53 protein-coding genes and 1 tRNA gene (2 of these 54 cut by a window edge) are annotated in these 57,671 nt (G+C 52.2%); 37 read left to right on the top strand and 17 right to left on the bottom strand.

The window, feature by feature from the left end:
• On the bottom strand, positions 1–1,686 hold the 5' portion of the coding sequence (locus OGY08_RS06095) for a sensor histidine kinase (protein ID WP_008785387.1). 12 nt of this gene lie to the left of the window's left edge; only the first 1,686 of its 1,698 coding nucleotides appear in the window; the start codon lies at positions 1,684–1,686; its stop codon lies off the left edge, out of view.
• Between the two features lie 387 nt (positions 1,687–2,073).
• Between OGY08_RS06095 and alaC the strand changes: the two genes are divergently transcribed.
• A complete protein-coding gene (alaC, locus tag OGY08_RS06090; protein ID WP_111465284.1) occupies positions 2,074–3,312 on the top strand; it encodes an alanine transaminase in 1,239 nt (412 codons plus the stop codon).
• A gap of 67 nt (positions 3,313–3,379) precedes the next feature.
• Here the strand turns inward: alaC and ypdK are convergent, their stop codons facing one another.
• Positions 3,380–3,451, bottom strand: coding sequence for a membrane protein YpdK (gene ypdK / locus OGY08_RS06085; RefSeq protein WP_010723117.1), 72 nt, complete (start codon positions 3,449–3,451; stop codon positions 3,380–3,382).
• Between the two features lie 343 nt (positions 3,452–3,794).
• Here ypdK and OGY08_RS06080 point away from each other — a divergent pair, with 343 nt between their 5' ends.
• A complete protein-coding gene (locus OGY08_RS06080; protein WP_032944115.1) occupies positions 3,795–4,409 on the top strand; it encodes a lysozyme inhibitor LprI family protein in 615 nt (204 codons plus the stop codon).
• Between the two features lie 41 nt (positions 4,410–4,450).
• On the opposite strand, the gene lpxP is transcribed toward OGY08_RS06080, so the two are convergent.
• Positions 4,451–5,371: a kdo(2)-lipid IV(A) palmitoleoyltransferase gene (gene lpxP / locus OGY08_RS06075; protein ID WP_111465285.1), complete on the bottom strand. Its 921-nt coding sequence runs from the start codon at positions 5,369–5,371 to the stop codon at positions 4,451–4,453.
• A 440-nt stretch (positions 5,372–5,811) separates the two neighbouring features.
• Here lpxP and OGY08_RS06070 point away from each other — a divergent pair, with 440 nt between their 5' ends.
• Positions 5,812–6,054: a DUF2545 family protein gene (locus OGY08_RS06070; protein ID WP_008785383.1), complete on the top strand. Its 243-nt coding sequence runs from the start codon at positions 5,812–5,814 to the stop codon at positions 6,052–6,054.
• Positions 6,055–6,163: 109 nt separating this feature from the next.
• Here the strand turns inward: OGY08_RS06070 and pgtP are convergent, their stop codons facing one another.
• Complete coding sequence (gene pgtP, locus OGY08_RS06065; protein ID WP_048234793.1) at positions 6,164–7,555, bottom strand: phosphoglycerate transporter PgtP; 1,392 nt, start codon at positions 7,553–7,555, stop codon at positions 6,164–6,166.
• Positions 7,556–7,970: 415 nt separating this feature from the next.
• Between pgtP and pgtC the strand changes: the two genes are divergently transcribed.
• Genes pgtC through pgtA form a run of 3 tightly spaced genes read left to right on the top strand, consistent with a single transcriptional unit; the run spans position 7,971 to position 12,413 of the window.
• Positions 7,971–9,170 carry a phosphoglycerate transport regulator PgtC gene (pgtC, locus tag OGY08_RS06060; protein ID WP_103285598.1) on the top strand — a complete coding sequence of 400 codons (1,200 nt, stop codon included), beginning with the start codon at positions 7,971–7,973 and terminating at the stop codon, positions 9,168–9,170.
• Positions 9,171–9,181: 11 nt separating this feature from the next.
• Positions 9,182–11,176: a two-component system sensor histidine kinase PgtB gene (pgtB, locus tag OGY08_RS06055; protein WP_172111188.1), complete on the top strand. Its 1,995-nt coding sequence runs from the start codon at positions 9,182–9,184 to the stop codon at positions 11,174–11,176.
• Positions 11,166–12,413 (top strand): two-component system response regulator PgtA, encoded by a 1,248-nt coding sequence (pgtA, locus tag OGY08_RS06050; RefSeq protein WP_032944112.1) that lies wholly within the window; start codon positions 11,166–11,168, stop codon positions 12,411–12,413. The genes pgtB and pgtA overlap by 11 nt, the downstream gene beginning before the upstream one ends.
• Positions 12,414–12,518: 105 nt before the next feature.
• Here the strand turns inward: pgtA and OGY08_RS06045 are convergent, their stop codons facing one another.
• The gene (locus OGY08_RS06045; protein WP_100272066.1) at positions 12,519–13,058 is read right to left on the bottom strand and encodes a DUF2058 domain-containing protein; all 540 of its coding nucleotides are present in this window, start codon (positions 13,056–13,058) and stop codon (positions 12,519–12,521) included.
• 372 nt (positions 13,059–13,430) lie between these two features.
• Here OGY08_RS06045 and OGY08_RS06040 point away from each other — a divergent pair, with 372 nt between their 5' ends.
• Both OGY08_RS06040 and OGY08_RS06035 read left to right on the top strand, forming a co-directional pair.
• Positions 13,431–15,329, top strand: coding sequence for a methyl-accepting chemotaxis protein (locus OGY08_RS06040; RefSeq protein WP_125363388.1), 1,899 nt, complete (start codon positions 13,431–13,433; stop codon positions 15,327–15,329).
• Positions 15,330–15,515: 186 nt separating this feature from the next.
• A complete protein-coding gene (locus OGY08_RS06035; protein WP_048215836.1) occupies positions 15,516–16,148 on the top strand; it encodes an ECs1377 family protein in 633 nt (210 codons plus the stop codon).
• Between the two features lie 46 nt (positions 16,149–16,194).
• On the opposite strand, the gene OGY08_RS06030 is transcribed toward OGY08_RS06035, so the two are convergent.
• Both OGY08_RS06030 and OGY08_RS06025 read right to left on the bottom strand, forming a co-directional pair.
• A tRNA-Arg gene (locus OGY08_RS06030) sits at positions 16,195–16,269 on the bottom strand.
• 75 nt (positions 16,270–16,344) lie between these two features.
• Positions 16,345–17,286, bottom strand: coding sequence for a formate/nitrite transporter family protein (locus tag OGY08_RS06025; protein WP_003834842.1), 942 nt, complete (start codon positions 17,284–17,286; stop codon positions 16,345–16,347).
• A gap of 288 nt (positions 17,287–17,574) precedes the next feature.
• On the opposite strand from OGY08_RS06025, the gene mlaA reads away from it, so the two are divergent.
• A complete protein-coding gene (mlaA, locus tag OGY08_RS06020) occupies positions 17,575–18,330 on the top strand; it encodes a phospholipid-binding lipoprotein MlaA (protein WP_003028190.1) in 756 nt (251 codons plus the stop codon).
• A 59-nt stretch (positions 18,331–18,389) separates the two neighbouring features.
• Here mlaA and fadL read toward each other — a convergent pair whose 3' ends face one another.
• Positions 18,390–19,721: a long-chain fatty acid transporter FadL gene (gene fadL, locus OGY08_RS06015; protein WP_020996688.1), complete on the bottom strand. Its 1,332-nt coding sequence runs from the start codon at positions 19,719–19,721 to the stop codon at positions 18,390–18,392.
• A 371-nt stretch (positions 19,722–20,092) separates the two neighbouring features.
• Here fadL and OGY08_RS06010 point away from each other — a divergent pair, with 371 nt between their 5' ends.
• The 4 genes from OGY08_RS06010 to sixA all read left to right on the top strand — a co-directional run bounded on the left by OGY08_RS06010 (position 20,093) and on the right by sixA (position 24,706).
• Positions 20,093–20,377, top strand: coding sequence for a YfcZ/YiiS family protein (locus OGY08_RS06010; protein WP_003834838.1), 285 nt, complete (start codon positions 20,093–20,095; stop codon positions 20,375–20,377).
• A gap of 177 nt (positions 20,378–20,554) precedes the next feature.
• The gene (gene fadI, locus OGY08_RS06005) at positions 20,555–21,865 is read left to right on the top strand and encodes an acetyl-CoA C-acyltransferase FadI (protein ID WP_125363387.1); all 1,311 of its coding nucleotides are present in this window, start codon (positions 20,555–20,557) and stop codon (positions 21,863–21,865) included.
• Complete coding sequence (gene fadJ / locus OGY08_RS06000; RefSeq protein WP_241176539.1) at positions 21,865–24,012, top strand: fatty acid oxidation complex subunit alpha FadJ; 2,148 nt, start codon at positions 21,865–21,867, stop codon at positions 24,010–24,012. Before fadI ends, fadJ begins: the two co-directional genes overlap by 1 nt.
• Before the next feature lie 208 nt (positions 24,013–24,220).
• Entirely contained in the window at positions 24,221–24,706 is a 486-nt protein-coding gene (sixA, locus tag OGY08_RS05995) for a phosphohistidine phosphatase SixA (RefSeq protein ID WP_003028179.1), read from the top strand.
• Positions 24,707–24,780: 74 nt separating this feature from the next.
• Here sixA and smrB read toward each other — a convergent pair whose 3' ends face one another.
• Positions 24,781–25,332 (bottom strand): endonuclease SmrB, encoded by a 552-nt coding sequence (smrB, locus tag OGY08_RS05990; RefSeq protein ID WP_125363385.1) that lies wholly within the window; start codon positions 25,330–25,332, stop codon positions 24,781–24,783.
• Between the two features lie 166 nt (positions 25,333–25,498).
• On the opposite strand from smrB, the gene prmB reads away from it, so the two are divergent.
• Genes prmB through OGY08_RS05960 form a run of 6 tightly spaced genes read left to right on the top strand, consistent with a single transcriptional unit; the run spans position 25,499 to position 30,049 of the window.
• The gene (gene prmB, locus OGY08_RS05985) at positions 25,499–26,431 is read left to right on the top strand and encodes a 50S ribosomal protein L3 N(5)-glutamine methyltransferase (RefSeq protein ID WP_003028173.1); all 933 of its coding nucleotides are present in this window, start codon (positions 25,499–25,501) and stop codon (positions 26,429–26,431) included.
• Between the two features lie 39 nt (positions 26,432–26,470).
• A complete protein-coding gene (gene aroC / locus OGY08_RS05980) occupies positions 26,471–27,556 on the top strand; it encodes a chorismate synthase (protein WP_003834825.1) in 1,086 nt (361 codons plus the stop codon).
• Positions 27,557–27,559: 3 nt separating this feature from the next.
• A complete protein-coding gene (mepA, locus tag OGY08_RS05975; protein WP_032944099.1) occupies positions 27,560–28,384 on the top strand; it encodes a penicillin-insensitive murein endopeptidase in 825 nt (274 codons plus the stop codon).
• The gene (locus OGY08_RS05970) at positions 28,384–29,193 is read left to right on the top strand and encodes a sulfite exporter TauE/SafE family protein (RefSeq protein ID WP_003834821.1); all 810 of its coding nucleotides are present in this window, start codon (positions 28,384–28,386) and stop codon (positions 29,191–29,193) included. The genes mepA and OGY08_RS05970 overlap by 1 nt, the downstream gene beginning before the upstream one ends.
• On the top strand, positions 29,193–29,741 hold the full coding sequence (locus OGY08_RS05965) for an elongation factor P hydroxylase (RefSeq protein ID WP_032944098.1): 549 nt from the start codon (positions 29,193–29,195) through the stop codon (positions 29,739–29,741). Before OGY08_RS05970 ends, OGY08_RS05965 begins: the two co-directional genes overlap by 1 nt.
• Positions 29,742–29,773: 32 nt before the next feature.
• Positions 29,774–30,049 (top strand): YfcL family protein, encoded by a 276-nt coding sequence (locus OGY08_RS05960; RefSeq protein WP_003028163.1) that lies wholly within the window; start codon positions 29,774–29,776, stop codon positions 30,047–30,049.
• Between the two features lie 114 nt (positions 30,050–30,163).
• On the opposite strand, the gene mnmC is transcribed toward OGY08_RS05960, so the two are convergent.
• A complete protein-coding gene (gene mnmC, locus OGY08_RS05955) occupies positions 30,164–32,164 on the bottom strand; it encodes a bifunctional tRNA (5-methylaminomethyl-2-thiouridine)(34)-methyltransferase MnmC2/FAD-dependent 5-carboxymethylaminomethyl-2-thiouridine(34) oxidoreductase MnmC1 (RefSeq protein WP_057067947.1) in 2,001 nt (666 codons plus the stop codon).
• A gap of 159 nt (positions 32,165–32,323) precedes the next feature.
• On the opposite strand from mnmC, the gene fabB reads away from it, so the two are divergent.
• Positions 32,324–33,544 (top strand): beta-ketoacyl-ACP synthase I, encoded by a 1,221-nt coding sequence (fabB, locus tag OGY08_RS05950; RefSeq protein WP_008785363.1) that lies wholly within the window; start codon positions 32,324–32,326, stop codon positions 33,542–33,544.
• A 230-nt stretch (positions 33,545–33,774) separates the two neighbouring features.
• Positions 33,775–34,953 (top strand): MFS transporter, encoded by a 1,179-nt coding sequence (locus OGY08_RS05945; protein WP_003834805.1) that lies wholly within the window; start codon positions 33,775–33,777, stop codon positions 34,951–34,953.
• Here the strand turns inward: OGY08_RS05945 and flk are convergent.
• Positions 34,950–35,951 (bottom strand): flagella biosynthesis regulator Flk, encoded by a 1,002-nt coding sequence (flk, locus tag OGY08_RS05940; RefSeq protein WP_048216403.1) that lies wholly within the window; start codon positions 35,949–35,951, stop codon positions 34,950–34,952. The genes OGY08_RS05945 and flk overlap by 4 nt on opposite strands.
• A 108-nt stretch (positions 35,952–36,059) precedes the next feature.
• Between flk and pdxB the strand changes: the two genes are divergently transcribed.
• The 9 genes from pdxB (at position 36,060) to purF (ending at position 45,210) form a co-directional block, all read left to right on the top strand.
• Positions 36,060–37,196, top strand: a complete 1,137-nt coding sequence (gene pdxB, locus OGY08_RS05935; protein WP_079939919.1) for a 4-phosphoerythronate dehydrogenase PdxB — start codon at positions 36,060–36,062, stop codon at positions 37,194–37,196.
• A gap of 68 nt (positions 37,197–37,264) precedes the next feature.
• Positions 37,265–38,278, top strand: coding sequence for an aspartate-semialdehyde dehydrogenase (locus OGY08_RS05930; RefSeq protein WP_008785360.1), 1,014 nt, complete (start codon positions 37,265–37,267; stop codon positions 38,276–38,278).
• Complete coding sequence (truA, locus tag OGY08_RS05925) at positions 38,278–39,090, top strand: tRNA pseudouridine(38-40) synthase TruA (RefSeq protein WP_003028142.1); 813 nt, start codon at positions 38,278–38,280, stop codon at positions 39,088–39,090. Before OGY08_RS05930 ends, truA begins: the two co-directional genes overlap by 1 nt.
• Positions 39,091–39,114: 24 nt before the next feature.
• The gene (locus OGY08_RS05920; RefSeq protein WP_003028140.1) at positions 39,115–39,774 is read left to right on the top strand and encodes a DedA family protein; all 660 of its coding nucleotides are present in this window, start codon (positions 39,115–39,117) and stop codon (positions 39,772–39,774) included.
• 149 nt (positions 39,775–39,923) lie between these two features.
• Entirely contained in the window at positions 39,924–40,838 is a 915-nt protein-coding gene (accD, locus tag OGY08_RS05915) for an acetyl-CoA carboxylase, carboxyltransferase subunit beta (protein ID WP_003834797.1), read from the top strand.
• A gap of 192 nt (positions 40,839–41,030) precedes the next feature.
• Positions 41,031–42,299, top strand: a complete 1,269-nt coding sequence (folC, locus tag OGY08_RS05910; protein WP_125363384.1) for a bifunctional tetrahydrofolate synthase/dihydrofolate synthase — start codon at positions 41,031–41,033, stop codon at positions 42,297–42,299.
• Positions 42,289–42,957 (top strand): cell division protein DedD, encoded by a 669-nt coding sequence (dedD, locus tag OGY08_RS05905; RefSeq protein ID WP_003834793.1) that lies wholly within the window; start codon positions 42,289–42,291, stop codon positions 42,955–42,957. The genes folC and dedD overlap by 11 nt, the downstream gene beginning before the upstream one ends.
• A gap of 213 nt (positions 42,958–43,170) precedes the next feature.
• Positions 43,171–43,659: a colicin V production protein gene (gene cvpA / locus OGY08_RS05900; RefSeq protein WP_003028129.1), complete on the top strand. Its 489-nt coding sequence runs from the start codon at positions 43,171–43,173 to the stop codon at positions 43,657–43,659.
• Between the two features lie 33 nt (positions 43,660–43,692).
• Positions 43,693–45,210, top strand: coding sequence for an amidophosphoribosyltransferase (gene purF, locus OGY08_RS05895; RefSeq protein WP_125363383.1), 1,518 nt, complete (start codon positions 43,693–43,695; stop codon positions 45,208–45,210).
• A gap of 102 nt (positions 45,211–45,312) precedes the next feature.
• On the opposite strand, the gene OGY08_RS05890 is transcribed toward purF, so the two are convergent.
• Both OGY08_RS05890 and OGY08_RS05885 read right to left on the bottom strand, forming a co-directional pair.
• On the bottom strand, positions 45,313–47,274 hold the full coding sequence (locus OGY08_RS05890) for a glycoside hydrolase family 127 protein (protein ID WP_071445213.1): 1,962 nt from the start codon (positions 47,272–47,274) through the stop codon (positions 45,313–45,315).
• Positions 47,275–47,281: 7 nt separating this feature from the next.
• Positions 47,282–48,685, bottom strand: a complete 1,404-nt coding sequence (locus tag OGY08_RS05885; protein ID WP_071445215.1) for an MFS transporter — start codon at positions 48,683–48,685, stop codon at positions 47,282–47,284.
• 338 nt (positions 48,686–49,023) lie between these two features.
• On the opposite strand from OGY08_RS05885, the gene OGY08_RS05880 reads away from it, so the two are divergent.
• The 7 genes from OGY08_RS05880 (at position 49,024) to hisP (ending at position 55,111) form a co-directional block, all read left to right on the top strand.
• Positions 49,024–50,037, top strand: coding sequence for a LacI family DNA-binding transcriptional regulator (locus OGY08_RS05880; RefSeq protein ID WP_071445216.1), 1,014 nt, complete (start codon positions 49,024–49,026; stop codon positions 50,035–50,037).
• A gap of 40 nt (positions 50,038–50,077) precedes the next feature.
• Positions 50,078–50,647, top strand: coding sequence for a UbiX family flavin prenyltransferase (locus OGY08_RS05875; protein WP_003028125.1), 570 nt, complete (start codon positions 50,078–50,080; stop codon positions 50,645–50,647).
• A gap of 287 nt (positions 50,648–50,934) precedes the next feature.
• Positions 50,935–51,717 carry a lysine/arginine/ornithine ABC transporter substrate-binding protein ArgT gene (gene argT, locus OGY08_RS05870; protein ID WP_006683634.1) on the top strand — a complete coding sequence of 261 codons (783 nt, stop codon included), beginning with the start codon at positions 50,935–50,937 and terminating at the stop codon, positions 51,715–51,717.
• 247 nt (positions 51,718–51,964) lie between these two features.
• Positions 51,965–52,747, top strand: a complete 783-nt coding sequence (hisJ, locus tag OGY08_RS05865; RefSeq protein ID WP_003028120.1) for a histidine ABC transporter substrate-binding protein HisJ — start codon at positions 51,965–51,967, stop codon at positions 52,745–52,747.
• 186 nt (positions 52,748–52,933) lie between these two features.
• Positions 52,934–53,620, top strand: coding sequence for a histidine ABC transporter permease HisQ (locus OGY08_RS05860; protein ID WP_286565841.1), 687 nt, complete (start codon positions 52,934–52,936; stop codon positions 53,618–53,620).
• Entirely contained in the window at positions 53,617–54,324 is a 708-nt protein-coding gene (hisM, locus tag OGY08_RS05855; RefSeq protein ID WP_125363380.1) for a histidine ABC transporter permease HisM, read from the top strand. The genes OGY08_RS05860 and hisM overlap by 4 nt, the downstream gene beginning before the upstream one ends.
• Positions 54,325–54,337: 13 nt before the next feature.
• Positions 54,338–55,111: a histidine ABC transporter ATP-binding protein HisP gene (gene hisP, locus OGY08_RS05850; RefSeq protein ID WP_003028114.1), complete on the top strand. Its 774-nt coding sequence runs from the start codon at positions 54,338–54,340 to the stop codon at positions 55,109–55,111.
• A 33-nt stretch (positions 55,112–55,144) separates the two neighbouring features.
• On the opposite strand, the gene OGY08_RS05845 is transcribed toward hisP, so the two are convergent.
• From OGY08_RS05845 to yfcG, 4 genes are all read right to left on the bottom strand, one after another.
• The gene (locus OGY08_RS05845; protein ID WP_071845290.1) at positions 55,145–55,660 is read right to left on the bottom strand and encodes a GNAT family N-acetyltransferase; all 516 of its coding nucleotides are present in this window, start codon (positions 55,658–55,660) and stop codon (positions 55,145–55,147) included.
• Between the two features lie 71 nt (positions 55,661–55,731).
• Positions 55,732–56,625: a TIGR01777 family oxidoreductase gene (locus OGY08_RS05840; protein WP_125363379.1), complete on the bottom strand. Its 894-nt coding sequence runs from the start codon at positions 56,623–56,625 to the stop codon at positions 55,732–55,734.
• Positions 56,626–56,645: 20 nt separating this feature from the next.
• Positions 56,646–57,008 (bottom strand): dihydroneopterin triphosphate 2'-epimerase, encoded by a 363-nt coding sequence (gene folX, locus OGY08_RS05835; RefSeq protein ID WP_003028107.1) that lies wholly within the window; start codon positions 57,006–57,008, stop codon positions 56,646–56,648.
• A 54-nt stretch (positions 57,009–57,062) separates the two neighbouring features.
• Positions 57,063–57,671, bottom strand: the 3' portion of a protein-coding gene (gene yfcG, locus OGY08_RS05830; RefSeq protein WP_020996685.1) for a GSH-dependent disulfide bond oxidoreductase. 27 nt of this gene lie beyond the right edge of the window; the window shows 609 of its 636 coding nt (coding positions 28–636); the start codon falls outside the window, past its right edge; the stop codon is at positions 57,063–57,065.

Raw genomic sequence — 57,671 nt, 5'->3', positions numbered from 1 at the left:
TGTAGTTGGCGCGGCTGCGGGCGAGTGCACATTAGGTACATAAAAGGCAATCTCTGTGCCTGGCTCCAGACGGCGGATATGTAATCCCTCACCGTAGAGCAGCTTAACGCGATGGTGCACATTCAACAGACCAATTTTATTGCCCGGCATTTCATTGGACTCGACCCGTTCAATCACTTTTGGGTCGATACCATGACCCGTGTCTCGTACGGCAATCCGTACCCGGTTGCCGCACTCCGCAACGCTGATAGTGACCACACCTTTCCCTTTGCAGGGCTGGATCCCATGGACGATAGCGTTCTCGACCAACGGCTGAATCAGCAGGCTGGGAATAAAACAGCTTACCTCTTCATCGATATCATAAATAACGGTCAGCTTGTCGCCAAAGCGGGCCTGTTCGATGGTGATGTAATCCTTGATTTGATACAGCTCTTTCTTGATGTCGATCTGCTCATCGTCTTTTAATTCAATATTATAGCGAAGATAGCGCGACAAATTAAAAATGAGCTGACGTGCGGTGTCCGGGTTAAGGCGTACCGACGATGAAATCGCGTTCAGGGCATTAAACAGAAAATGGGGATTTATTTTGCTTTGCAGCGCGCGTAGCTCTGCCTTATTTGCCATTTCTCGTAGTTGCTCTGCGCGGGAGACTTCAAGCTGGGTGGAGATGATTTGCGACAGACCGATCGCCATTTCCTGTAACGAGGAAGTGATTTGATGAGCGTGACAGTAGTAGATCTTCAGCGTGCCGGTCACGACGCCTTTCTCCCAAAGCGGGATCACCAGCATAGAGTGGATTTCCGGGGTGCGATGCGCTTCATCATTGTTTTTTATGATTATTTTACCGTGATTTATGGCTTCTTGCGTGGTAGGGCTGACGAAGTCATCGTTATCGCGGTAGTTGATCTCTCCGACGCCAACATAGGCCAGAACGTGCTGAGTATTGGTGATTGCAACCGCGTCAGCGTGGATATCGTGGCGAATAATTTCGCACACCTGACGTAACGACTCGCTGTTGACCTGGCGAAAGAGCGGCAGCGTTTTGTTGGCGATATCCAGCGCCAGCTTGGCCTGTTTTGCAGCGCTGGCTTCTTTCTCACCTTCAACGCTTTGTACCAGCATCACGATAAAACCAATACAGACGCTGCCTAGGATCATTGGAATACCGATTTTTGAGACAATATCCAGCCCCAGTTCGGTGGTGGGTGCCCAGGCGACGACCAGTATCATGGTCAGTGATTCGCACAGCATTCCGCCTAAAATACCCGCGCGCCAGTGCTGCGCTTTGGGGATCTTACGGTTGATCCACCCGGCAATGCAGCCAGCCAGAATGCTGGTAATAAAGCAGGGTAGGGCAGTTACGCCGCCAATATCGATCAGGTAACGGTGGGTGCCTGCGATCAGCCCCGTAATAATGCCAACCCATGGACCGAACAGGATCCCTCCTGACATGACCGCGATAATACGCACATTGACCAGAGAACCTTCTACCGGTACGCCTGACCAGGTACTGAACAGGGCAAACATGGAGAAAATCGCGGTAACGGCGAGCAGCTCTTTTGGGGAGTGGGCTGACTTGTGCAACAGTTCGCGAAACAGGCGGATACGAATCAGGAAAAACAGACAGAACAGCATCAGTGCTGCCCGGTCAAATACCGCCAGCAGCATATTGAATATTTCGTGCACGGGTGACTCTTGCGCAAGGGTTAAACCACTATGATAGGTAACCTGAGGCAGGATGACCAGCACCCCCGCAGTTCAGAGCTAATGGGGAAAAACCATAATATTAAAAGGGGATTGTTGCATGATTGTTGTATTTACAATACCTGTCCTGTGAGTGCTGCGTTCAAGGTAATGTATTTAACAACAAAATGTTAAATGATGGTAATTTTTGGCGGGTTGTGAAAATGGTTATTTCCTCATTTTACTCAGCTGTTCCTCTTTTTCGTCAGGAAAAAATATTTTGTTTTGCCTCTCGACAGAAGGAAATTATTCAGGCTATTTTCTAAACGTGCCACCATCGTGGCAGCGTCGCTCGGACGGTCCGGGCGCTAACGTTAATCTGAGGATATTATGGCTGACTCCCGCCCTGAACGTCGCTTTACGCGTATTGATCGCCTTCCCCCGTACGTTTTTAACATCACCGCTGAACTGAAGATGGCTGCGCGTCGGCGCGGCGAAGATATTATCGATTTCAGTATGGGGAACCCGGATGGGGCCACGCCTCCTCACATTGTCGAAAAACTGTGTACCGTGGCGCAGCGCCCGGATACTCACGGTTATTCCACCTCACGCGGCATTCCGCGTTTGCGTCGGGCGATTTCCCGCTGGTACCAGGAACGCTATGACGTTGAGATCGATCCTGAATCCGAAGCCATTGTGACCATCGGTTCCAAAGAGGGGCTGGCGCACCTGATGCTGGCAACACTCGATCACGGTGATACGGTCCTCGTGCCCAACCCAAGTTATCCCATCCATATCTATGGCGCGGTGATTGCCGGCGCGCAGGTGCGTTCAGTGCCGCTGGTTGAGGGGGTCGACTTCTTTAATGAGCTGGAACGCGCAATACGCGAAAGTTACCCGAAGCCGAAGATGATGATCTTAGGTTTCCCATCCAACCCGACCGCGCAGTGCGTCGAGCTGGAATTCTTTGAGAAAGTGGTGACCCTGGCTAAACGCTATGACGTGCTGGTGGTTCACGACCTGGCCTACGCTGATATTGTTTATGACGGCTGGAAGGCACCATCGATTATGCAGGTACCCGGCGCTCGCGACGTCGCTGTTGAATTTTTCACCCTGTCGAAAAGCTACAACATGGCGGGATGGCGTATCGGGTTTATGGTGGGCAACAAAACGCTGGTGAACGCGCTGGCGCGAATCAAGAGCTATCACGATTACGGGACCTTTACGCCACTGCAGGTTGCGGCAATTGCCGCGCTGGAAGGCGATCAGCAATGTGTGCGGGATATCGCTGAGCAATATAAACGTCGTCGCGATGTACTGGTCAAAGGACTGCATGAAGCAGGCTGGATGGTCGAGATGCCAAAGGCCTCAATGTACGTTTGGGCGAAAATTCCAGAGCAATACGCCGGGATGGGGTCACTTGAGTTTGCCAAGAAGCTGCTGAACGAAGCGAAGGTATGCGTTTCGCCAGGGATTGGGTTTGGTGATTATGGTGATACGCATGTGCGATTTGCGTTGATTGAAAACCGTGACCGTACCCGCCAGGCTATTCGCGGCATCAAGGCGATGTTTCGCGCAGATGGCCTGTTACCGACCAGTGCAAAATCGACTTCTGAAAGTACCGACTGACAGAATGTTCCCCCAAAATGCAAAACAGGAGCCTGATGGCTCCTGTTTTTTTGCTGCGTCTTTTAATTTAGATCATCAGGGCGAAAGTACCGGCCCAAACGATGACCATAAAAGAAATGCCCATAAAGAAATATTTCACTTTTCATCTCTCCGCGTACCTGAGGTACGTCTAAATGAACATATGCTTACCTGACAGAGAGCTGATGCACTCGCGAACGAAAGGGAGAATACCCCTCATTTGCTTGGCTGCATCACCTCAGAATTCTGAGCTTTAATGCTCCAGACGGCGCTAATGTACGCCTAAAAATGAGGAGAGACAAGAGGCATTTTTTTATTTAATTTTAATAACTTACAACTGTCGTGATTCGGCGACAGTTTAATTTCTGCCGGTAATAAATTGCTATTGAGCGACGGAATGGTTACTCGGAGAATTCTCATATCGCCATGATGTTAATGCGGTTAATTTTTCGCGGAATGAGATAATGAAAAGGTTAAAAATGACCAGATTAATGATGTTAGCACTCGTTTTTACGCCACTGACGTCGATGGCGGCCTCACCGTTGGCGTTTAATTTCAGCTGCGCAAGTATTGGTGGTGTGAATAGTGATGGCAAAGGCAATGTTTGGATTGATGGCTCGAAGGCGACGGTGAAGGCCTTCAATGAAAATTACTGGGAAGCCAAAAGCGGGAACAATACGGTTTCTATTTCTCGTAAAGATGACGGAAATCCGGACGTTTCCTGGAGTGGGCCGAATCGAAAGCACGGGGTATGCCTGCCTGAAGATAATATTGACTTTTCTGGGGCCAAAAAATCGACCAGCACTGGACCCTCTTTTTCCTGCGCTGCGGTTGCAAAGGGCAGTATCGAAGAGATTATCTGCCAGAGTCCTTCGCTCTCAGAAATGGATTTAGCGTTAAACGGGGCCTACAAGCAGGCGCTGGTTAAATCGAGCAATAACCCGACGCTGAAAGCAGAGCAGCGCGGTTGGGTGAAAGGGCGTAACGAGTGCTGGAAGGAACAGGATAAATCAGCCTGCATCGCCCGCAACTACAACGAGCGAATGGCTGAGCTGCACAGCAAATGGGGCGTTAAGTAATTCAACCGTAGAAAAAAAGAAAGGCCTTACGGCCTTTCTTTTTAGATATACAACGAAGCTTCACCCATCGGGCGAGTTTTGAAGCGACGGTGGATCCAGAGATACTGCTCGGGTGCACGCATGATCTCTTTTTCGATAATTTTGTTCATATACGCCGCAGCCTGGCTTTCATCTGCCGGGTAACCTTCCATTTCTGGGGTGATGAACAGGCGGTAACCGGTGTTATCTGCTTTTCTCACCATGGTTACGGTCAGCATTGCTGCGCCCGATAATCGTGACAGCACGTAGGTACCGTTGGTGGTCGCCACGTCTTTGACTGCGAAGAAGGGGGCGAAAGAACTCCCTTTACGACCATAGTCCTGATCGGGGGCAAACCACACTGCCTCGCCTTTTTTCAGGGCGCCGACAATACCACGCAGATTATTTCTGCCGATCATCGCCTTGTTGGAGCGCATACGACCGCGGGTTTGGATCCACTCCATCAACTTATTATTGTGCGGACGATAGGTTGCCATCATTGGCTGGCAAAGCCCCATTACGCGACCACCCAACTCGAGCGACATAAAGTGTACGCCAACGACCATCACGCCACGGTGTTGCATCTGAGCGCGCTTCAGGTTGTCCAGCCCTTCTACATCAAACCATTTACGCACCCGACGGTCCGGCCAGAACCAGGCCATACCTGTTTCAAGCAGCCCCATGCCGAGCGAACGGAAATTCTCATCGACCAGTTTGTCTCTTTCTTCCTGTGACAGATTTGGGAAACAGAGTTCGAGATTTTTACGTGCAATAGATTCACGGCGTTTTAAAAATGGACGAGCCAGCGTTCCTGTACGGGTACCAAGAAAACACAATACGGGATAGGGAAGCTGTACCAGTAACCAGAGCACACCAACACCAAACCATGTGAGCCAGTAGCGCGGATGCAAAAACGCGCGTGAAAATTTACATTGGGGGAACATAAGCACCTGTTGTTGATACGAAATAGATGTATCGCGAAGATTCTTTGCCTGTCGCTTTACACTCTGCACTGATCGTTAGGCCGCCATGAACGACATTGGTTCCTGTAAAGAGTGTAAAACTGAGTCAGGACAAAACCACGAGGGGGCATGAATGATCGGACGCACAATGTACACCCGAAAATTAATGTCAGCCAGAAATAATTACTCAAGATTCGTAAATGTTTTTAGGGCGATTAAGGGCAAAATTTCGCCTATATATAATTCGTTGTTTTTATGATGATTAAATAAACGACGGAGAAACAGTGTAATAGTAAGCGGTCGAATAATTTTTGTGAATAAAATGTTGCTCAAATTGCATGCGGATAGGAATTGTCTTAGAATATAAAGTTAAGGGAGTGTAAGGACTTACGTTAAGTTTACGGCAGACAGGAGGTATCGCTATGCTCTATTTCTGGACCTTTCTCATACTGAGCATTCTGTGCGTCAGTTGCTATATCTGGCAGGTTATAGGCGCTGCGGCGTCAATTAGCGCTTTTCTCGGCATGGCCATCCTTACGGCATTAATTTACGTTTTTACTATGCGGCTGACCAATGGTAACGAAATGGTAACTGGATTATTCCTGTTTCTTGCTCCGACATGTGGTTTGATCATTCGCTTTATGGTCGCGGATGGTAAGCAATAATTTGCAATGTTACGTTTAGCAATAAATTATCACTTTGAGTTATTTATTATTTATCTGAGTTTATCGAAGTGCCAGCATCGCTGGCACTTTTTTGTGAGACCGAAATGAATTACCGGGCATCCGCCAACTGGAGTGATGCTTCCTCTTGCTGAGCATTTTTTCGCTGTTGCTCAAGTTCCAGCGCACCGCGATGAGAGAGGTAGCAGAACAGGATGCAGCAAACAATACCCCCCATCAGCAGATAGAAGCCGCCGTGCCACCCCATTTTGTCGACCATTACGCCAAACAGACTGGTGCCCAGCGATGCGCCAAAAATGTAGCTCATAAATCCGCGCAGTCCTACTGCAGAACCTACTGCGAAGCTGGGGACGATTTCCATCGTCTGAACAGAAGCGAGGAACTGTGGAACATAGATCAGGCAACCCACAATGGCGGCAAAAATAGTGACCATCAGCAGGGATTCACTTTTCCAGTAGCCGATCAAACAGACGAAAATCAGCGCCATACAAATCATGGCCAGCGGCATGCGACGGCCTTTAAACAGTTTATCGGTAAGCCAGCCCGCCAGTAATGTGGAAGGGATTGCCGCCCATTCAAAAAACAGAAAAGCGATGCTCATTTGCTCTTTCGAGAAATGTTTTTCGGTTAACAGATAAATAGGCAACCAGCTAATCATGCCAAAACGCACCATATAGACGAAGACATCTACCAGTGAAACATACCAGGCATTCTTATTACGCAGCACATAGGTGCAGAAGATCTGGAAGGCACTCATATTTTCTGGCGCCTGGTCAGTGTGTCGGGAATTTAATACTACTTTTTCTTCCGGCATCATTTGTTCCAGAGCCGGTAAGCCTTCCTGGCGCGGTGAACCTTTCCCCAGAATCAGCACAATAAAAGCAAACAGTACGGCAACACCGGCCGGGACAATATAGCTGGCGCTTTGCCAGTGCTCGCTCCCTAAAATGGCAAAGGCGGCACCAACAATCGGAGCGACAATACCACCGCCAACGTTGTGAGAAATATTCCAGAATGCGCCGACGCGTCCACGTTCTTTACGCGGAAACCAGTTGGCGATGGTAATAAATGAAGGACCAACGCCCATTCCCTGAAACAAACCGTTGAAAACGACCAGAGCGGCAAAAATCCAGAATCCGGTACTGAATCCTAAACCGACGTTTACGATGGCGCACAGAACCAGGCCGCATGCCATAAAGACCTTAGGGCTGGCCTTGTCTGCCAGACTACTCATAATGCCTTTACTGATCCCATAGGCAATAAGCATGCAGCTGCTGAGTAGACCAATTTGCGTGGCACTGAGATCCAGATGTTCTTTCAGGTACGGTGTTGATAGCGTGAAGTTATTACGCACAATATAGTACGCAAGATAGCCAAGAAATACGCTGAGTAATGCCTGAATGCGGTATCGGCCATAAGTTTCCTGGACTTTCTCCGCCGGGACTTTATTTGCCGCTGGCCCTGCCTTAAATATGGATAACATATCATCACCTAAATTTATATTGATGTGAATATCAGGATTTTTCGCAGTGAAGAGTGAAATAGACGGTAGAGAAACTCAAGTTGATGAAATGAGTCACTATTGACACAATTTGTGGATTGCGTGGCTGATTTTGACTCTTTTTAAATAATGGCTTTTCAATTCTATTCTTTTACGAACGCTTTTATCATCGGCGTGTGCGGATATTAACAAATTCAGACTGCGTTTTCGGGTATTCTTTACCGATGTCGTCACTTTCCGTTTGGTTATTCTACGAATAACCTTATTCTTCCCCCAGTCGGTGATAAACGGGTAAGTTTTGTCTCAATATTATTTTTTGCGTATGTTGGTATTTATGAACGGGATCACAAACAGACTTTTGGGCCGGGGGCGTTGTTGGGCGTTCTCGCTCTGTTTTATGTCGTTGTCGGTGAGTTGCCTGGCGCAGGGTAAAGAGCTGGTAATGGCGACAACCTTTTCCCCTGGGGCAACGGCCTGGATTATTCAGCGTTGGCAGACTGAACCGGGGTCGGTGATGATTCGCACGTTAAACCGGACCAGCAGTTCGTTGGAGCAACTGCTGGATACCGCGAATGCGGAAAATGTTGATCTGATTTTGACCTCATCCCCTATGCTGTTGCAGCATCTGCAGGAGCATCAGAAGTTGGCGCCTTTCGAAAATGCGTTGCCGGAAAGCCAGCGGCTGGTGCCAGACTCTATCCGTTCGACCTCCGTGGCAGTGGCGATATCTGGTTTTGGTCTGTTGATTAATCGTTCTGCGCTGGTGGCACGGCATCTGTCGCCTCCTGCCGACTGGGGGGATTTAACGCTGCCCAAATATCAGAACGCGCTGTTGATGAGTAGCCCATCTCGTTCGGATACCAACCATCTGATGGTTGAGTCATTGCTACAGCAAAAAGGGTGGGAAGCGGGGTGGGCGACACTGCTGGCGAGTGCTGGAAATCTGGTGACGATTTCATCACGCAGTTTTGGCGTAGCCGACAAAATTAAGAGTGGCCTGGGCGTGGCGGGGCCGGTCATTGATAACTATGCCAACCTGTTGCTTAACGATCCTCACCTGGCTTTTACTTATTTTCCACGCTCGGCGGTATCGCCAACCTATGTTGCTGTTCTCAAAAACAGCCAGCACCCCAATGAAGCGCGTCGTTTTATCCGCTATTTGTTAAGCCCGGAGGGGCAGCGGATCCTTGCTGATGCGAATACGGGGAAATATCCGGTAACGCAGCTCGCATCTGATAATCCCCGCGCTGCTCAGCAGGCTATTTTACTGAACCAGCCTCCGCTTAATTATCGGCTGATCCTTAAGCGACAACAGTTAGTCCAGCGGATGTTTGATACCGCCATCAGTTTCCGTCTTGCGCAACTGAAGGATGCATGGCGGGCACTATACAGTGCGGAAGCACGCCTGAAACGCCCGCTACCCGAAATCAGAGCCTTACTGACCAGCGTTCCGATAGATGCCAAAAGTAGTGAAGATGAAGCCTGGCTTGCGCAGTTTGATAATAAAAGCGTTGCCGAACAGCAGATGATGGAGTGGCAGCTCTGGTTTCTTAAAAACCAGCGTCAGGCGATATCAAAACTGGAAGAATTAAAATGAAAGGTGGATCGATACTGCAACGCCTTCGCCAACTCAGCATCAGCAGCAGCCTGCGGGGAGCCTTTCTAACGGGCGCATTACTGACGTTGAGCGTAAGCTGCGTCAGTTTGTACTCCTGGCATGAGCAGAGCTCGCAGATACGCTATTCGCTTGATGATTACTTCCCGCGCGTGCATTCCGCTTTCTTGATTGAAGGAAATCTTAACCTGGTTGTGGACCAGCTAAATGAATTCCTGCTGGCTCCCAATACAACAGTAAGGCTGCAACTGCGCAATCAGATAATCTCGCATCTGGATAAAATCGAAGTGCTGAGCAGGGGGTTGCAACCAGCAGAACAGCAGCAGCTGGCGGTGATTTTGCAGGATAGCCGGGCGCTGATGGCGGAACTGGACCGGGTGCTCTACAACATGTTCCTTGTACGCGAAAAAGTGAGCGAGCTTTCCGCGCGCATTGATTGGCTACATGATGATTTTACTACTGAGCTGAATTCACTGGTGCAGGATTTTACTTGGCAGCAGGGGACGTTGCTGGATCAAATCGAGGCCAAAAATGGTGATGCGGCGCTGTATCTCAAACGTGCCCGAGAGGTGCAAAACGAGCAGCAGCAGGTCTACACCCTGGCAAGAATTGAAAACCAGATCGTTGATGATTTACGCGACAGGCTCAATGAACTGAAATCGGGTAGCGACGATGGCATGCTGGTGGAGAATCACATCCGCTACCTGGAAAATCTGAAGAAAACGGCGGATGAAAATATCCGCACCCTCGATGACTGGCCCAGTACTATCACACTGCGACAAACTATCGATGAGCTGCTGGAAATCGGGATGATGAAAAATAAAATGCCCGATACGATGCGCGATTATGTCGCAGCGCAAAAAGCGCTGGTTGATGCCAGCCATGCCAGAGAGGCCACGCTTGGGCGCTTTCGAACACTGCTGGAAGCGCAACTGGGGAGTAGCCATCAGCAAATGCAGACGTTTAACCAGCGGCTGGAACAAATTGTTCGCGTCAGCGGTGGACTTATCCTGCTGGCGACGCTGCTGGCGCTACTTCTCGCCTGGGGGCTTAACCACTACTTCATTCGCTCGCGTCTGGTGAAGCGTTTTACTGCGCTCAACCAGGCCGTGGTGCAAATTGGTCTTGGCAGAACGGATGCCTCTATCCCGGTATATGGACGCGATGAACTGGGGCGTATCGCAGGCTTACTGCGTCATACCCTGGGCCAGTTGAGCGCGCAAAAAAATCAGCTGGAGCAGGAAGTGACCGAGCGCAAGGAGATTGAATCCGATCTTCGTGCAACGCAAGATGAGCTGATCCAGACGGCAAAACTGGCGGTGGTCGGCCAGACTATGACCACGCTGGCGCACGAGATTAATCAACCGCTGAATGCGCTGTCGATGTACCTGTTTACGGCAGGGAGGGCAATCGAACAGGGGCAACCCGCTCAGGCCAGAAGCACATTAACCAAAGCGGAAGGGCTGATTACTCGCATCGATGCCATTATCCGTTCACTGCGTCAGTTTGCTCGCCGGGCCGAACCAGGCACGCCTCTGCATCCGGTCGATCTCCGACAAACGTTCAACGCTGCCTGGGAACTGTTGGCCATGCGACACAAGCCACAGCAGGGTACGCTGACGCTCCCAGACCGGGGCGTGTGGGTGGCTGGTGATGAAGTGCGTATCCAGCAGGTGCTGGTAAACGTCCTGGCAAATGCGCTGGATGCCTGTCCGGTTGCGGCGAAAATAGAGGTTCACTGGCAGACCGAAGGCAGCCGGTTGTGCGTATTTATCAGCGATAACGGCCCCGGTTGGCCTGGAGCATTATTACCATCACTGTTAAAACCGTTTACCACCAGTAAGGATGTTGGCCTCGGTATTGGCTTATCGATTTGTGTATCGTTAATGATGCAAATGAACGGCGAACTGCGCCTGGCGTCGACCCCGGGGCGCAATGCCTGCGTCGTTCTGCAATTTAATCTGACGGATGTAAACGATGTTGAGTGATGAATATTCTGTTCTGCTTATTGATGATGATGCCGATGTTCTTGACGCTTACACCTTGTTGCTTGAACAGGAGGGATATCATGTATTCGCATGCAGTAACCCTTTTGATGCCCGAAATTGGCTGCAGGCCGACTGGCCAGGGATTGTCCTGAGCGACGTGTGTATGCCTGGCTGTAATGGAATTGACCTGATGACGTTGTTTCATCAGGATGACAATCAGCTTCCGATCCTGTTGATCACCGGACATGGCGATGTCCCGATGGCGGTGGACGCGGTGAAGAAAGGTGCGTGGGATTTTCTGCAAAAACCGGTTGATCCAGGCAAACTGCTGGTGTTGGTAGAGGATGCGTTGCGTCAGAGAAAATCTGTGATTGCACGTCGTCACTATTGCCAGCAAAAGCTCCAGGTTGAACTGGTCGGCTACAGTGACTGGGTTAATCAGTACCGCCAGCGCTTACGGCAACTGGCTGAAACGGATATTGCCGTCTGGTTTTATGGCGAGCCGGGAACGGGGCGTATGACCGGAGCCCGTTATTTGCATCAGCTTGGGCGCAGCGCTGAAGGACCGTTTATCCGCGGGGAATTGACGTTAGAGAATGCGGGGCAACTCAATGACCTTATTGCCCAGGCGCAAGGGGGAACGCTGGTCCTGAGCCATATTGAGTGCCTGACGCGCGAACAGCAGCACCAACTGGTGCATTTGCAAAGCCAGGAGCGGCGTCCGTTTCGCTTAATTGGCATTGGCGCCACTTCGTTGGTGGAACTGGCGGCAACTAATCAGATTGTGGCCGAACTTTATTACTGTTTTGCGATGACGCAAATTGGTTGCCAGCCGTTGTCTCAGCGCCCGGATGATATTGAGCCGCTGTTTCGCCATTATCTGCAGAAAGCCTGTCTGCGCCTGAATCATCCCGTGCCCGAGGTTGACGGGGAATTACTAAAAGGAATGCGGCGTCGCGTGTGGTTAAGCAATGTTCGAGAGCTGGCCAATGCCGCCGAGCTTTTTGCCGTTGGGTTATTGCCACTGGCTGAAACCGCGAATCCACAGCTACATTTGCCCGAACCGACACCGCTCGATCGTCGGGTCGACGAGTACGAGCGACAGATCATTACCGAAGCGCTTAATATTCATCAGGGACGTATTAATGAAGTGGCGGAGTATTTACAAATTCCGCGTAAGAAACTGTATTTGCGCATGAGAAAATACGGACTGAGCAAGGAACACTATAAGTTTTAGCAGATGGCGTGTGGGGAAGAAGAGCGGTTGACGGTATTTCGGTGGCGGCGCTAGCGTTCACCGAAATACGCGACGGAACTCTGGGTGATTATCGGGGTGTTTTTCTTACCACATCAAATCGTCAGGAATGACAAAATCAGCATACGGATCGTCTTCGTCCTTCGCTTCCTGGCTCAGTTCGCAATTGAGAACAATATAGCTTGCATCGCGCTGGGCAATCTTGTCGGCGACAACAGCCGGGATAATGGCATATTCGCTCTCGCTGCTGCATTCAGCCGTCAGGCGGGCAATGGCCAGACGGCCCTTGATCAACTGAGACTGGGTTACCTTATCAACATAAACTTTTTTGATTAGGTTATTGTCAGTAAAGTTGTAACCAATATCGCCACGGGAAATGGTGATTTTGTTCATCTCAATCAGTTGCTTGATCTGCGCTTTGTATTCTTTAGACAATGCGGCCTGCTTCTGCTGTTCGCTGAGCTGCTTATCACGCTCGACCTGTGCTTTTTTATTTTCTTCAACCGCTTCTCTGGCTTCACGAGCCTGAACTCGCGATTTTTTCGCCGTTCTCTGCACTTTCGCCATTTTTTTGCTGCTGACCAGACCCGCTTTAAGCATCTGTTCTTGTAGGGTAAGTTTTGTCATTGTCGCTTCTAATCCAAAAAATCGTTGTAAGGATTATAACCTTAACGTTCGGCGGGACGCCAGAATGATGGCCGCGCCATGGCTGTTATCTCGGGCTGCTGTCACTGTCATGTGCTTCTCTCTCTATCTGAATCAGTTGATGATTACCTGATTCTTTAATAAAAAATAATATGCCAAATAAGTTAGCAAAATGGAGCATAGATTCGCATGTGTTAATTATTTAGAGTTTTATTCTAATTGAAGTAATTAAATAGAGTTATCTTGGCAAAAATTTAATCTAAAAAACAAACAGTTGCCCATTGTTCAAATTTAAAGAGCCGCTTCTTTACGCCGATAACCATAATGAATATATGGATAATGGAGGGAAGTGGCATGTGGTGGGTTTATCGAATGCCGATGAAAATGAAGTTAATAATTGCGCTACAACCATTATTACTGGCGTTATGTTGGTTTGCTGGTTCAGGAATATTAACGCGCATTGAGACAGAACGGCAGATGGAGAATATTGCCCAACTGACAGCGCTCGCACGCAGTGCCGGAAATGTAGTGCATGAATTGCAAAAAGAACGCGGCATGAGTGTCGGGTTTCTGGGGGCTGAAGGGAAGACGTTCAAAGATGAGTTAAACGCACAGCGGACTTTGACCGATCGCGAGATCGAGGTATTTGTGCGGTCACTGTCCGATACTGCCTTACCGGAAGGGGATGTCGCCACTTCTGTCGCTGCGTTTAAGAAAAATATTCTTTCGCTCGCTACCATCCGCGAAAACGTCACGCAGTTGGGGCTTCCGGCTTCAGATGTGGTTAAGTTTTATACCAATGTCATTGCTGATGTGCTGAATTTTGTGGGTAGATTGGGGCAGTTGACGGATTCAGGCGAGATGGCAAACGCATTCGCCGCCTACTACAACCTGCTGAATTTGAAAGAACAAGCGGGTATTGAACGGGCGCTGTTATCAAATATCTTTTCCTCCGGCCATTTCGCCGACGGACAGTTACATCAACTCAGTGATGTCGTCAGTAAACAGAACGTTTGGTTGGCAGAATCGTTACGCCTGAGTTCACCGGAACAGGCGGCCATGTTGAAAAGCCGCTTACAGTCAGCAGAAGCGTCAAAAGCCCTCTCATTTCGCGAGATCGCGTTTAACCATGTCGAGAACGGTGGATTTGGTGTCGATCCTACTACCTGGTTTAAAGTACAAACCCAGCGTATTGAAGTGATGCGGCAGATAGAAAATGTGACGGCGAATCGGCTGTTGGCGAATGCAGAAAAACTCGCGCAGGATGCACGAAAAAACTGGCAAATATATATGGCTGTTAGCCTGTTAGCGCTCCTGGCATCATTGACGTTCGCTGGGGCCATCGCAATCAATATGCACCGTCAGTTTAGTGACACGCTACGCAAGATTGCGGGTATGAATGGCGATCTGACTCAACGTCTGGCGACCCCGGGCAAAGATGAGCTTTCCTCACTTAATCGTGCCTATAACACGATGCTGGAAAGTATTCAGCATATTGTACAGGAGATTAAGCAAGGCTCCGTGGTTTTGTCCGATGCCAGTAGCAGTATTACGGCGGGAAATCAGGATCTGGCTCAACGTACAGATGAACAGGCTGCATCAATAGTAGAAGCTGTGGCCAGTATGGAGCAGTTATCAACTGCGATTACGCAAACAGCGGATAATGCCCGCGAAGCTGAGCATCTGACAATCAGACTGGAAAAAGAGGTCCGACAGGCCAGTAACGTTGCCAGTGCGGCGAACCAGAGCATGGGGGATATTCGCGCTTCCAGTGAGAAAATCTCGAATATTGTGACCTCGATTGATGATATTTCGTTTCAGACTAACTTACTGGCGCTGAATGCGGCAGTGGAAGCTGCACGTGCTGGAGAGATGGGCAGGGGGTTTGCTGTCGTAGCCAGTGAAGTGAGAAATCTTTCGCAGCGTTGCGCCAAAGAGGCTAACCAAATCCGTGAGTTGGTCGCGCAGAATATGGTCAAAATTAGTGAGGGTGTTGAGCGGGTTACTGCATCTGCTACCGCGCTGGAAGCCGCGGCGGATAATACCACCAGTATGAAGCAATATATTGCGGATATCGCTCGTGTGGCGACGGAGCAGTCACAAGGGGTAACCCAGATAAACCTGGCATTGCGACCGATGGAGCAGGTTACACAGCAAAATGCGGCGTTGGTATCTCAGGCTGCGAGCGACAGCCAGCGGCTGGACAATCTGTCGGCAACCATGAAGGATCTGGTTAACCGTTTTGTTGTCTGACGTGATGCAGTTTAACCGACCCGGACAACATACCGGGTCGGTTAGTTGTCGTATCCTCATGGTGAGGATACGAGGGAAGATTGGTCAGGCACTTTCAGTGGGTTAGAAAAAGATTTCTGACACAGGGATGTCGTCGCTGGTAAAGTGAGCAACCAATACCGAGATCTGGCCAGAAGGGAATTCAGTGTGACCGAGCGTATTGATTATCAGGCTGAAAAATATAGTTTTACTGAGGCGACAGAGTGTTCCCGTCTTACCGGCCAGTGGGCTGATGTTATTGCTGAATGCCGGGAAATGAAGGCGGGGCCCCAAGAACGTCTGCGTATTGCTTTATTGAATGTGGACTATGTGACCAGCTTTGAGCTGCCTTTCCGCTTGTTATTACTCCGTACTCCACAACTGATTGCCAGCGTGCGTGAAGAGCTGCAGCTTAGTCAGAAAAACGTCATCTTTAACGGCAAACGCTTTGGTTGTGTTTACAGCCTGAAAGCGAGTCTCGGTGGGATACCGGATGAATTTCAGTACCGCCTGTCACATCGTATCCGGCGCATTAGTCCTGCAGGTTCAAGCGAAGCGCCATATCAGCAGATTGCTAAAACAGTAAAAGCGCCGCGTGAACGTCTGAAGCTGGCACTGGAATCGGGCCTTGATGTCACTGCGCTGGACGGGCTTTTCTGGTTTGGCAGCCAGCGTATTGCCGCTGATGTGTTGAGGCTGAGAAAAGCAGGGATGCGGATAGCGACAAAGCAGACAATGGTGTCCGACAATCTTACTGCAACAGTGAGGAATGTGCCGTTTTACCGCCTGGCCCAAGGATGAACTGACTGGTAAATGAAAGAATTTTGACTGGATGCCTAAGAATTCATGGTGTCCCCTGCAGGAATCGAACCTGCAACTAGCCCTTAGGAGGGGCTCGTTATATCCATTTAACTAAGGGGACGAAGCGGCACGAGTATAGCGTTTTTTACTCACAACGGTAAGTCTCAGGCCGCCCGACTGCTCAAACAGTCACCATTCAGGCCTGTTTTTTCTGGTTTTTCTGCTTTTGCTCATCACGCTTTGCTTGCAACCTGGCTTCTTCCTTGCGTTTGTTGCTCATATCATTGCGGATCTGCGCATGGCTCATTAGCGCGAAAATAAACGTTCCGCCACAGATATTCCCGGCGAGCGTTGGTAGCGCAAAGGGCCAGAAAAAATCACTCCAGTGCAGCGTGCCATTAAAGACCAAATAGAGAATTTCCACCGAGCCGACGACGATATGTGTGGTATCACCGAGGGCAATCAGCCAGGTCATCAGAATAATGACCACAATTTTTGCCGCTCCGGCGGCGGGAAACATCCACACCATGGTGGCAATTAACCAGCCAGAAATGATGGCGTTGGAAAACATCTCTGTTGGCGTATTTTTCATCACATCCATGCCGATTTTGACAAAAGCATCGCGGGTCTCTTCATCAAAAATCGGCATATGTTCAAAGGCCCATGCGGCAACCCCGGTGCCAATAATATTACCCAGCAGAACCACGCTCCACAGGCGCATCAACAGGCCAAAATTGCCGAGGGTAGGGTTTTGCATCACCGGCAGTACGGCGGTGACGGTATTTTCGGTAAAAAGTTGCTGGCGGGCCATAATGACAATAATAAAGCCGAAGGTATAACCGAGGTTCTCGAGTAAAAATCCCCCTGGCACACCTTCCAGCTGTACGTGAAAAATCCCTTTTGCCAGTAGCGAGGCGCCCATCGATAGTCCTGCTGCGATGGCTGACCACAGTAGGGCCATCGCGTCGCGCTCCATCTCCTTCTCCCCATCCTGGCGAATATGTTCATGGATTGCCATGGCGCGGGAGGGGAGTCTGTCCTCATCAAGCTCTATCTTTTTCCCTGTTAGCTTTTCATCGCTTTCCACCTCGAGTTCGTCGCTGTGTCGATCAATCTTATCTTTCTTGATGTCATTCATAGCCGAATCCTGAATAAGCACGTATTGCTAAAGCGTAGCGGCTTTTGTCTGAAAATCAGCGGGAGAAAGTCTGAGATAGCAAAAATAGTAACGTTTGTTTTTATCGGGTTAGTTAGAATAGAACCGCCGCGGAGTGCGCATTACCAGGCTATGATCAAATCAGTAAGACAGGGTATATAGACATCATTTGACGTGCTGTTACAATCGCTCACATCTAAACAGGCGGATACGTCATCGTTCCGTCATGGATGGCAATCAGCGATAGCCATAAAACACAGGGAGACACTTATGAAGCTTCGCCTGTCGGCGCTTGCGCTGGGAACCACACTTTTGGTGGGGTGTGCGAGCTCCGGTACTGAACAGCAGGGGCGTTCGGACCCATTTGAAGGGTTCAACCGCACCATGTACAACTTCAACTTTAATGTTTTAGATCCATACGTTGTTAGACCCGTAGCTGTTGCCTGGCGTGACTATGTTCCGCAGCCGGCGCGTAATGGTTTAAGCAACTTTACGGGGAACCTTGAAGAGCCGGCCGTCATGGTCAACTATTTCCTGCAAGGCGATCCTTATCAGGGGATGGTGCACTTTACCCGTTTCTTCCTGAATACCCTGTTAGGTATGGGCGGCTTTATCGATGTGGCAGGTATGGCTAATCCGAAGTTGCAGCGCGTTGAACCACACCGCTTTGGCAGTACGTTAGGCCACTATGATGTTGGTTACGGGCCGTATATGCAGCTTCCGTTCTACGGTAGTTTCACGCTGCGTGATGACGGTGGTGATATGGTCGATACACTGTATCCGGTACTGTCCTGGCTGACCTGGCCGTTGTCGATAGGCAAATGGACGGTTGAAGGGATTGAAACTCGCGCGCAATTGCTCGACTCTGACGGTCTGCTGCGTCAGTCTTCCGATCCTTACATCATGGTGCGTGAAGCTTACTTCCAGCGTCATGACTTTATTGCGAACGGCGGGAAACTCAAACCAGAAGAAAACCCGAACGCGAAAGATATTCAGGATGATTTAAAAGAGATCGATTCTGAGTAAGGAATTGGGCAAATAAAAAGGTGAGCTAAAAAGCTCACCTTTTTTACGTCTGAAGAAAATCAGAATGCGTAGTTCAAGTTCATACCGTACAACCAGGCTTTCCCTTCAGATTCAAAGGAGTATGGGCCTTCTTCGAATTTCACTTTCTGACCGTGCATATAAGAGATGCCAACATCCAACGATGCATCCTTATTAAAGGCGTAGGTTGTACCCGCACTCAGCCAGAAGCGGTCCTGATCCGGAATAGAGATGGAACGACGGTTTGCCGGAACCGGGCTATCATCAAAGGCGATACCGGTACGGAACGTCCAGGTATCATCATAGTAATAGGTAGTACCGAGCGCGATGCGATAAGAGTCTTTGAAGCCTTCTTCTTTATAGAACAAGGTTTGGCCGTTGTTGCCTTTTGCTTTCAGCTCCTGGAACTGACTCCAGCTGGTATAAGCCATGCTGTAGTGAACCGCCCACTGTGGTGCAACGCGGTTATAGCCTGAAAACTCCCACATTTCTGGCAGGTTCAGATCAAGTGAACCATCGATCGTACTGCCGTTGGTTCCTGCTGGCAGGCTGGCGAACACCGGACGCAACTGCGCAGGAATACGGTCCATTGATGGCAGATTGCTGCGGTAATCACCGTTGAAGTCAATTTTTACTTCAGAACGGTAGGTGAAACCGTAGCGGTTATCTTTATCTACTTCATAAAGAAGGCCAGCATTCCAACCGAAGCCCCACTCGTCACCTTTCAGGCGCGCAATCTGTGTATCTGCCGGATATTGCGCGGCCAGTGATGGAGGAATTCTGCCCCCGGAGCCTGCAACGATCTGCTGTGGTAAATCGCCAGCATAGCGTTCAAGCTTCGCTTTTGCATAGACGGCGTTTAAACCGAGACCGAAGCTAAAATGATTGTTCAGGCGATAAGCACCGCTCAGGTTTAGATTGAGCGTTTCCAGATCGGTTTTTCCGCCCATCGAGCCTGCTGTGTAATTATTGTTAAACTCCGTAGCCAGGCCGTAGTTAGAGGTGACTGAGGCCCCCCAACCAAACTGATCGTTAATCGGAGCAACAAAATGCACGTTTGGTATCCAGGCTGTTGGGGCGATATTATCCTGGCTGGCGTCATTGCCAATACGCGAGCGACCGGAAATATCTACATCTGGGTCAACGAAAATTGCACCTGCTGAGAAAGTAGGGCGATCGAACATCATAATTAGTGCCGGGTTACGACTGGCGTTACCTGCATCATCTGCAATTGCGCCTTCACCCGAATATGCCCGGCCAAGGCCAGAGGAAGAAAATTCGTTTAACTGAAAGCCTGCAGACCAGGCCTGTGTGGAGATAATTGCCACTGCGACTGCGAGAGCAGACTTTGTAAACAGGGTTTTCTGGCTCATGACCATAACCTCATAGATTTATTTTTATACAAACAATGTTACATGCCGTAACAGGAGCGCGAAGTGTAGGGTCTGAGGTACGACTTAGAAATCAGACCAGTGGCGTGAGTATAGGTCGGACCAGCTGGAATGTTGCAAGTATGTTTATAAATATTTTCAAATTTGATCAGAGAAACGCGATCCAGCTGGCAAAATTGCGGGGGTGCGCACTCACCTGTTTGGGCGATTTTTGTTTTAGATCATTTTTAAGTGTGATTTCGGTCACTTATCGCATTTCATACAATTAACGACTGGAGAGGCGAATAATGGGAGCGTAAAATATCCCTATCGTTTATCTGGCACCTCAGGTGCGAATACAGAGGAAATCTACAATGAGTAAATGCAGTGCTGATGAAACCCCGGTTTGCTGCTGTATGGATGTTGGCACCATCATGGACAACTCCGATTGCACCGCGTCCTACAGCCGTGTGTTCGCGAATCGCGCAGAGGCAGAAGAAACGCTGGCCGCTCTGACCGAAAAGGCGCGTGGCGTGGAATCTGAGCCTTGCCAAATCACCTCGACCTTTACTGAAGAGTCAGAAGGTGTGCGTCTGGATATCGACTTTGTTTTTGCCTGTGAAGCTGAAACGCTGATCTTCCAGCTGGGCCTGCGTTAATCCCCCTCTGCAAAAGCCCTTGCTATCAGATAGCAAGGGCTTTTTCGTAACTGTCAGTGATTATTCACTGTGTCTTAGCTCCCACTTTCTTTTCTCTCCGCTTGGCTAAATGTAAAAAATTGGTTAAGACTATGATCAGGTCAGACCACTTATTTTATTTTTTTACAGGGGAGTGTTATGAGTCAGGCTTTACCGCTGGTTACCCGCCAGGGCGACCGTATTGCCATTGTAAGTGGGTTGCGTACGCCATTTGCTCGTCAGGCTACCGCGTTTCATGGCATTCCCGCCGTTGATTTAGGAAAAATGGTCGTCGGTGAGCTGCTGGCGCGCAGCGAAATACCTGCTGATGTGATTGATCAACTGGTTTTTGGTCAGGTGGTGCAAATGCCTGAAGCGCCAAATATTGCTCGTGAAATCGTGCTGGGAACCGGCATGAATGTGCATACGGATGCCTATAGCGTAAGCCGAGCCTGCGCGACCAGTTTTCAGGCAGTGGCGAATGTCGCGGAAAGCCTGATGGCGGGGTCTATTCGTGCGGGAATTGCGGGTGGTGCGGACTCCTCGTCAGTCTTGCCTATTGGCGTTAGTAAAAAGCTGGCGCGGGTGCTGGTGGATGTCAATAAGGCCCGGACTACCGGTCAACGCTTTAAACTCTTTTCCCGACTGCGTTTACGTGACCTGATGCCTGTGCCGCCAGCCGTCGCTGAGTATTCCACCGGTTTGCGTATGGGGGATACGGCTGAGCAAATGGCCAAAACCTATGGTATTATCCGAGAACAGCAGGACGCTCTGGCGCACCGCTCTCATCAGCGTGCCGCTCAGGCGTGGGCTGAAGGAAAGCTGGCAGATGAGGTAATGACCACCTACGCGCCACCGTTTAAAGATCCTTTTTCAGAAGATAACAATATTCGCGGTAACTCTACGCTGGCCGATTACGCCAAACTACGTCCGGCGTTTGACCGCAAGCACGGCACTGTCACCGCAGCAAACAGTACCCCACTGACGGACGGTGCAGCCGCCGTGATCATGATGACGGAGTCGCGTGCGAAAGAGTTGGGGCTGGTGCCGCTGGGATACTTGCGTAGTTTTGCCTTTACCGCCATTGATGTCTGGCAGGACATGCTGCTGGGACCGGCGTGGTCAACGCCGCTTGCTCTGGAAAGAGCGGGTCTGACCATGGCAGATTTAACCCTAATCGATATGCATGAAGCCTTTGCCGCTCAAACGCTGGCGAATATTCAGTTGCTGGGTAGCGAACGTTTTGCCCGCGACGTGCTGGGCAGAGCACATGCCACTGGCGAAGTTGATGACAGTAAATTTAACGTGCTGGGTGGATCGATTGCCTATGGACACCCCTTCGCCGCCACTGGTGCGCGCATGATTACCCAAACCCTCCATGAGTTACGACGTCGTGGCGGTGGTTTTGGTTTAGTGACCGCCTGTGCAGCTGGTGGTTTGGGTGCAGCCATGGTTCTGGAGGCGGAATAATGGAAATGGCATCGGCTTTTACACTAAACGTACGCCTGGATAACGTTGCTGTTGTCACCATTGATGTGCCCGGAGAGAAAATGAACACCCTGAAAGCGGAGTTTGCTTCTCAGGTACGGGCCATTCTGAAACAAATTCGCGATAACAGAGCATTGCGCGGCGTGGTGTTTATTTCGGCTAAACCCGATAACTTCATTGCCGGGGCGGATATCAACATGATTGGTAGCTGTCGCAGCGCGCAGGAAGCCGAAACGTTGGCCCGTCAGGGGCAGCAGATGATGGCTGAAATCAATGCCTTGCCGATCCCGGTTATCGCCGCGATTCATGGCGCATGCCTCGGCGGTGGCCTGGAGATGGCGCTGGCGTGCCACAACCGTATTTGTACCGATGATGTTAAAACCGTACTGGGTTTACCGGAAGTACAGCTTGGCTTGTTGCCCGGCTCCGGTGGTACGCAGCGGCTGCCGCGCCTGATTGGCGTCAGTACCGCACTGGATATGATCCTCACCGGAAAACAATTACGCGCAAAACAGGCGCTGAAAGTTGGTTTAGTGGATGAAGTTGTACCGCATTCCATTTTGCTGGAAGCGGCCGTTGAACTGGCTAAACAGGACAGTTCTGCGCATCGAACACTGCCCGTGAGAGAGCGAGTGTTGGCGGGGCCGCTGGGGCGGGCGCTGTTGTTCCGCATGGCCAGTAAAAAGACGGCGCAAAAAACGCAAGGTAACTACCCTGCAACAGAACGTATCCTTGAGGTCATCGAAACCGGGCTAGCGCAAGGCAGCAGTAGCGGTTACGACGCTGAGGCCCGCGCGTTTGGTGAACTGGTGATGACATCCCAGTCTCAGGCGCTACGGCACATCTTTTTTGCCAACACCGATGTGAAAAAAGATCCCGGAAGTGATGCGAAACCTGGCCCGCTAAACAGCGTAGGTATTTTGGGGGGCGGTCTGATGGGCGGTGGTATTGCCTACGTGACGGCCTGTAAAGGCGGCTTGCCTGTGCGCATCAAAGATATAAACGCTAAGGGAATCAACCACGCGCTGAAGTACAGCTGGGATCAGCTTGAAACGAAGGTTCGCCGCCGTCATATCAAAGCCAGCGAACGCGATAAACAACTGGCGCTGATTTCGGGATCAATCGACTACCGTGGCTTTGCGCATCGCGATCTAATTATTGAAGCCGTATTTGAAGATCTGTCACTAAAACAACGGATGGTGGCAGAAGTTGAGCAAAATTGCGCACCTCATACCATTTTTGCTTCTAACACCTCATCTTTGCCCATTGGCGATATTGCTGCGAACGCTGCAAGGCCCGAACAAGTGATTGGTTTACACTTTTTTAGTCCGGTGGAAAAAATGCCGTTGGTCGAAGTGATCCCGCATGCCACGACCTCTGAGCAGACGATTGCAACTACCGTTAAGTTAGCGAAAAAACAGGGTAAAACGCCGATAGTGGTCAGAGATAAGGCCGGCTTTTACGTTAACCGCATTTTAGCGCCTTATATTAACGAAGCGATTCGCATGTTGACCGAAGGCGAGCGGGTCGAAACCATAGACGCCGCGCTGGTTAAGTTTGGTTTTCCAGTTGGGCCAATCCAACTTTTGGATGAGGTCGGAATTGATACGGGCACTAAAATTATACCAGTGCTTGAGGCTGCATATGGAGAACGTTTTAGCGCGCCTGCAAATGTTGTTGCTTCAATTTTGAATGACGATCGCAAAGGTAGAAAAAATGGTCGGGGTTTCTATCTTTATGGTGCGAAAGGGCGTAAAAGCAAAAAACAGGTCGACCCTGCAATTTATACGCTTATTGGCGTCCAGGGTCAGGGCCGACTTACCGCTGCGCAGATAGCAGAGCGGTGCGTTATGTTAATGCTCAATGAAGCAGCCCGTTGTTTCGACGAGAAGATAGTCCGCAGCGCACGTGATGGCGACATCGGCGCTGTATTTGGTATTGGTTTTCCGCCATTCCTCGGCGGCCCGTTCAGGTATATGGATTCTCTCGGCGCGGGTGAAGTGGTTGCGGTTCTGCAACGGCTGACCACGCAGTACGGCTCGCGGTTTACACCGTGTGAGCAGTTATTGCAGATGGCGGAACGCAGTGAAAGATTCTGGAATATTGGGGAAACTGACCTGAATTCATGAGGTCAAAGGTAGGATGAATCCGCACTGAATGTATGGGTCGCGCTCAAAATGTAAACAGAGATTGACTATACTTACGCCGTTGAGGTAAAAAACAGCGTTTCATTCGGTGAATGGATAAGGCACAATGCCGGCCACCATATCGTTACCACAGCCAATAGGGGCTGTGAATAAAGGTAGTGGTGATTCTGGTTAACAAAAGCGGTGCAATATGCAAGTTTTTATCATGCGTCACGGCGACGCGGCCCTCGATGCCGCCAGTGATTCGGTTCGTCCCTTAACCTCCTGTGGTTGTGACGAATCTCGCCTGATGGCGAACTGGCTGAAAGGTCAAAAAGTGGATATCGAACGTGTTCTGGTGAGCCCGTTCCTACGAGCCGAACAAACGCTGGATGTGGTGGGGGAATGTATGAACCTGCCAACCGGTGTGGATGTTTTGCCGGAGCTGACTCCCTGCGGCGATGTCGGTCTGGTCAGCGCCTATTTACAGGCTCTGGCCAATGAAGGTATCGCCACGGCACTGGTTATCTCTCACTTGCCTTTAGTGGGATATCTGGTGTCTGAGCTTTGCCCGGGCGAAACACCGCCGATGTTTACCACATCAGCGATTGCCAGCGTTACGCTTGATGAGAGCGGGAAGGGTACTTTTAACTGGCAGATGAGCCCGTGTAACCTGAAAATGGCAAAAGCGATTTAAACAGGCCGGATAAGGCGCAGCCGCCACCCGGAAAATCAAAGAGCCGCAAATGCGGCTCTTTCTGTTTTTCTGCATCACGGAAGTTCAGGCGGTAGCCACTCTTCCACTTCAATCAGCACCAGCAGCGCGGCGTCACCACCGTACTCTTTCGGCGCCTGATGAAACGCCATCACGTGCGGATGCTGGGCCAGCCAGAGCGGCGCTTGCTGCTTAAGAATATGCTTTCCGTGGCCATGCATCACGCAGGCACAAAACACATGTTCGCGACGACAGGCGGCAATCAGCGCGCCTAACTCTTGTTTGGCCTGTTGCTGGGTCAGTCCGTGCAGATCGAGAAACAGCTCCGGAGAGTAATCGCCACGGCGCATTTTCTTCAGTTCGAAATGGCTGACGTCGGCACGCAGGTATCTTACCGGGCCGTCCGTATTCAGCAGCGGCTGAAACTCATCCGAGAAATAGTGGCTGGCATCAGCCTGCTCCTGTAGCAGTCTTTTAACCGGAACCTCGGCAATTTTTTTACGTGGAGGTCGGTGAACGATGGTGTCCTGTTTAATTTTACGCGTGCCGGTCATCAGCTGGCGAAACAGCGTCTGATCCTCCTCGCTGAGCGATGTTTTCTTTTTCATTCGAGAGTCTCAACTTTTATTTTCCGTTAGTTTAACCCGACTCGGCGGGCATCCGATCGCTTAAAACGCAATTTTCGCGTTCAGGCCCCGTGTGAATGCTGATTTATCGCCGTCTTCGTGGCAAACTAGCCGCCGAAATTAATACGAGCATGCCCTGGAGGAATACGTGGATAAAATTTTCGTCGATGAAGCAGTGAGTGAACTGCATACCATTCAGGACATGTTGCGTTGGGCGGTCAGCCGTTTTAGCGCGGCGAACATCTGGTATGGCCATGGCACGGATAACCCATGGGACGAGGCCGTACAACTGGTGCTGCCGTCACTTTATTTGCCGTTGGATATTCCAGAAGATATGCGTACCGCGCGTCTGACCTCCAGCGAGCGTCATCGTATTGTTGAACGCGTGATTCGCCGCGTCAACGAGCGCATTCCGGTTGCTTATCTGACCAACAAAGCTTGGTTCTGCGGGCATGAATTTTATGTTGATGAACGCGTGCTGGTTCCACGTTCACCGATTGGCGAGCTTATCAATAACCGCTTTGCGGGCCTTATTAATGAGCAACCGCAGCATATCCTCGATATGTGTACTGGCAGCGGCTGTATTGCCATTGCCTGCGCGTATGCCTTCCCGGAAGCCGAAGTCGATGCGGTGGATATTTCCACTGACGCGCTGGCGGTGACCGAACACAATATTGAAGAACACGGCCTGATCCATCACGTCACGCCGATCCGTTCCGATCTGTTCCGCGATCTGCTGAAAGTCCAGTATGACCTGATTGTGACCAACCCGCCGTATGTCGATGCAGAAGATATGTCCGATCTGCCAAACGAATATCGTCACGAACCTGAGCTGGGTCTGGCGTCCGGCAGCGATGGGCTGAAACTTACCCGCCGCATTCTGGGGAACGCCCCGGACTACCTGTCAGATAACGGTATTCTGATTTGTGAAGTCGGAAACAGCATGGTACATCTGATAGAGCAATATCCGGATGTACCGTTCACCTGGCTGGAGTTCGACAACGGCGGTGACGGCGTATTCATGCTGACCAAAGAGCAGTTAGTTGCTGCTCGCGAGCACTTCAGCATTTATAAAGACTAATTACACGCGCACATACACAACACGCATAACGGAGCCGTGATGGCAGGAAACACAATTGGGCAACTCTTTCGCGTAACCACTTTCGGCGAATCACACGGGCTGGCGCTCGGTTGTATTGTCGATGGTGTTCCGCCGGGCATTTCTCTGACAGAAGCTGACCTGCAGCACGATCTCGACAGACGCCGTCCGGGCACATCGCGCTACACTACGCAGCGTCGTGAGCCGGATCAGGTGAAAATCCTCTCCGGGGTGTTCGAGGGCGTTACCACAGGCACCAGCATTGGCCTGCTGATCGAAAATACCGATCAGCGTTCACAGGATTACGGCGCGATTAAGGACGTTTTTCGTCCGGGACACGCCGACTATACCTATGAGCAAAAATATGGCCTGCGCGACTACCGTGGCGGCGGACGTTCATCCGCACGTGAAACGGCGATGCGCGTGGCGGCCGGAGCGATTGCCAAAAAATATCTGGCGGAAAAATTCGGCGTTGAGATCCGCGGCTGCCTGACGCAGATGGGCGATATTCCGCTGGAGATCAAGGACTGGTCCCAGGTGGAACTTAACCCGTTCTTTTGTCCGGACCCGGATAAACTCGAAGCGCTGGACGAACTGATGCGCGGGCTGAAGAAAGAAGGTGACTCCATCGGAGCGAAGGTGACCGTTGTTGCACGCGGTGTACCTGCGGGTCTCGGCGAACCTGTATTCGACCGCCTGGATGCCGACATCGCCCATGCGCTGATGAGCATTAACGCCGTTAAGGGCGTTGAGATTGGCGATGGATTTGACGTTGTTGCGCTGCGCGGCAGCCAGAACCGTGACGAAATCACCAAAGAAGGTTTCCAGAGTAACCATGCGGGCGGCATTCTGGGCGGGATCAGCAGCGGGCAACAAATCATTGCTCATATGGCGCTGAAACCGACGTCCAGCATTACCGTTCCTGGGCGCACTATTAACCGCTTTGGTGAAGAAGTCGAAATGATCACTAAAGGTCGCCACGATCCGTGCGTTGGGATCCGCGCCGTACCGATCGCCGAGGCGATGCTGGCGATCGTATTGATGGATCACCTGCTGCGTCAGCGGGCGCAAAATGCGGACGTGAAGACCGATATTCCACGCTGGTAAGAGATGAAAAAAACGGCACTTGCGGCGCTGGCTCTGTTTGCCAGTACCGCCTGTCTGGCGGCGACGCCCTGGCAGAAAATTACCCATCCGGTTGCGGGCAGCGCGCAGTCTATCGGCGCGTTTTCCAATGGCTGTATTGTTGGTGCAGATACGCTGCCTGTACAGTCAGAACATTATCAGGTGATGCGCACCGATCAGCGTCGTTACTTTGGCCATCCGGATCTGGTGAGGTTTATCCAGCGTCTGAGTTATCAGGCCAATAGTCAAGGACTGGGCACGGTGTTAATCGGCGATATGGGTATGCCGGCCGGTGGGCGATTCAATGGCGGTCACGCCAGCCACCAGACGGGACTGGATGTGGATATTTTCCTGCAACTGCCGAAAACGCGCTGGACCCAGTCGCAACTGCTGCGGCCGCAGGCGTTAGATCTGGTCTCACAGGATGGCAAACGTGTTGTGCCGTCACTGTGGAAACCGGAGATTTTCAGCCTGATCAGGCTGGCTGCAAAAGATAATGAAGTAACGCGTATTTTCGTGAATCCGGCGATTAAGCAACAACTTTGTCTGGATGCAGGGACCGACAGGGACTGGTTGCGTAAAGTGCGGCCGTGGTTCCAGCATCGTGCGCATATGCACGTGCGGTTACGTTGCCCTGCCGACAGCCTTGAGTGCGAAGATCAACCGTTACCGCCACCGGGTGACGGCTGTGGCGCAGAGCTGCAAAGCTGGTTCGAACCTCCAAAACCTGGAACCACCAAGCCTGAGAAGAAGACACCGCCGCCGTTGCCGCCTTCCTGCCAGGCGCTACTGGACGAGCATGTACTCTAATGGATCATTTTGCCTCTCTGTTTATGGTGTCGCCACTGCTGTTAGGTGTGCTTTTTTTTGTGGCGATGCTGGCAGGTTTTATTGATTCTCTGGCCGGAGGTGGTGGTCTACTCACCATCCCGGCATTGATGGCGGCCGGGATGCCACCTGCGCAAGCGCTGGCAACCAATAAGCTGCAAGCCTGCGGGGGATCTATCTCTTCCTCCCTCTATTTTATTCGTCGGGGTGTGGTTAATCTGGCGGATCAGAAGCTCAATATCTTCATGACCTTTATCGGCTCAATGAGTGGCGCGCTGTTGGTTCAGCACGTGCAGTCAGATGTTCTGCGCCAGATCCTGCCAGTATTGGTTATCTGTATTGGCCTTTACTTTCTGTTGATGCCGAAAATCGGGGAAGAGGACCGACAGCGCCGACTGCACGGTTTGCCTTTCGCGCTGGTGGCCGGGGGCTGCGTCGGCTTTTACGATGGCTTTTTTGGTCCGGCGGCAGGGTCATTCTACGCGCTGGCCTTTGTCATGCTGTGCGGATACAACCTGGCGAAATCGACGGCCCACGCCAAAGTATTAAATGCCACATCGAATATCGGTGGGTTGTTGCTGTTTGCCCTCGGCGGCAAAGTGATTTGGGCGACAGGTTTTGTGATGCTCATTGGCCAGTTTATTGGCGCACGGATGGGCTCTCGACTGGTACTCAGCAAAGGACAAAAACTCATTCGGCCAATGATCGTTATTGTCTCCGCAGTGATGAGCGCCAAGCTACTTTATGATAATCATGGACAGGAGATTCTCCACTGGCTGGGGATGAACTAATGAATAATACGCATCACTACGAACAGTTAATTGAGATTTTTAACGGCTGCTTTGCCGATGAATTTAATACCCGTCTGATTAAAGGCGACGACGAACCGATCTATCTTCCAGCGGATGCGGAATTACCGTATCACCGTATCGTTTTTGCGCATGGTTATTACGCCAGTGCGTTACACGAAATTTCACACTGGTGCATCGCCGGTAAAGCCCGTCGTGAACTGGTCGATTTCGGTTACTGGTACTGTCCGGACGGACGCGACGCGAAGACACAATGCCAGTTTGAAGATGTGGAAGTGAAGCCGCAGGCGTTTGACTGGTTGTTTTGCATGGCGGCGGGCTACCCGTTTAACGTCAGTTGCGACAATCTGGAAGGGGACTTTGAACCGGATCGCGTGGCATTCCAGCGCCGTGTTCATACTCAGGTGATGGAGTACCTGGAAAAGGGGATCCCTGAACGTCCGGCGCGTTTCATTAACGCGTTACAGAATTATTATCACACGCCTGAACTTACGGCGGAACAATTCCCGTGGCCCGAAGCGCTCAACTGAAGCCGCTGCCACGTTTACAATGAGGAAATAAGATGATCGCGGAGTTTGAATCACGCATTCTGGCATTAATCGACGATATGGTAGAGCACGCCAGCGATGATGAGTTGTTTGCCAGTGGCTATTTGCGTGGGCACCTGACGCTGGCTGTGGCTGAGCTGGATGCTGGCGAGGACCATTCCGCTGAGGCATTGTACGCCAATGTGACCAGCAGCCTGGAAAAAGCCATCAGCGCAGGCGAACTCTCGCCGCGTGACCAGGCGTTAGTGAAAGAGATGTGGGACACACTGTTCCAGAAGGCAACGCAATAATAATTGCAGTGGATTGTGCCGGATGGCGACGCGAAGGCGTCTTATCCGGCCTACGCGGACGGGGGTTGTAGGCCGGATAAGCGTAGCGCCATCAGGCAATGGCGAGATGGTATCTTATTTCACCGCTTTACCCTTCAATAACTTCCTTACCCACAGACGATTCGGATTCAGCGCTGCCAGCGTGTTGGCATCCATTGGTATGGGTTCATTGCTCATTTGCGATGCCAGAATTTCTGCACACAGCGGGGCAGTACACAGCCCGCGCGAGCCCAGCGCACCCAACATAAATAAATCGGAATACACCGGGGCGTTTACGGCGTGCACTTTGTCTTCGGCAAGAGTGGCATACTTGCTGAGCGTGGCGTCATAATCCGCGACGTTGCCGACCATCGGCATGTGATCGCGCGTGGCGCAGCGCACTCCACAACGGGCGGCATTGCCACTAACGTCTACTTCTTTTGCCCACGAGGCATTCGGGAAACAATCTATTAAGCGCTGACGGTTTTGCTGCTGATCGTCCGCGCGATACACCGTTTCTTCACTTCCGCGATGATAGCTGGCGCCAATGCAGTGCTGCTGGTTTTGCGGGTTGTGCGGCGTGAGGTAGCCGTCATAGCACAGCACCTGGCGCAGCGCTGAAAGCGAAGGCGTAGTAGGAATGTGACTCACCTGACCGCCTACGGAGTACGCTGGTAGCGACTGCGTTTGCTCAACGCCGTTAATGCGATGCCCGTTAGCCAGAACTACAGCAGCGTGAGTGGCGGTTTCGCCACTGGCAAACGTCAATTGCCAGTGTTCTGTCTGGCGAGACAGCGAGGCCAGCGTATGTTGATACCGCGTGCGTAATCCCAGCGTTGCGGCGTAGTCGAATACGGCGGCGGTTAACTGTGCCGGACACAGCCATCCTCCGGCAGGGTACTGAATCCCGCCGCATCCGGTTTCGACGCCGGTCGTTTGTAAAACCTGCTCTGCGTTAACGCTGACGGCGAGCGCATCAGGCAATTCAAGGGACAGCATTTGGTCGATTTTTTGCTGGCTTTTTTCATCCCACGCCAGTTGCGTCACACCGCACCAGTCATGCGCGAACTCAACGGGGAGGGCGTCATACAGTCGACGAGCGAAGGTAAACGCGGTGGGGAAAAAGAGATTAATGGCCGCGTCATGCTTGCTGAGTAGCGGATAAAGCGCGCCCTGGCGATTGCCGGAGGCACCCCCGGCTGGATTATCGTCGGCGCAATAGAGTGTGACCTGCCAACCGCGACGCAGTAACGCCAACGACAGCAATGCGCTGGCAATCCCCCCGCCAATAATGGCGGCTTCGCGTTTATCTGTTCCGGAACGTGCAAACCAGGGAGCCGATGAAGGGAGCGTCAGCGTCTGTTCCATTACGCCACAGAGCATTTCACGTTTGCGACCAAAGCCTTTGCATTTTTGCATCGTAAACCCGGCTTCCTGCAACCCCCGACGCACAAAGCCCGCTGAGGTGAAGGTCGCCAGCGTACCGCCGGGACGAGCCAGACGGGCCATTGCGTTAAACAGCGTTGGCGTCCACATATCCGGATTTTTTGCCGGTGCGAAACCGTCCAGAAACCAGGCGTCCACTTTTTGATTCAGGGAGTCATCGAGCTTACTGGTCAGTTCGTTAATATCGCCAAACCACAGATCCAGCGTGACGCGTCCTTCATCAAGGAGCAGGCGATGGCATCCCGCCAGTGGCAGCGGCCATTGCTCTTGCAGCGCCGTGGCCCACGGGGCAAGTTCTGGCCAGTGCTGATGGGCTAAGGTGAGATCTTCGCGCGTTAGCGGATATTTTTCAAAACTGATGAAATGTAATCTTTCCAGGGTAGCTTCAGGATGGGTATCGCGAAAACCGGTAAATGCCTGCCAGAGCGTCAGGAAGTTAAGTCCGGTGCCAAATCCGCTTTCTGCCACCACGAAGAGGGGACGTGAATGCGCAGGGAATCGCTGGGCGAGATGATTCCCGCCGAGAAAGACGTAACGTGTCTCTTCCAGCCCGTTATCATTAGAAAAATAGACATCGTCAAAATCTCGGGAAACAGGTGTACCCTCAGCGTTGAATTCAAGGTTTGCAGGTTGTATAGCGTATTGTTTCACGTAAGTTACTCGTCTGGCAGGCTGTGCCCCGATCTTAGCGATGAGTGCCTGGCTGCGCAAATTTCCACATTAAATGGCTGATCGGACTTGTTCGGCGTACAAGTGTACGCTATTGTGCCACTCGAAACTTTAAAATAGTGCGACTTACAGAGGTATTGAATGAAACGTGCAGTGATTACTGGCTTGGGCATCGTTTCCAGCATCGGTAATAACCAGCAGGAAGTCCTGGCATCTCTGCGTGAAGGACGTTCAGGGATCACTTTCTCTCAGGAGCTGAAGGACTCCGGCATGCGTAGCCACGTTTGGGGCAACGTAAAACTGGATACCACTGGCCTCATTGACCGCAAAGTAGTGCGCTTTATGAGCGACGCATCCATCTATGCATTCCTTTCTATGGAACAGGCAGTGGCTGATGCCGGCCTTGCAGCAGAAGATTACCAGAACAACCCGCGCGTTGGCCTGATTGCAGGTTCCGGCGGCGGCTCCCCGCGTTTTCAGGTGTTCGGTGCTGACGCAATGCGTAGCCCGCGTGGTCTGAAAGCGGTTGGCCCGTATGTGGTCACCAAAGCGATGGCGTCCGGCGTTTCTGCCTGCCTCGCAACGCCGTTCAAAATCCACGGCGTAAACTACTCTATCAGCTCTGCCTGTGCGACATCTGCGCACTGTATCGGTAACGCGGTAGAACAAATTCAGCTGGGCAAACAGGATATCGTTTTTGCTGGCGGCGGCGAAGAGCTGTGCTGGGAAATGGCGTGTGAATTCGACGCCATGGGCGCGCTGTCTACCAAATACAACGATGCACCGGAAAAAGCTTCCCGTACCTATGACGCACACCGTGACGGTTTCGTTATCGCTGGTGGTGGCGGTATGGTCGTGGTCGAAGAGCTGGAGCACGCGCTGGCACGTGGCGCGCATATCTACGCGGAAATCGTCGGTTACGGCGCAACGTCCGATGGCGCAGACATGGTTGCTCCGTCTGGCGAAGGCGCAGTACGTTGCATGCAAATGGCGATGCACGGTGTAGACACCCCGATCGACTACCTGAACTCTCACGGTACCTCTACCCCGGTAGGCGACGTGAAAGAGCTGGGGGCAATTCGTGAAGTGTTTGGCGACAACAGCCCGGCAATCTCTGCGACTAAAGCCATGACCGGCCACTCCCTGGGCGCAGCTGGCGTACAGGAAGCTATCTACTCTCTGCTGATGCTGGAACACGGCTTTATCGCGCCGAGCATCAACATTGAAGAGCTGGATGAGCAGGCGGCAGGTCTGAACATCGTGACCAAACCGACCGAGCAGGCGCTGACTACCGTGATGTCCAACAGCTTCGGCTTTGGCGGCACTAACGCAACGCTGGTTATGCGTAAGCTGAAAGCATAAGACAGTGTGCCGGATCTTATATCCGGCTCATGCTGTACAGTAAAGGGAGCCGTCAGGCTCCCGTTTTTATATCGTTGACAATCGATCGGGTTTACAGGCAGACTCCAGCTTCAACATTATCCTCTTGATAATGCGTAAGCGTTTAACGTTATCCAACGCACCTTAATCCTGATAGTCAGGTAGAGGGGGCGTGGACATTCCTCGCCTTACTCTGCATTTTGGAGTAACGCATGACAGCTGTAACCCAACAAGAAAAAACACCTTCGGCGAACTTTTCGCTGTTTCGTATCGCTTTTGCAGTTTTCCTGACCTATATGACGGTCGGTCTCCCTTTGCCCGTGATTCCTCTGTTTGTGCATCAGGAACTGGGCTATGGCAACACCATGGTCGGTATCGCCGTAGGTGTACAGTTTCTGGCGACGGTATTAACGCGCGGCTACGCCGGGCGCTTAGCCGATCAATATGGTGCTAAACGCTCGGCGCTACAGGGGATGTTTGCCTGTGGGCTGGCAGGCGCGGCGTGGCTTTTAGCCGCGCTATTGCCTGTTTCTGTTCCCGTAAAATTTGCGTTGTTAATCGTCGGGCGTTTGATCCTCGGTTTTGGCGAAAGCCAACTGCTCACTGGTACGCTGACCTGGGGGTTGGGGCTGGTCGGCCCAACACGCTCCGGTAAGGTGATGTCGTGGAACGGAATGGCGATTTACGGCGCGTTGGCCGCCGGTGCACCGTTGGGCCTGTTGATCCACAGCCACTTTGGCTTCGCGGCGCTGGCGGGAACGACGATGGTATTACCGCTGCTGGCATGGGCATTCAACGGCACCGTGCGCAAAGTGCCTGCGCATGCAGGAGAACGTCCTTCTTTATGGAGCGTAGTCGGGCTTATATGGAAACCGGGCCTGGGCCTGGCGCTGCAGGGCGTTGGCTTTGCGGTGATCGGTACCTTTATTTCACTCTATTTTGTCAGCAACGGCTGGACGATGGCGGGGTTCACCCTGACTGCGTTTGGTGGGGCGTTTGTGCTGATGCGCATTCTGTTTGGCTGGATGCCGGACCGCTTCGGCGGTGTGAAGGTTGCCGTTGTCTCTTTGCTGGTGGAAACAGCGGGGCTGATTTTGCTGTGGCAGGCCCCATCGGCCTGGATTGCGCTGCTCGGGGCGGCATTAACCGGGGCCGGGTGTTCGCTTATCTTCCCGGCATTGGGCGTCGAAGTGGTGAAGCGAGTGCCCGCGCAGGTTCGCGGTACGGCGCTGGGCGGTTACGCCGCGTTTCAGGATATCTCCTACGGCATAAGCGGTCCGGTAGCCGGGGTGCTGGCCACCGCGTACGGTTATCCCTCAGTGTTTCTTGCCGGGGCGATATCCGCCGTGGTGGGGATTATTGTAACGTTGCTTACGCTGCGTAAAGGTTAAGCGACCAGCCAGAAAATGGCTAACGCAATCATCAACGCAACAAACAGCAGTCCCGGTCGTGCCGACAGAGATTTAACCGTTTCAATCATCGGCGCGAACGGGCTGTAAATGGGCTGCAGATGACGCGGATCGATGAGCTCACGTTCTCGTTCCACGCGACGCAGGAAAATTTGATTGAGCAAGTCCTGCACCTGCACCGTGGTCAGAATCGATTGTGGTTGGATCTGATACGTCTGCTGTGCGTATTCTTTTATCGCTGTCAGCTCATTCGGCTCTAATGGCAGCTTCAGCGCCGCCTGGAGCGTTTGTAGCGTCGGTGCGCTTTGCAGGCTGAGCGTCTGGCGCGCCTGCAGCCAGGTGACCAGGTGCGTAAACTGTTTGGCAGGGATCAGCTCACCGCTTTTTACGCCAGACAACTCCAGCATCGACTGCCAGATCATCTTCCCGGATTCTCCCGTGGCCGCCGCCAGTTTGGTAACCAACTGGTTCAGCGTATTGTGCTCTGCGGGGAGCAACGGGCGATCGGTAGCCGGGCGCTGCTGCGGCTGCGGTATCGACAGCTGTCCTTGTTGCAGCAGCGTGAGCACGTTCTTTAACTGCTCAGGCGTGAGCTGGCTGAGCGCTGTTTGCCCATACTGCTGACGGATAAAATCACTCACCGCCTGGCGATTATTTCCCTGGCTCAGTAATTCAGTGAGCTGCGAAAGCACCTGACGATTAACATGATTTTGCTGAGCAACCCCCAGTCGTTGGTTAAGGTTTTGCTCAGCGGCAGGAAAGTGACGTGACTGCAGTGGCGTATCACTTTTGACGCCCAGATCGTGCTTCATTCCGGCCCACACCTCAGCGCTTTGCTGCTGGGTGAGTGAAATCAAACGAGTAATTAGCCGTTCCAGCACAGTACGTTGTTGCGTGGATAACGGTTGTTCACCCGCAGCGGAAGGGGCATTTTGGCCTTCGCCGGGAGGGCGTGCGGGCGTACCTGAAATGGGCTGCATCATCTCTGTTCCTTAAATCTGTGCTGACCAGGTCTCGCAGTATGCCTGGCGGCGAGATTATGGCACACTTGCCCGGTTAACTCTCGTTCTCAAACAGGTGCGAAAGACGTGAAAATCCTCGTTGATGAAAATATGCCCTATGCCCGCGAACTGTTCAGTCGTTTGGGGGAGGTCAAAGCGGTTCCCGGTCGTCCGATTCCCGTTGCTGAACTGGATGATGCGGATGCTTTAATGGTGCGCTCGGTGACGAAAGTAAATGAATCACTGCTTGGCGGAAAACCGGTTAAATTTGTCGGTACGGCAACCGCTGGCACAGACCATGTGGATGACGCCTGGCTTGCGCAGGCGGGGATCGGTTTTTCCGCCGCGCCCGGTTGTAACGCAATAGCGGTCGTAGAATATGTTTTTTCAGCGTTACTGATGCTGGCGGAGCGCGACGGGTTTGCGTTACGCGATCGCACCGTAGGCATTGTGGGTGTGGGTAACGTTGGCGGGCGTTTGCAGGCGCGTCTGGAAGCGCTGGGGATCCGCACGCTGCTGTGCGATCCACCGCGAGCCGATCGCGGTGACGAAGGCAATTTCTGCTCGCTGGATGAACTGGTTGAGCAAGCCGATGTGCTGACTTTCCATACCCCGCTGTTTAAAGACGGGCCGTACAAAACGCTGCACATGGCGGATGACGCGCTGATTAGCCGGTTGAAGCCGGGCACTATTTTGATCAACGCCTGCCGTGGGCCGGTCATCGACAATACGGCATTGCTGAACCGATTGAATGCCGGTCAGTCGCTGAGCGTTGTGCTGGATGTCTGGGAAGGAGAGCCGGATCTCAATGTGGCGTTGCTGGAGAAAGCCGATATCGGCACGGCGCACATTGCCGGGTATACCCTCGAAGGAAAAGCGCGTGGCACCACGCAGGTCTTTGAGGCCTATAGTAAGTTTATTGGTCACGAGCAGCACGTTGCGCTCAGTACCCTGTTACCCGCGCCGGAATTTGGTCGTATCACCCTGCATGGCCCGTTAGATCAGCCAACGCTGAAAAGGCTGGTGCATTTAGTGTATGATGTGCGCCGCGATGATGCGCCGCTGCGCAAAGTCGCTGGAATTCCGGGTGAGTTTGATAAACTGCGTAAAAATTACCTTGAGCGTCGTGAATGGTCGTCTTTATATGTGATGTGTGACGACGCAACGGCTGCTGCCTTATTGTGTAAGCTGGGTTTTAACGCTGTTCATCATCCGGCACATTAATGTCTTCTTAATGCTCCCTGTCGAGTAATGCGACAGGGACGCTTACGTATTTCTTGGAGTAAATCACCATGTCTGAAGGCTGGAATATTGCCATTCTGGGCGCAACGGGCGCCGTAGGCGAAGCCCTGCTCGATACGCTGGCTGAACGCCAGTTCCCGGTCGGTGAAATTTATGCGCTGGCGCGTAATGAAAGCGCCGGTGAACATCTGCGTTTTAACGGTAAATCGGTCATAGTACAGGACGTTGCAGACTTTGACTGGACGCAGGCGCAGTTGGCATTTTTTGTTGCGGGCGCTGAAGCCACCGCCGCCTGGGTAGAAGAAGCCACTAATGCGGGTTGCCTGGTGATCGACAGCAGCGGTCTGTTCGCGCTTGAGCCAGACGTTCCGCTGGTGGTTCCGGACGTTAACCCGTTCGTGCTGGCGGATTACCGTAACCGCAATGTGATTGCGGTGCCTAACAGTCTGACCAGCCAACTGCTGTCTGCGCTGAAACCGTTGATTGATGACGGTGGGCTTTCGCGTATTACGGTGACCAATATTATCTCAGCTTCCGCTCATGGCAAAAAAGCGGTGGATGCGCTGGCCGGACAGAGTGCAAAACTGCTTAACGGCATCCCGATTGACGAAGATGATTTCTTTGGCCGTCAGTTGGCATTCAACATGCTGCCGCTGCTGCCCGATCGTGAAGGTAGCGTGCGTGAAGAACGTCGTATCGTTGATGAAGTGCGCAAAATTATGCAGGATGATGGTCTGCTCATCTCTGCCAGCATCGTGCAGTCCCCGGTATTTTATGGCCACGCGCAGATGGTTAATTTTGAGGCCCTGCGCCCGTTGGCGGCGGAAGAAGCGCGCGATGCGTTCTCACGCGGTGAAGACGTGGTGTTGTCGGAAGAGACCGATTTCCCGACCCAGGTTGGCGATGCATCGGGCACGCCGCACCTTTCTATTGGCTGCGTGCATAATGATTACGGTATGCCAGAGCAGGTTCAGTTCTGGTCTGTGGCGGACAACGTACGCTTTGGCGGCGCGTTAATGGCGGTGAAAATTGCGGAAAAACTGGTGCAGGAGTACCTGTACTAATGTCTGACCAGCAACAGCCGTCAACCCATAAAATTGCGCTGGGCATTGAGTATGACGGCAGCAAATATTATGGCTGGCAGCGCCAGAACGAAGTGCGTAGCGTTCAGGAAAAACTGGAAAAAGCGCTCTCTCAGGTGGCGAATGAACGCATCAATGTTTTTTGTGCAGGACGCACGGATGCGGGCGTTCATGGCACTGGGCAGGTCGTGCATTTTGAAACCACTGCCCAGCGTAAAGATGCGGCCTGGACACTGGGGGTAAATGCGAATTTACCTGGTGACATCGCCGTGCGCTGGGTTAAAGCTGTACCCGATGATTTTCATGCCCGATTTAGCGCCACGGCTCGCCGTTATCGCTACATCATCTACAATCATCGGTTGCGCCCTGCTGTTTTGGGTAAAGGGGTAACCCATTACTATGAACCGCTGGACGCTGAGCGTATGCATCGTGCGGCCCAGTGTCTGATTGGCGAAAATGATTTTACCTCGTTTCGAGCGGTGCAGTGTCAGTCGCGCACTCCGTGGCGAAACGTGATGCACATTAACGTCGAACGTTTCGGTGCATATGTGGTGGTGGATATTAAAGCGAATGCCTTTGTACATCATATGGTCAGGAATATTGTCGGCAGCCTGATGGAAGTTGGCGCCAACAACCAGCCGGAGAGCTGGATAGCAGAACTGTTAGCGGCAAAGGACAGAACGCTGGCAGCGGCAACGGCGAAAGCGGAAGGACTGTATCTGGTTGCGGTAGATTACCCGGACCGGTTCGACCTGCCAAAACCGCCTATGGGCCCGCTATTTCTGGCGGACTAATTTGAGTCGTATAAAGGCAAAACTATGGACCTGATTTACTTTCTTATCGATTTTATCCTGCACATTGATGTGCACCTGGCGGAGCTGGTTGCGGAATACGGTATCTGGGTATACGCCATTCTGTTTCTGATCCTGTTCTGTGAAACCGGGCTGGTGGTGACACCATTCCTGCCAGGGGATTCGCTGTTGTTTGTTGCGGGTGCGCTTTCTGCGCTGCCAACCAACGATCTTAATGTTCATCTGATGGTGGCACTGATGATTGTGGCGGCGATTGTGGGCGATGCAGTGAACTACACGATTGGCCGATTGTTCGGGGAAAAACTTTTCAGTAACCCGAACTCCAAAATTTTCCGCCGCAGCTACCTGGATAAAACCCATGCGTTCTACGAGCGTCATGGCGGTAAGACGATTATCCTGGCGCGTTTCGTGCCAATCGTGCGTACATTTGCGCCGTTTGTTGCCGGTATGGGACATATGTCCTACCGTCACTTTGCGATGTATAACGTCGTAGGCGCATTGCTGTGGGTATTGTTGTTCACCTACGCAGGCTACCTGTTCGGCGATCTGCCGATCGTCCAGGAAAACCTGAAATTATTGATTGTGGCGATTATAGTCCTTTCCGTATTGCCGGGGGTGATTGAAGTAATTCGCCATAAGCGTGCTGCGTCACGGGCTGCAAAATAGAAAGTAACTCAGCGGTTCGACCACTTTTTTATCCAAAGTTTCGGGCTGTTATGTTTTAATGTGCAACATTCATGGTCTGTTAGGGGCAAAAATGGCATTATGCGCCCCTTATAACAAAGCTGACTAGGGTTCAGGCAGAAAGGTCACCAATGAGCTGGATTGAACGAATTAAAAGCAACATTACTCCCACCCGCAAGGCAAGCATTCCTGAAGGGGTGTGGACCAAGTGTGATAGCTGCGGTCAGGTTTTATACCGTGCTGAGCTGGAACGTAATCTTGAGGTCTGTCCGAAGTGTGACCATCATATGCGCATGTCGGCGCGCAATCGCCTGCATAGCCTGTTAGATGAAGGTTCTCTTGTGGAACTGGGTAGCGAGCTTGAGCCGAAAGACGTGCTGAAGTTTCGTGACTCCAAAAAATACAAAGACAGACTGGCTTCTGCGCAGAAAGAAACCGGCGAGAAAGATGCGCTGGTGGTGATGAAAGGCACGCTCCACGGTATGCCGGTCGTTGCTGCTGCATTCGAGTTCGCGTTTATGGGCGGCTCCATGGGCTCTGTGGTCGGCGCGCGTTTTGTCCGTGCCGTTGAGCAGGCGCTGGAAGACAACTGTCCACTGATCTGCTTCTCTGCTTCTGGCGGGGCGCGTATGCAGGAAGCGCTGATGTCTTTGATGCAGATGGCGAAAACCTCTGCTGCGCTGGCGAAAATGCAGGAACGCGGTTTACCGTATATTTCTGTACTGACCGACCCAACAATGGGTGGTGTTTCCGCAAGCTTCGCGATGCTGGGCGATCTCAACATTGCAGAACCGAAAGCACTGATCGGCTTCGCTGGTCCGCGTGTTATCGAGCAAACCGTACGTGAGAAACTGCCGCCGGGATTCCAGCGCAGCGAGTTCCTGATTGAAAAAGGCGCTATCGATATGATCGTTCGCCGTCCGGAAATGCGCCTGAAACTGGCAAGCATCCTGGCGAAGCTGATGAATCTTCCTGCGCCGAATCCGGATGAGCCGCGTGAAGGCGAAGTGGTACCTCCGGTTCCCGATCAGGAACCAGAGGCCTGATAGTTTACGCTATGGGTTTCGGGTTGCAGGCAGGCGACAAGAGTGTTAATCCCGATGAACTTACACCGTTAAGTGATTCGGGAGTGCGAGTACAGCCAACACATCTGCAACGTGGAAAACGACGTGTAAAAAAGGGCAGGCCGGTTGGCGCTGCCCTTTTGCTTTTCTCAACGTAAAGAATCTACAGGCATCATGGACAATAAACGTATCCCTCAAGCCGCGTCGCCCCTGGCGTCGTGGCTTTCTTATCTTGAAAACCTGCACAGTAAAACCATCGATCTGGGCCTTGAACGCGTCAGCCAGGTGGCGCGTAAACTGGGGGTGTTGAAACCTGCGCCATTTGTTTTTACGGTGGCAGGAACCAATGGGAAAGGCACAACCTGTCGTACGCTGGAATCTGTGCTGACTGCGGCAGGCTATAAAGTTGGGGTGTACAGTTCGCCTCATCTGGTGCGCTACACGGAACGCGTACGCGTGCAGGGGCGTGAACTGCCGGAATCAGCTCATACCGCCTCGTTTGCTGAGATTGAAGACGCACGTGGTGACATTTCCCTGACTTACTTTGAATACGGTACGTTATCGGCACTCTGGCTGTTTAAACAGGCCCAACTGGATGTTGTTATTCTGGAAGTGGGGTTAGGCGGCCGCCTTGACGCCACCAATATCGTCGATGCCGATGTCGCAGTAGTCACCAGTATTGCGCTTGACCATACTGACTGGCTGGGCCCGGATCGCGAAAGTATTGGTCGTGAGAAGGCGGGGATTTTCCGCGCAGAGAAACCGGCCATCGTCGGCGAACCGGAAATGCCTTACACCATCGCAGATGTCGCTCAGGAGTGCGGGGCGATTTTGCAACGTTGCGGTGTGGACTGGCGCTATGCGGTCACAGAGAACGACTGGTCGTTTACTGATGCTCATGGAACGCTGGCGCACCTGCCGTTGCCGCAGGTGCCACAACCTAACGCTGCAACCGCACTGGCCGCACTGCGCGCAAGCGGCCTTAACGTCAGCGAGCAGGCCATTCGTGACGGTATCGAACAAGCGATTTTACCGGGACGCTTCCAGGTTGTGAGCGAGTCGCCGCGGGTAATTTTTGATGTTGCCCATAACCCGCATGCGGCGGAGTATCTGACCGGACGTCTGAAAAAGTTAGTGAAAAGCGGGCGTGTACTTGCGGTTATCGGTATGCTACATGATAAAGATATTGCAGGTACGTTGGCCTGGCTGAAAAGTGTGGTTGACGACTGGTACTGTGCGCCCCTGGAAGGGCCGCGTGGTGCAACGGCAGAACAGCTGCTGGAGCACCTGGGCAAAGGCAACGCTTATGACAGCGTGGCGCAGGCATGGGCTGCGGCACTTGCTGAGGCGAAGCCAGAAGATACCGTGTTGGTGTGTGGATCGTTTCACACTGTCGCACATGTCATGGAAGTAATAGACGTGGGGAGAAGCGGTGGCGAGTAAGTTTCAGAACCGATTAGTCGGCACAATTGTGCTGGTCGCGCTCGGGGTAATTGTGCTTCCCGGGCTGCTTGACGGCCAGAAAAAGCATTATCAGGATGAATTTGCAGCGATCCCACTGGTGCCTAAACCCGGCGATCGCGATGAACCAGACATGATGCCTGCAGCAACGCAGGCGCTGCCGACTCAGCCGCCGGAAGGGGCGGCAGAAGAGGTGCGTGCGGGTGATGCTGCCGCGCCATCGTTGGATCCATCACGTTTGACGACGGCAAACAGCGCGGAGTTAGATCCTGTCCCTGCGCCTGTGGAACCACCGAAACCTAAACCGAAGCCGCAGCCTGTTGCTGTCGCCCCGACGCCAACGCCGGCACCGACTCCAGCGCCGAAACCGGCCGCTGAGGAAGCGCCAGCGCCAACCGGCAAAGCGTATGTTGTACAGCTCGGTGCATTGAAAAACGCGGATAAGGTCAATGAGATCGTGGGTAAACTTCGTGGCGCGGGCTTCCGGGTATATACTTCCCCGTCAACGCCGGTGCAGGGTAAAATAACCCGCATTCTCGTAGGACCTGACGCCTCCAAAGATAAGCTGAAGAACTCGCTGGGCGAGCTGCAGAAGATCTCTGGTTTGAGCGGGGTGGTGATGGGGTATACCCCTAACTAAGGGATTGCGTTACGTTGCTCTGATGTAGGCCGGACAAGGTGTTTACACCGCCATCCGGCAGTGCCCGAAGAGGCATAAAATCGTATGGCGTTGAAGATTTTTTCAGCGCCATTTTTATTTACGCGTGGAAAGGAAATCCCTACGCAAACGTTTTCTTTTTCTGTTAGAATGCGCCCCGAACAGGACGACAGGGCGTAAAATCGTGGGACACATATGGTCTGGATTGATTACGCCATTATCGCGGTGATTGGTTTTTCCTGTCTGGTTAGCCTGATCCGTGGCTTTGTTCGTGAAGCATTATCGTTGGTGACTTGGGGTTGTGCTTTCTTTGTCGCCAGCCATTACTACACTTACCTGTCTGTCTGGTTTACGGGCTTTGAAGACGAACTGGTTCGAAATGGGATTGCTATCGCGATACTGTTCATCGCGACACTTATCGTCGGCGCTATCGTTAACTTTGTGATAGGCCAACTGGTAGAGAAAACAGGACTGTCGGGTACCGACAGAGTGTTGGGGATTTGCTTCGGTGCTTTGCGTGGAGCGTTGATCGTCGCCGCCATACTGTTCTTTCTCGATACCTTTACCGGTCTGTCGAAAAGTGAAGACTGGGGTAAGTCACAGCTGATCCCGCAGTTCAGTTTCATCATCAGATGGTTCTTTGACTATCTGCAAAGCTCGTCAAGTTTCTTGCCCAAAGTATAAACTTTGGGTCGTTGCTGAACGAGGAAAAGACGTATGTGCGGTATTGTCGGTATCGCCGGTGTTATGCCGGTAAACCAGTCGATTTATGACGCGTTAACGGTGCTCCAGCATCGTGGTCAGGATGCTGCGGGCATCATCACCATTGATGCCAACAACTGCTTCCGCTTGCGTAAAGCAAACGGAATGGTGAGCGATATTTTTGAAGCGCGCCATATGCAGCGTTTGCAGGGCAATATGGGCATCGGTCATGTGCGTTACCCAACGGCTGGCAGCTCCAGCGCCTCCGAAGCTCAACCTTTTTACGTCAACTCACCGTATGGCATTACGCTTGCCCACAATGGCAACCTGACCAACGCGCATGAGTTGCGTAAAAAGCTGTTTGAAGAAAAGCGCCGCCACATCAATACCACTTCAGATTCTGAAATTCTGCTGAATATTTTCGCCAGCGAGCTGGATAACTTCCGCCACTATCCGCTGGAAGCTGACAATATTTTTGCTGCCATTGCGGCAACCAACCGCCAGATTCGCGGCGCCTATGCCTGCGTGGCGATGATTATCGGTCACGGTATGGTTGCCTTCCGCGACCCTAACGGTATCCGTCCGCTGGTGATGGGCAAACGCGATATTGGCGATGGCCATACCGAGTACATGGTGGCGTCTGAGAGCGTAGCGCTGGATACGCTGGGCTTTGAATTCCTGCGCGACGTAGCGCCTGGCGAAGCGGTGTACATCACCGAAAAAGGCCAGCTGTTTACCCGTCAGTGTGCCGATAACCCGGTGAGCAATCCATGTCTGTTTGAATACGTTTACTTCGCACGTCCTGACTCCTTTATCGACAAGATTTCCGTCTACAGCGCCCGTGTGAATATGGGGACTAAGCTTGGCGAAAAAATTGCCCGTGAGTGGGAAGATCTGGACATCGACGTAGTAATCCCAATCCCGGAAACCTCCTGTGATATCGCGCTGGAAATTGCCCGCATTCTCGGTAAGCCGTACCGCCAGGGGTTTGTGAAAAACCGCTATGTGGGCCGTACCTTTATCATGCCGGGCCAGCAGTTGCGTCGTAAATCTGTGCGCCGTAAGCTGAACGCTAACCGTGCGGAATTCCGTGATAAAAACGTGCTGCTGGTGGATGACTCCATCGTGCGTGGCACCACCTCAGAACAGATTATCGAGATGGCGCGTGAAGCCGGAGCGAAGAAGGTGTATCTGGCCTCTGCCGCCCCGGAAATTCGCTTCCCGAACGTTTATGGCATCGATATGCCTACCGCGACGGAGCTGATTGCGCATGGTCGTGAAGTGGACGAGATTCGCCAGATAATCGGCGCAGATGGTCTGATCTTCCAGGATCTGAACGATCTGATTGAAGCTGTCCGTGCTGAGAACCCGGATATTCAGCAGTTTGAATGTTCAGTGTTTAACGGCGTGTACGTTACCAAAGACGTCGACCAGCAATATCTCGATTTCCTCGACTCCCTGCGTAATGACGATGCCAAAGCGGTATTGCGTCAGAACGAAGCGGAAAACCTTGAGATGCACAACGAAGGTTAAAACTGGACATGCCGGATGGCGACGCATCGCGTCTTATCCGGCCTACAGTCCATCATCGTTGTAAGCCGGATAAGGCGTAGCCTCCATCCGGCTTTTTTATGGCTACACCTCGTCGACCCAAATTCGCATTTCTCCTTCGCCGCGGTTGGCCCAGCTAAACCACGGGATAAAGGTCAGCGTCTGCTTCACAAGCGCCGTCTGGCGATTATCAAAGCTGTATAGCGGCTTATCCTCATGCGCGCTCAACACGCGTACCCCTTCCGCCTGTAGCAGCACTTTCCCTTTCAGCATGCCAACGCCCTGAATCTTACGAAACGCGCTCACCTTCGGTAGCGACAGGTTGTGCAATTGTGCGCCGTTATCCGCCTCTTCCAGACAGTAGACCAGCGGCCCGCGCTGGATCGCCACTTTGCCCGCCGCGTGGCGCACCTGAGGATTGGCATACACGCGACGAACGGGCATCGGTAGATTCAGGGTAATGATATCTCCCTCCTGCCACAGGCGATGCAGGTGCAGATAACCTTTCACCATTTTGCCCTGAGCCGCTTCGCCGTTTACCTGCACCGTTGGTGCTGCGCACCACTCTGGCAGGCGCAGCGCCAGCGTGTGCTCGACTACTTGTGGCTGGTTAAAGCGAATCGAGACCTGCTCATCCCACGGATAGTTACCCTCAATCTTTAGCGCCAGTGTCTGAGCGTCAACCGTAAACTGCGCCTCGGTACCAGCATAGAAGTTAATAAACAGCGCGTCCGGGCGTGGGGTAAAAATATAGTGACCGATGGCGACCAGCGTACGGGCGATGTTTGGTGGGCAGCAGGCGCAGCCGAACCAGCGTTGGCGCACGGGTTTTATGTGGTCGTAAATATGGTTATGCGGAATACTTTTGGGCTGCGTTTCCAGCGGGTTCACATAGAAGAAATGTTTGCCGTCCAGCGCCATCCCGCCCAGCACCGTATTGTAAAACGCGCGTTCCATGACATCGGCATAGTGCGCGTCGCCTTCCATTTCCAGCATGCGACGGGCAAACATCATCAGGCCGATGGAGGCGCAGCTTTCACCATAGGCGGTATCATTCGGTAAATCGTAATCGCTGGTGAAGGCCTCGCCGATCCCTTGCGAGCCAATACCGCCTGTGATGTACATCCGGCGCTGCACCATGTTATTCCAGATGCGCAGGCAGGTCTGGCGCTTTTCTTCGTCGTTCGTCATGCGGGCGATATGCGCCAGCCCGGTCATAAGATACACCGAACGTACCGCATGGCCGACGGCTTCGCTCTGTTGCGCCAGCGGTTTGTGGGCGTGGGTATAGGCTTTATCTTTGACCATCCATGCCTCGCCCCAGTTATCCCAGTGCCAGGTGCCCCCGCGCTTAGCAAACTCAATATCGTAATAGTACGGTTGTTGGCCGCGCTCTTCGAGAAAGAAGCGTGCCAGCGCCTGATAGCGTGGTTCCTGTGTGACTTCATACAGGCGCATCAGCGCCAGCTCAATTTCCGGATGACCCGGATAGCCACGCAACTGGCCTTCGTTTGGACCGAAAACGGTGTCGATGTGGTCGGCGAAGCGGCAGGCTATCTCCAGCAGCCGACGCTTGCCGGTGGCGTTAAAAAAGGCCACTGCGGCTTCAAACAGATGCCCGGCGCAGTACATCTCATGGCATTCCGCAACGTTGGTCCAGCGCAGCCCCGGCTCTTTAACGGTGTACCAGGTGTTGAGATAACCATCTTCACACTGCGCTTTTGCCAGCAGCTCGATGACCTCATCGGCGGTCTTCTCAAGTTGTGCGTCCGGCTTTTGACTGAGTGACCAGGCCACGGCTTCCAGCCATTTAGTCACATCGCTATCCTGAAATACCATGCCATAAAACTCACCGTGCTCAAGTCCGGCGGCAATGCGGTAGTTCATCAGCGCGTGGCTTGGCTCCGCTTCAGGGATTTCGTCGTTCAGCGCCTGCCATTGATAGGGGATAACGACGTCGCGAATCAGACGCTGGTACTCTCCTAAAAACGGGTCGGTGATGGTGATGTTATTCAGGTCGGCTTCAATCACATCAGACTGCATCATGTTTACCTCAGGAAATGTGTGAATGTCGTTGGTGAAGATCGGTTGAAATTTGCTGCATCATCGGGCCGTTGAGACGGCATTTGAGCAGGCACAGCGCCAGCGCGAGATGGAAAATTGCGGGTACGATGCTTTGCAGAAGGGTGATGCCCTGAATCGATGCTGCGGTCTGGTTTTCCAGTCCCGGTCGATAGGCCACCATAATCAGAATCAGGCTGATAATGCCCCCGGACGATGCCCATGAGAGCTTGATAAAAAAGAGGTTGAAGGCGAAGTTCATGCCGGATGAACGAACGCCATTTTTCCATTCACCGTAGTCATCGGCAAAGGCCATAATGGAGAAGTGCAGCGGCAGGGTGAAACCCAGCACCACGTTGTTGATTAAGATACAAACCAGCCACAGGGTCTGGTACTGCGGCCCGGTCGGCAGAAAGTACATGGCGATACCGAAGACGAACAGCGCCAGGTTGGTGTAAAAATACAGTTTCACCATATCAAAGCGGCGGGAGAGGGGATTAACGATAATCGCCCCGGCAATGGATGCCACGGTCACCACGCCAAAAAACAGCGACATAAATCCGGCGCTGCCCTGCAGGACATAAGAGATAAAGTACATGTAGCCGCCGCCGCGAATACATAGAATGTTCACTAGCAGGAAGGACATCACCAGCATCATCAAGAGCTGATCGTTTTTACGCAGCCCGACCAGATGTTCGCGCAACGTAAAGCTGCCCGCCAGCGATAACGGTACGCGCTCTTTGACCCAGAAGAAGCACAGCAGAAACATCACCACACCCACGGTACACAGTACCGTTACGCCATATTGGTAGCCTTTTGCCAGGTTGCCCTGCCCAAAGACCTCCACCATCCACGGTAATCCTACCGCGACCAGGAAACCCGCAATGCCGCTTAATACAAAGCGCCAGGACTGACAAGACATCACCTGATCGTGTCGATTAGTCACCGCGTTAATCAGCGCACAGTATGGAACGTTGTTAGCGGTATAGCCGATGGAGAGCAGGAAGTAGGTGCCAAAGGCCCAGGCAATTTTCGCGTTTGGCCCCATATCCGGCACGGTGAAAGTCAGAATGCCGATTACGCCGAGCGGTACTGCGGTCCACAGTTGCCAGGGACGAAAACGACCCCAGCGGCTGCGGGTACGATCGGCAATCACGCCCATCACCGGGTCAGAAACAGCATCGAAAATACGCAGAACAAAAAACATCGCCCCCACAATGGCCGGGCTTAAGCCAAAAACATCGGTATAGAAAAAGAGCAAAAAGCCGCTTATCAAATCTGAGATGCAGTGCCCGCCGGCATCGCCTAATCCATAGCCTATCTTTTCGCGGGTCGAAAGCGTCTCGCCCGCGTCAATTGTCTGTACATCAGTATCCAGGTTATCAGCAATTGTCATAACCAATCCTCGAACAGGGGATGATTTAAAGAGTCATTACGGCTTATCTCTGACAGTTTTTACTAAACAAGTAACGGCGATGAGAATAGATCTGCTGTGGAGTATTGGTATATGACGTGTTTCTTTCTCTGTGAAAATGATCGTAATTTTTACTAGAAAAATATTTTTAATGGTGATCTTAATCACAAGTGCAGGGTGGAGGAGCACGATTAGCGGTTCTGCTAGTGACTCTGTGGGGAAATTACGTATTGTTAATCGTCTGCTGTGAGAGTGATATTCTTACGGCTAATGGAATCAGACGTCGACTGAAGAACGCTTGACAGGTGCAAACAAACGGAATGGCGAAAAAGACCCGAATTAAAGACATTGCCGCGGCATGCGGCGTTTCTATTGCTGCGGTTTCCCGGGCGCTGAAAGGGCAACCCGGTCTTGGCGAGGAGACGCGTCAGAGAATACTGACGATTGCGCAGGCTGAGGGCTACGATTTTGGCCGTTTGCGCAGCGGTCGTATTAAACGCTTACTTTTTTTGCTGCATCGCGAACACAATATCGCCAGCGCGTTACCTTTCTATTCCACGGTGATGCTCGGCGTGGCTGAGGCTTGTCGGGAAAATGACATTGCGATGAGTTTCTTACCCATCGGACCGGAAGACTCGGTGGCGGAGATGATTAACCTGCACCAGCCCGATGCGCTTATCTGCGCCGGTTATCTGGAAGCTGAAATACTTGCTGAATTGCGGAAGCTGGCATTGCCTGTGGCGCTGGTGGATCTGTGGGCCGCCGACTTTCCTTGCGTCAACCCAGATAATTTTCATGGCGGATTTATTGCTACACGTCACTTGCTTGAACAGGGACGCAAGCGCATTGCATTTCTTGGACATTCGCAACGACATTACAGTATTCGCCAGCGCGTAGAAGGGTATCAGCAGGCGCTGTTTGACGCCGGACTCTCGCTTCCTGAGGAATATCAGGTTGAAGCGCCGCCAGTCAAAAATATTGAGCAGGCGCTGATTGAGGGGATGGACAAACTGCTGGCGCTGGCCCAGCCGCCGGACGCGATTTTTGCCTATAACGATATTGCCGCTCTGGTGGCGATGCGGGTCTGTGCGCGCAAAGGAATCAGGGTGCCGGAAGATATCGCCATTGTTGGATTCGATGATATTGACGCAGCGGCCTGGGCGCATCCGGCGTTAACCACCGTTGCGGTTGATAAGCGCGAGCTTGGACAGGATGCGTTTCGTTTGCTGCTCAATGAGCAAGGGGAACGAAATCTGCTGCTGCCGGTTCGTCTGGTGGTTCGTGAAAGCTCGCTCAGTTCAGCGCCACATTCACAGTTGCGCCCGACGCCGTAATCCGGCAAAGTCTCGCCATTATGACGAAAAGGCTCTCACTGTGAAACGACTCATCATTGGTATTTCTGGTGCAAGCGGGGCAATTTACGGCGTGCGCCTGTTGCAGGTATTGCGTGACGTCACTGATGTGGAAACCCACCTGGTGATGAGTGCCGCTGCCCGACAGACGCTGGCGCTGGAAACGGACCTCTCTGTGCGCGACGTGCAGGCGCTGGCAAATGTGAATCATGATACCCGTGATATCGCCGCCAGTATCTCCTCCGGCTCTTTTCAGACCGCCGGAATGGTTATTCTGCCTTGTTCAATCAAAACGCTTTCTGGCATCGTCCACAGTTACACCGATGGGTTGCTTACCCGTGCGGCAGATGTGGTGTTGAAAGAACGTCGTCCGCTGGTGCTGTGTGTACGCGAAACGCCGCTGCATCTGGGGCATTTGCGATTGATGACGCAGGCGGCAGAAATTGGGGCGGTAATTATGCCACCTGTCCCGGCGTTTTATCATCGTCCGCAAACGCTCGATGATGTGATTAATCAAACGGTTAATCGCGTGCTTGACCAGTTTGATATTACCCTTCCGCAGGACCTGTTCACCCGCTGGCAAGGGGCGTAAGCCGTTCCATCAGCGTGCAAAGAATCATCCGTTGCCCTGTTTCAGGGCAATTTTGTAACCGCGATCATATCCTCAACATTTAATTCGTTAAAACTCAACGAAACGCTGCGGTTCAACCGCCAGACCTGCTATCTTCAAAATCAGGACATTATTGCAACGTTTTATTAACATATTTAACGTCGAATATCCTCATCGACGTGAAAATGGCATAAGACCTGCATGAAAAAGTCTGCAAACACACAACACAACGTAAAACATAATAAAATTACGCCACTTGAGGGTTATGTATGAAGAAGACGGTTCTTGCTTTGTCTTTGCTGGTAGGACTCTCCGCCACCGCGGCCAGCTACGCAGCACTTCCGCAGACGGTTCGTATTGGTACAGATACAACGTACGCTCCTTTTTCCTCTAAAGATGCCAAAGGCGACTTTGTCGGCTTCGATATCGATCTGGGAAATGAGATGTGTAAGCGCATGCAGATCAAATGCACCTGGGTTGCCAGTGACTTTGATGCGCTGATCCCATCGCTGAAAGCGAAAAAAATTGATGCCATCATCTCCTCGCTTTCTATCACCGAAAAGCGTCAGCAAGAGATTGCGTTCTCAGACAAACTTTACGCTGCAGACTCACGTCTGATCGCCGCGAAAGGCTCCCCAATTCAGCCGACTCTGGATTCCCTCAAAGGTAAACACGTTGGCGTCCTGCAAGGCTCTACTCAGGAAGCCTATGCCAATGACAACTGGCGCAGCAAAGGCGTGGACGTGGTGGCCTATGCGAACCAGGACCTCATCTATTCTGACCTGACGGCAGGCCGTCTGGACGCGGCATTGCAAGATGAAGTCGCGGCCAGCGAAGGCTTCCTGAAGCAGCCTGCTGGTAAGGATTACGCTTTTGCCGGTCCGTCGGTGAAAGATAAAAAATACTTTGGTGACGGAACCGGGATTGGCTTGCGCAAAGATGATGCAGAGCTGAAAGCCGCTTTCGACAAAGCGCTGGGCGAACTGCGTAAAGACGGCACCTACGACAAAATGGCGAGCAAATATTTTAATTTTAATGTCTACGGCGATTAATACAGCGGCGTGGGGAATTGACTGCACCATTGCGGGTAACCATTTCGGTGCATAATAATTTCAGTGCACTGTTTTGGTGCTTTTATCGCTGACTTAATAAGCATGAGTGCATACTTAAGCGCTTTTCATGCAAATAAATACCGCCGACAGGGTAGAATGCTTTGCCTTGTCGGCCTGATTAATGGCACGATAACTGCACCTGGTCCTGTAAAGATCCCCTATAAAAGACAGTCTGTTGAGGATAGTTATGAAAAAACTGGTGTTGTCTCTTTCTCTGGTTCTGGCTTTCTCCAGTGCTACCGCAGCATTTGCAGCCATTCCGCAAAAAATTCGTATCGGTACCGATCCCACTTATGCGCCGTTCGAATCGAAGAATGCGCAGGGTGAATTAGTCGGTTTTGATATCGATCTGGCTAAAGAGCTGTGCAAACGTATCAATACGCAATGTACCTTCGTGGAAAACCCGCTGGACGCGCTGATCCCTTCGCTAAAAGCGAAGAAAATCGATGCCATCATGTCCTCGCTTTCCATTACTGAAAAACGTCAGCAGGAAATCGCATTTACCGACAAGCTTTATGCAGCCGATTCGCGTCTGGTTGTCGCTAAAGATTCTGCTATTCAGCCGACCATTGAGTCGCTGAAAGGCAAACGTGTTGGTGTGCTGCAGGGCACTACCCAGGAAACATTCGGCAACGAACACTGGGCGCCAAAAGGTATTGAGATTGTCTCTTATCAGGGGCAGGACAATATCTATTCTGACCTGACTGCCGGGCGTATTGACGCCGCGTTCCAGGATGAAGTCGCGGCTAGCGAAGGCTTCCTGAAACAGCCAGTCGGTAAAGATTACAAATTCGGCGGCCCGTCTGTGAAAGACGAGAAGTTGTTCGGCGTGGGTACCGGTATGGGGCTGCGCAAAGACGATAACGAACTGCGCGAAGCGCTGAATAAAGCCTTTGCCGAAATGCGAGCTGACGGTACTTACGAGAAGCTGGCGAAAAAGTACTTCGATTTTGATGTTTACGGCGGTTAATTACCGCAGGTGCTGATAAAGCCCGTAGATTTTTGACGCGTTGAATTTATGCCCGATGGCACCGCGCTTATCCGGCCTACGGTGATTTTGTAGGCCGGATAAGGCAAGGCCGCCATCCGGCATTTAACGGTTAGTCTGAAATCAAAAGAGGCTTACTACTCCACCACACACGACAGGACAGGCAGCATGTTGTATGGCTTTTCAGGTGTTATTTTACAGGGCGCAATTGTTACGCTGGAGCTGGCACTCAGCTCGGTGGTACTGGCGGTTCTGATAGGTCTTGTCGGCGCAGCAGCAAAGCTGTCGCAAAGCCGGGCAATGGGGCTTATTTTCGAAGGGTACACAACGCTAATCCGCGGCGTGCCCGATCTGGTCTTAATGCTGCTCATCTTCTACGGATTACAAATCGCGCTGAATACCATTACCGATGCCATCGGTATCGGCCAGATTGATATTGATCCGATGGGTGCGGGCATTATCACTCTAGGATTCATCTACGGCGCCTACTTTACCGAAACTTTTCGCGGTGCGTTTATGGCTGTACCAAAAGGCCATATTGAAGCCGCGACGGCGTTTGGCTTTACCAGCTCACAAATATTTCGTCGCATTATGTTCCCGGCGATGATGCGTTATGCCTTACCGGGAATCGGCAATAACTGGCAGGTTATTCTTAAGGCTACGGCGCTGGTATCGTTGCTTGGACTTGAAGACGTGGTGAAAGCGACTCAGCTTGCCGGGAAGAGTACCTGGGAGCCGTTCTATTTTGCCGTCGTGTGCGGGGTCATCTATCTGGTGTTTACCACTGTTTCTAATGGTGTGCTGCTGTACCTTGAGCGCCGCTATTCCGTGGGTGTGAAGAGGGCTGACCTGTGATCGAGATTATTCAGGAATACTGGAAGTCCCTGCTGTGGACCGACGGATATCGCTACACTGGCGTCGTTATCACCCTGTGGCTTTTGATTTCGTCAGTGGTGATGGGCGGGATACTGGCGCTGTTTTTGGCAATTGGTCGCGTTTCCAGTAATAAATTTATCCAGTTCCCTATCTGGCTATTCACCTATATTTTTCGTGGGACGCCGCTGTACGTACAGCTACTGGTGTTTTATTCCGGGATGTATACGCTGGAAATAGTTAAAGGCACGGACTTCCTCAACGCGTTTTTCCGCAGCGGGCTGAATTGCACCGTGCTGGCGCTGACGCTGAATACCTGCGCCTATACCACGGAGATTTTCGCCGGGGCTATTCGTTCCGTGCCTCACGGTGAGATTGAGGCTGCGCGCGCATACGGTTTCTCGTCATTCAAACTGTATCGATGCATTATTTTACCTTCCGCGCTGCGTATTGCGCTGCCGGCATACAGTAATGAAGTCATTTTAATGCTGCACTCCACGGCGCTGGCATTTACTGCAACGGTACCTGATTTGTTGAAAATCGCTCGCGATATCAACTCGGCAACATATCAGCCGTTTACCGCCTTCGGTATTGCCGCTGTGCTGTATTTGATTATTTCGTATGTCCTGATCAGTCTGTTCCGTAAAGCGGAAAAACGCTGGTTGCAGCATGTATCCTCTAAATGATTCGAGTAACACGATGTCTGAAAATAAATTAAACGTTATCGATTTACATAAGCACTACGGCGAACATGAAGTGCTGAAAGGGGTATCGCTGCAGGCCAACGCGGGTGATGTTATCAGCATTATTGGCTCGTCAGGTTCCGGTAAAAGTACCTTCCTGCGCTGCATTAACTTTCTTGAGAAACCGAGTGCCGGGTCGATTGTCGTCAGCGGTCAGAACATTGGTCTGGTGCGCGACAAAGACGGCCAGTTGAAAGTTGCGGACAAAAATCAGCTACGCCTGCTGCGTACGCGTCTGACGATGGTCTTTCAGCACTTTAATCTGTGGAGTCACATGACAGTGCTGGAAAACGTCATGGAAGCGCCGATTCAGGTGTTGGGGCTGAGCAAGCAGGAAGCTCGCGACCGTGCGGTGAAGTATCTGGCTAAAGTGGGCATTGATGAGCGCGCACAGGGCAAATATCCGGTGCACCTGTCCGGTGGTCAGCAGCAGCGTGTTTCCATTGCCCGTGCGCTGGCGATGGAACCGGAAGTGTTGCTGTTTGATGAACCTACGTCGGCGCTTGATCCTGAGCTGGTGGGTGAAGTGCTGCGCATTATGCAACAGCTGGCTGAAGAGGGGAAAACCATGGTGGTGGTGACCCACGAAATGGGGTTTGCTCGTCATGTTTCCACGCACGTGATTTTCCTGCATCAGGGGAAAATTGAGGAAGAGGGCGACCCGGAGCAGGTATTCGGTAATCCGCAAAGCCCGCGTTTGCAGCAGTTCCTTAAAGGATCGCTGAAGTAAGTCAACAGCCCGGAGGCGCTACGCTTTCCGGGCTTACAATTTTAGCGCGTCGCGCTCCAGCCGAAACACCCAGTCGTCGTAGGCGATGCCGTCAATCTCATACGCCTTTTCCAGTACCTGCGTACGTACAAAGCCTGTCTTTTCCAGAATACGGATTGAACCCTTGTTATCCGCCAGCGCGTATGCGTTTATCGCCGTCACACCTGCATGCTCGAAGGCATACTGGCACACCGCGCGCACGGCTTCGCTGGCAATACCTTTCCCCTGAGCCTGTGGCATGATGGCGTAGCCGAGGTCGGCTTCCTGCGGGTAAAGATGGCTGATTTGCAGACCAATATCGCCAAGTGGCGTCGGGCTGTTATGTTCGCGGATGACGAAAGTGTGCTGTGCGGCCAGACGTCTGGCGAATAACAGCCGCGTATCTTTCGCCGGGGCGATGTTGCCCATATAGCGCATGACTTCAGGACATTCACGGAGTTTCTGGAAAAATGACCAGTCAGAAAATTGAAACAAAGAGAGGGTAAGTCGGGGAGTCGATATTATCGCCATAACGTCGCCATTGCGGAAATCTGGTCTATAACCTTACCACCACAACGGCGACTGTGAATAGTGCATAGGGGTTATCGGATGACATCCGCCAGCGCTTCTTCTAAATCGTACCAGCGAAACGTAAAACCGGAAGCTTCCAGGCGTTTGGGCAATGCGCGTTGTCCACCAAGGACCAGTACTGACGATTCCCCCATCAGCAGTCGCATAGCGGTGGCGGGAACGCGCAGAATGGCAGGGCGGTTCAGAGCGTGACCCAGCGCGTGGGCAAACTGCTCATTGTGCACCGGGTATGGCGAAACCATATTGAAGGGACCACGTAGATCGTTATTCAGCAGCCAGATAATTCCGTTGACCATATCATCAACATGGATCCAGGCCATATACTGGCGTCCGTTACCGATCGGGCCGCCTAAGCCAAGACGAAACGGCGGGACCATTTTTGCCAGAATGCCGCCTGCTGAGGCCAGTACCACGCCGGTACGCAGCATACACACGCGGGTTTTGTCGCTTTGCGCAGTGCTGGCAATTTGCTCCCAGCGGGAGCACAGCTTGTGGGTAAATTCGTTATGCGGTGGCTCTTCTTCCGTAACCACAACTTCGCCCAAATCGCCGTAGTAACCGGTAGCGGAACCGGAGATTAACACTGAGGGCGGCGTCTCGCTCGCATTGATTAAATCGACCAGTTTCTGCGTAATGCCCCAACGGCTCTGGCACAAGCGTTCCTTTTGCTGTGCGCTCCAGCGCTTATCTGCAATAGGCTCTCCGGCAAGGTTAATCACGGCATCAATATTATTGAGATGTTGCCGCTCTTCCAGTCCTTTCCATAACGTGACCCGAGAGTCGAGAATCTGACGAGCCTTATCAGGGGTACGTGTCACTACGATTATCTGATGCCCCAGTTCCAGCAGGCAGGGGATCAGATGACGTCCAATCAGGCCAGTACCGCCGGTAATCAGAATCTGCATGTCGCCTCCCGGGTTACGTTTTAGCGCTGCCAGCTCAGCGTCATTGATACTGAGTCGGCGTAACGCAATGCGTGAAGTTTATCTATCTCGACTTCAGCATAAGTGACCCAGTGATGTTCGCGTGCGATATCGAGCACATCTTGAGTTAATTTTTCTAACAATGAGAAGCGGTTACCCTCCACGTGGGCAATGATGCTTTTGGTTATAGTGCGGTAATTCAGCGCGTCGTTGATATCTTCGCTGGTACGCGCTTTGTCTGCCGGATAGTGAATGGCAATGTTGATGACGATATCCTGACGGTTAAGGATCTCCTCTTCTTTAATGCCGATAAAGGTGCGCAGACGAAGGTTTTTTATACGAATAATAGCGTCAGGTTGTGACATTGCAGGTTTCCTCCATGTATGAACCTCTGCATGATACACGAGAACCGAATTGCGTCACCGCTTCTCACTCAGTGCTTGCTGCATGGCGCGTTCCGTGGCAGGACGCGTACGGATGCGTTCGTGCCAGTTATTGACCGCCGGGTAATTGTCGAGGTCGATGCGCTGACGCTGATGGGCGTGGATCCACGGCCAGCAGGCAATGTCAGCAATGCTGTAGTGATCGCCTCCCAGCCAGGGTGACGTTTCCAGACGTTTATTCATCACGTTGTACAGGCGCTGGGTTTCAACCTGGTATCTTTCAATAGCGTAAGGGATCGTTTGCGGAGCGTAATGACTGAAATGATGATTCTGCCCCAGCATGGGACCCAGACCGCTGACCTGCCAGAACAGCCACTGCAGTGTGGTGTGGCGTTCGCGTAATTCACCGCTGAGCAGCTTACCGCTCTTCTCCGCCAGATAGAGTAAAATTTCTCCGGACTCAAACAAGCTGATGGGCCTTCCGCCATCTTCCGGCGCATGATCGATAATGGCCGGGATTTTATTGTTCGGCGAGATCAGCAGAAAATCGGGGCGAAACTGGCTGCCTTTGCTGATATCGACATGAATCAGACGGTATTGCAGCTGTGCCTCTTCAAGAAACAGCGTGATTTTGTGACCGTTTGG

Origin of the sequence: Citrobacter sp. Cpo069, from assembly GCF_030332785.1 — a bacterium.
In the GTDB taxonomy this organism is placed as follows: Bacteria; Pseudomonadota; Gammaproteobacteria; order Enterobacterales; family Enterobacteriaceae; genus Citrobacter; species Citrobacter portucalensis.
The sequence above is the reverse complement of the archived record's forward strand: the minus strand, read 5'-3'. Positions and strand labels throughout refer to the sequence as shown.

What these genes read in the sequence shown, in the direction of transcription:
- OGY08_RS05890 (WP_071445213.1), bottom strand. Translation starts at nt 47,274, where the DNA reads ATGATGCAGTCTGATGTGATTGAAGCCGACCTGAATAACATCACCATC.
- OGY08_RS05860 (WP_286565841.1), top strand. Translation starts at nt 52,934, where the DNA reads ATGTTGTATGGCTTTTCAGGTGTTATTTTACAGGGCGCAATTGTTACG.
- OGY08_RS06010 (WP_003834838.1), top strand. Translation starts at nt 20,093, where the DNA reads ATGAGTAAATGCAGTGCTGATGAAACCCCGGTTTGCTGCTGTATGGAT.
- fadL (WP_020996688.1), bottom strand. Translation starts at nt 19,721, where the DNA reads ATGAGCCAGAAAACCCTGTTTACAAAGTCTGCTCTCGCAGTCGCAGTG.
- OGY08_RS05970 (WP_003834821.1), top strand. Translation starts at nt 28,384, where the DNA reads ATGGATCATTTTGCCTCTCTGTTTATGGTGTCGCCACTGCTGTTAGGT.
- alaC (WP_111465284.1), top strand. Translation starts at nt 2,074, where the DNA reads ATGGCTGACTCCCGCCCTGAACGTCGCTTTACGCGTATTGATCGCCTT.
- folX (WP_003028107.1), bottom strand. Translation starts at nt 57,008, where the DNA reads ATGTCACAACCTGACGCTATTATTCGTATAAAAAACCTTCGTCTGCGC.
- truA (WP_003028142.1), top strand. Translation starts at nt 38,278, where the DNA reads ATGTCTGACCAGCAACAGCCGTCAACCCATAAAATTGCGCTGGGCATT.
- flk (WP_048216403.1), bottom strand. Translation starts at nt 35,951, where the DNA reads ATGCAGCCCATTTCAGGTACGCCCGCACGCCCTCCCGGCGAAGGCCAA.
- fadI (WP_125363387.1), top strand. Translation starts at nt 20,555, where the DNA reads ATGAGTCAGGCTTTACCGCTGGTTACCCGCCAGGGCGACCGTATTGCC.
- OGY08_RS06040 (WP_125363388.1), top strand. Translation starts at nt 13,431, where the DNA reads ATGTGGTGGGTTTATCGAATGCCGATGAAAATGAAGTTAATAATTGCG.
- cvpA (WP_003028129.1), top strand. Translation starts at nt 43,171, where the DNA reads ATGGTCTGGATTGATTACGCCATTATCGCGGTGATTGGTTTTTCCTGT.
- OGY08_RS05880 (WP_071445216.1), top strand. Translation starts at nt 49,024, where the DNA reads ATGGCGAAAAAGACCCGAATTAAAGACATTGCCGCGGCATGCGGCGTT.
- OGY08_RS06070 (WP_008785383.1), top strand. Translation starts at nt 5,812, where the DNA reads ATGCTCTATTTCTGGACCTTTCTCATACTGAGCATTCTGTGCGTCAGT.
- pgtC (WP_103285598.1), top strand. Translation starts at nt 7,971, where the DNA reads ATGTCGTTGTCGGTGAGTTGCCTGGCGCAGGGTAAAGAGCTGGTAATG.
- fadJ (WP_241176539.1), top strand. Translation starts at nt 21,865, where the DNA reads ATGGAAATGGCATCGGCTTTTACACTAAACGTACGCCTGGATAACGTT.
- mlaA (WP_003028190.1), top strand. Translation starts at nt 17,575, where the DNA reads ATGAAGCTTCGCCTGTCGGCGCTTGCGCTGGGAACCACACTTTTGGTG.
- OGY08_RS05945 (WP_003834805.1), top strand. Translation starts at nt 33,775, where the DNA reads ATGACAGCTGTAACCCAACAAGAAAAAACACCTTCGGCGAACTTTTCG.
- OGY08_RS06045 (WP_100272066.1), bottom strand. Translation starts at nt 13,058, where the DNA reads ATGACAAAACTTACCCTACAAGAACAGATGCTTAAAGCGGGTCTGGTC.
- lpxP (WP_111465285.1), bottom strand. Translation starts at nt 5,371, where the DNA reads ATGTTCCCCCAATGTAAATTTTCACGCGCGTTTTTGCATCCGCGCTAC.
- OGY08_RS05845 (WP_071845290.1), bottom strand. Translation starts at nt 55,660, where the DNA reads ATGGCGATAATATCGACTCCCCGACTTACCCTCTCTTTGTTTCAATTT.
- OGY08_RS05840 (WP_125363379.1), bottom strand. Translation starts at nt 56,625, where the DNA reads ATGCAGATTCTGATTACCGGCGGTACTGGCCTGATTGGACGTCATCTG.
- folC (WP_125363384.1), top strand. Translation starts at nt 41,031, where the DNA reads ATGGACAATAAACGTATCCCTCAAGCCGCGTCGCCCCTGGCGTCGTGG.
- OGY08_RS05885 (WP_071445215.1), bottom strand. Translation starts at nt 48,685, where the DNA reads ATGACAATTGCTGATAACCTGGATACTGATGTACAGACAATTGACGCG.
- pgtP (WP_048234793.1), bottom strand. Translation starts at nt 7,555, where the DNA reads ATGTTATCCATATTTAAGGCAGGGCCAGCGGCAAATAAAGTCCCGGCG.
- OGY08_RS06080 (WP_032944115.1), top strand. Translation starts at nt 3,795, where the DNA reads ATGAAAAGGTTAAAAATGACCAGATTAATGATGTTAGCACTCGTTTTT.
- hisP (WP_003028114.1), top strand. Translation starts at nt 54,338, where the DNA reads ATGTCTGAAAATAAATTAAACGTTATCGATTTACATAAGCACTACGGC.
- OGY08_RS05930 (WP_008785360.1), top strand. Translation starts at nt 37,265, where the DNA reads ATGTCTGAAGGCTGGAATATTGCCATTCTGGGCGCAACGGGCGCCGTA.
- OGY08_RS06025 (WP_003834842.1), bottom strand. Translation starts at nt 17,286, where the DNA reads ATGAATGACATCAAGAAAGATAAGATTGATCGACACAGCGACGAACTC.
- purF (WP_125363383.1), top strand. Translation starts at nt 43,693, where the DNA reads ATGTGCGGTATTGTCGGTATCGCCGGTGTTATGCCGGTAAACCAGTCG.
- OGY08_RS05920 (WP_003028140.1), top strand. Translation starts at nt 39,115, where the DNA reads ATGGACCTGATTTACTTTCTTATCGATTTTATCCTGCACATTGATGTG.
- OGY08_RS05965 (WP_032944098.1), top strand. Translation starts at nt 29,193, where the DNA reads ATGAATAATACGCATCACTACGAACAGTTAATTGAGATTTTTAACGGC.
- aroC (WP_003834825.1), top strand. Translation starts at nt 26,471, where the DNA reads ATGGCAGGAAACACAATTGGGCAACTCTTTCGCGTAACCACTTTCGGC.
- hisJ (WP_003028120.1), top strand. Translation starts at nt 51,965, where the DNA reads ATGAAAAAACTGGTGTTGTCTCTTTCTCTGGTTCTGGCTTTCTCCAGT.
- accD (WP_003834797.1), top strand. Translation starts at nt 39,924, where the DNA reads ATGAGCTGGATTGAACGAATTAAAAGCAACATTACTCCCACCCGCAAG.
- mepA (WP_032944099.1), top strand. Translation starts at nt 27,560, where the DNA reads ATGAAAAAAACGGCACTTGCGGCGCTGGCTCTGTTTGCCAGTACCGCC.
- smrB (WP_125363385.1), bottom strand. Translation starts at nt 25,332, where the DNA reads ATGAAAAAGAAAACATCGCTCAGCGAGGAGGATCAGACGCTGTTTCGC.
- OGY08_RS05960 (WP_003028163.1), top strand. Translation starts at nt 29,774, where the DNA reads ATGATCGCGGAGTTTGAATCACGCATTCTGGCATTAATCGACGATATG.
- sixA (WP_003028179.1), top strand. Translation starts at nt 24,221, where the DNA reads ATGCAAGTTTTTATCATGCGTCACGGCGACGCGGCCCTCGATGCCGCC.
- fabB (WP_008785363.1), top strand. Translation starts at nt 32,324, where the DNA reads ATGAAACGTGCAGTGATTACTGGCTTGGGCATCGTTTCCAGCATCGGT.
- argT (WP_006683634.1), top strand. Translation starts at nt 50,935, where the DNA reads ATGAAGAAGACGGTTCTTGCTTTGTCTTTGCTGGTAGGACTCTCCGCC.
- pgtA (WP_032944112.1), top strand. Translation starts at nt 11,166, where the DNA reads ATGTTGAGTGATGAATATTCTGTTCTGCTTATTGATGATGATGCCGAT.